The 55807-nt window shown below is 69.6% G+C and carries 55 protein-coding genes and 3 tRNA genes (2 of these 58 running past the window's edge); 38 read left to right on the top strand and 20 right to left on the bottom strand.

The window, feature by feature from the left end:
* The 4 genes from AB0O24_RS09135 to AB0O24_RS09150 form a co-directional block, all read left to right on the top strand.
* Positions 1-137, top strand: partial view of an LLM class F420-dependent oxidoreductase gene (locus AB0O24_RS09135; RefSeq protein ID WP_363374279.1) — the 3' end only. It extends 661 nt beyond the left edge of the window; 137 of the gene's 798 nt are visible here — the last part of the coding sequence; its start codon lies beyond the left edge, outside the window; it ends in the stop codon at positions 135-137.
* 163 nt (positions 138-300) lie between these two features.
* A complete protein-coding gene (locus AB0O24_RS09140) occupies positions 301-1203 on the top strand; it encodes a 1,4-dihydroxy-2-naphthoyl-CoA synthase (protein WP_058596855.1) in 903 nt (300 codons plus the stop codon).
* Between the two features lie 16 nt (positions 1204-1219).
* On the top strand, positions 1220-2371 hold the full coding sequence (locus tag AB0O24_RS09145) for an AMP-binding protein (protein ID WP_363374282.1): 1152 nt from the start codon (positions 1220-1222) through the stop codon (positions 2369-2371).
* A 6-nt stretch (positions 2372-2377) separates the two neighbouring features.
* Positions 2378-3349, top strand: a complete 972-nt coding sequence (locus AB0O24_RS09150) for a 1,4-dihydroxy-2-naphthoate polyprenyltransferase (RefSeq protein WP_363374284.1) — start codon at positions 2378-2380, stop codon at positions 3347-3349.
* Positions 3350-3421: 72 nt separating this feature from the next.
* On the opposite strand, the gene AB0O24_RS09155 is transcribed toward AB0O24_RS09150, so the two are convergent.
* Positions 3422-3760, bottom strand: coding sequence for a DUF4229 domain-containing protein (locus AB0O24_RS09155; RefSeq protein WP_275797043.1), 339 nt, complete (start codon positions 3758-3760; stop codon positions 3422-3424).
* Between the two features lie 74 nt (positions 3761-3834).
* Between AB0O24_RS09155 and AB0O24_RS09160 the strand changes: the two genes are divergently transcribed.
* The 3 genes from AB0O24_RS09160 to AB0O24_RS09170 all read left to right on the top strand — a co-directional run bounded on the left by AB0O24_RS09160 (position 3835) and on the right by AB0O24_RS09170 (position 6977).
* Complete coding sequence (locus AB0O24_RS09160; protein WP_275797041.1) at positions 3835-4239, top strand: PLD nuclease N-terminal domain-containing protein; 405 nt, start codon at positions 3835-3837, stop codon at positions 4237-4239.
* Between the two features lie 3 nt (positions 4240-4242).
* Positions 4243-6036, top strand: a complete 1794-nt coding sequence (gene menD / locus AB0O24_RS09165) for a 2-succinyl-5-enolpyruvyl-6-hydroxy-3-cyclohexene-1-carboxylic-acid synthase (RefSeq protein ID WP_275797039.1) — start codon at positions 4243-4245, stop codon at positions 6034-6036.
* 83 nt (positions 6037-6119) lie between these two features.
* The gene (locus AB0O24_RS09170) at positions 6120-6977 is read left to right on the top strand and encodes a polyphosphate kinase 2 family protein (RefSeq protein WP_275797037.1); all 858 of its coding nucleotides are present in this window, start codon (positions 6120-6122) and stop codon (positions 6975-6977) included.
* Positions 6978-6990: 13 nt separating this feature from the next.
* Here the strand turns inward: AB0O24_RS09170 and AB0O24_RS09175 are convergent, their stop codons facing one another.
* Positions 6991-8205, bottom strand: a complete 1215-nt coding sequence (locus AB0O24_RS09175; protein WP_275797049.1) for an isochorismate synthase — start codon at positions 8203-8205, stop codon at positions 6991-6993.
* Between the two features lie 245 nt (positions 8206-8450).
* Between AB0O24_RS09175 and AB0O24_RS09180 the strand changes: the two genes are divergently transcribed.
* From AB0O24_RS09180 to arr, 14 genes are all read left to right on the top strand, one after another.
* Positions 8451-9014: a DUF402 domain-containing protein gene (locus AB0O24_RS09180; RefSeq protein ID WP_363374289.1), complete on the top strand. Its 564-nt coding sequence runs from the start codon at positions 8451-8453 to the stop codon at positions 9012-9014.
* A gap of 9 nt (positions 9015-9023) precedes the next feature.
* Positions 9024-9740, top strand: a complete 717-nt coding sequence (locus tag AB0O24_RS09185; protein WP_058596862.1) for a demethylmenaquinone methyltransferase — start codon at positions 9024-9026, stop codon at positions 9738-9740.
* A 109-nt stretch (positions 9741-9849) separates the two neighbouring features.
* Complete coding sequence (locus AB0O24_RS09190; protein WP_363374292.1) at positions 9850-10911, top strand: polyprenyl synthetase family protein; 1062 nt, start codon at positions 9850-9852, stop codon at positions 10909-10911.
* Positions 10912-10951: 40 nt separating this feature from the next.
* Positions 10952-12325 carry an FAD-dependent oxidoreductase gene (locus tag AB0O24_RS09195; protein WP_363374295.1) on the top strand — a complete coding sequence of 458 codons (1374 nt, stop codon included), beginning with the start codon at positions 10952-10954 and terminating at the stop codon, positions 12323-12325.
* A 180-nt stretch (positions 12326-12505) separates the two neighbouring features.
* Positions 12506-13912, top strand: coding sequence for a RelA/SpoT domain-containing protein (locus tag AB0O24_RS09200; protein ID WP_363374298.1), 1407 nt, complete (start codon positions 12506-12508; stop codon positions 13910-13912).
* A 210-nt stretch (positions 13913-14122) separates the two neighbouring features.
* On the top strand, positions 14123-14836 hold the full coding sequence (locus AB0O24_RS09205; RefSeq protein ID WP_363374301.1) for an NYN domain-containing protein: 714 nt from the start codon (positions 14123-14125) through the stop codon (positions 14834-14836).
* A gap of 122 nt (positions 14837-14958) precedes the next feature.
* The gene (locus AB0O24_RS09210; protein ID WP_363374304.1) at positions 14959-16224 is read left to right on the top strand and encodes an extracellular solute-binding protein; all 1266 of its coding nucleotides are present in this window, start codon (positions 14959-14961) and stop codon (positions 16222-16224) included.
* Positions 16221-17186: a sugar ABC transporter permease gene (locus AB0O24_RS09215; RefSeq protein WP_275800655.1), complete on the top strand. Its 966-nt coding sequence runs from the start codon at positions 16221-16223 to the stop codon at positions 17184-17186. The genes AB0O24_RS09210 and AB0O24_RS09215 overlap by 4 nt, the downstream gene beginning before the upstream one ends.
* Positions 17186-18034, top strand: a complete 849-nt coding sequence (locus tag AB0O24_RS09220; protein WP_363374307.1) for a carbohydrate ABC transporter permease — start codon at positions 17186-17188, stop codon at positions 18032-18034. The genes AB0O24_RS09215 and AB0O24_RS09220 overlap by 1 nt, the downstream gene beginning before the upstream one ends.
* Positions 18035-18045: 11 nt before the next feature.
* On the top strand, positions 18046-19314 hold the full coding sequence (ugpC, locus tag AB0O24_RS09225) for a sn-glycerol-3-phosphate ABC transporter ATP-binding protein UgpC (protein ID WP_363374310.1): 1269 nt from the start codon (positions 18046-18048) through the stop codon (positions 19312-19314).
* Positions 19315-19457: 143 nt separating this feature from the next.
* Complete coding sequence (locus AB0O24_RS09230) at positions 19458-20420, top strand: alpha/beta hydrolase (RefSeq protein WP_363374313.1); 963 nt, start codon at positions 19458-19460, stop codon at positions 20418-20420.
* A gap of 20 nt (positions 20421-20440) precedes the next feature.
* Entirely contained in the window at positions 20441-22138 is a 1698-nt protein-coding gene (locus AB0O24_RS09235; protein WP_363374316.1) for an AMP-binding protein, read from the top strand.
* Positions 22135-22914: an SGNH/GDSL hydrolase family protein gene (locus tag AB0O24_RS09240; protein WP_363374319.1), complete on the top strand. Its 780-nt coding sequence runs from the start codon at positions 22135-22137 to the stop codon at positions 22912-22914. The genes AB0O24_RS09235 and AB0O24_RS09240 overlap by 4 nt, the downstream gene beginning before the upstream one ends.
* 38 nt (positions 22915-22952) lie before the next feature.
* A complete protein-coding gene (gene arr, locus AB0O24_RS09245) occupies positions 22953-23360 on the top strand; it encodes an NAD(+)--rifampin ADP-ribosyltransferase (protein ID WP_363374322.1) in 408 nt (135 codons plus the stop codon).
* Positions 23361-23369: 9 nt separating this feature from the next.
* Here arr and AB0O24_RS09250 read toward each other — a convergent pair whose 3' ends face one another.
* The gene (locus AB0O24_RS09250) at positions 23370-23510 is read right to left on the bottom strand and encodes a hypothetical protein (RefSeq protein ID WP_363374325.1); all 141 of its coding nucleotides are present in this window, start codon (positions 23508-23510) and stop codon (positions 23370-23372) included.
* A 51-nt stretch (positions 23511-23561) separates the two neighbouring features.
* Here AB0O24_RS09250 and AB0O24_RS09255 point away from each other — a divergent pair, with 51 nt between their 5' ends.
* Positions 23562-23858, top strand: coding sequence for a hypothetical protein (locus AB0O24_RS09255; protein ID WP_363374328.1), 297 nt, complete (start codon positions 23562-23564; stop codon positions 23856-23858).
* Here the strand turns inward: AB0O24_RS09255 and AB0O24_RS09260 are convergent.
* A complete protein-coding gene (locus AB0O24_RS09260; protein WP_275800669.1) occupies positions 23855-24496 on the bottom strand; it encodes a dihydrofolate reductase family protein in 642 nt (213 codons plus the stop codon). The two genes, AB0O24_RS09255 and AB0O24_RS09260, sit on opposite strands and share 4 nt — an antisense overlap.
* 504 nt (positions 24497-25000) lie before the next feature.
* On the opposite strand from AB0O24_RS09260, the gene AB0O24_RS09265 reads away from it, so the two are divergent.
* Positions 25001-25327, top strand: coding sequence for a hypothetical protein (locus AB0O24_RS09265; RefSeq protein ID WP_275800671.1), 327 nt, complete (start codon positions 25001-25003; stop codon positions 25325-25327).
* A gap of 228 nt (positions 25328-25555) precedes the next feature.
* Here AB0O24_RS09265 and AB0O24_RS09270 read toward each other — a convergent pair whose 3' ends face one another.
* Entirely contained in the window at positions 25556-26047 is a 492-nt protein-coding gene (locus AB0O24_RS09270; protein ID WP_013585459.1) for a YajQ family cyclic di-GMP-binding protein, read from the bottom strand.
* Between the two features lie 107 nt (positions 26048-26154).
* On the opposite strand from AB0O24_RS09270, the gene AB0O24_RS09275 reads away from it, so the two are divergent.
* Positions 26155-26934 (top strand): hypothetical protein, encoded by a 780-nt coding sequence (locus tag AB0O24_RS09275; protein ID WP_275800673.1) that lies wholly within the window; start codon positions 26155-26157, stop codon positions 26932-26934.
* Between the two features lie 114 nt (positions 26935-27048).
* Here AB0O24_RS09275 and AB0O24_RS09280 read toward each other — a convergent pair whose 3' ends face one another.
* Both AB0O24_RS09280 and AB0O24_RS09285 read right to left on the bottom strand, forming a co-directional pair.
* Positions 27049-28248 carry an FAD-dependent monooxygenase gene (locus AB0O24_RS09280; RefSeq protein WP_307385134.1) on the bottom strand — a complete coding sequence of 400 codons (1200 nt, stop codon included), beginning with the start codon at positions 28246-28248 and terminating at the stop codon, positions 27049-27051.
* A complete protein-coding gene (locus tag AB0O24_RS09285) occupies positions 28245-29882 on the bottom strand; it encodes a DHA2 family efflux MFS transporter permease subunit (protein WP_275800677.1) in 1638 nt (545 codons plus the stop codon). The genes AB0O24_RS09280 and AB0O24_RS09285 overlap by 4 nt, the downstream gene beginning before the upstream one ends.
* 59 nt (positions 29883-29941) lie before the next feature.
* Here AB0O24_RS09285 and AB0O24_RS09290 point away from each other — a divergent pair, with 59 nt between their 5' ends.
* The gene (locus AB0O24_RS09290; RefSeq protein ID WP_275800679.1) at positions 29942-30490 is read left to right on the top strand and encodes a MarR family transcriptional regulator; all 549 of its coding nucleotides are present in this window, start codon (positions 29942-29944) and stop codon (positions 30488-30490) included.
* A gap of 58 nt (positions 30491-30548) precedes the next feature.
* Here the strand turns inward: AB0O24_RS09290 and AB0O24_RS09295 are convergent, their stop codons facing one another.
* Positions 30549-31100 (bottom strand): GNAT family N-acetyltransferase, encoded by a 552-nt coding sequence (locus tag AB0O24_RS09295; RefSeq protein WP_363374334.1) that lies wholly within the window; start codon positions 31098-31100, stop codon positions 30549-30551.
* A gap of 38 nt (positions 31101-31138) precedes the next feature.
* Between AB0O24_RS09295 and AB0O24_RS09300 the strand changes: the two genes are divergently transcribed.
* Both AB0O24_RS09300 and AB0O24_RS09305 read left to right on the top strand, forming a co-directional pair.
* The gene (locus tag AB0O24_RS09300; protein WP_363374337.1) at positions 31139-31639 is read left to right on the top strand and encodes an FBP domain-containing protein; all 501 of its coding nucleotides are present in this window, start codon (positions 31139-31141) and stop codon (positions 31637-31639) included.
* Positions 31640-31745: 106 nt separating this feature from the next.
* A tRNA-Tyr gene (locus AB0O24_RS09305) sits at positions 31746-31830 on the top strand.
* 61 nt (positions 31831-31891) lie between these two features.
* On the opposite strand, the gene AB0O24_RS09310 is transcribed toward AB0O24_RS09305, so the two are convergent.
* The 4 genes from AB0O24_RS09310 to AB0O24_RS09325 form a co-directional block, all read right to left on the bottom strand.
* Entirely contained in the window at positions 31892-33073 is a 1182-nt protein-coding gene (locus AB0O24_RS09310; RefSeq protein WP_363374340.1) for a type II toxin-antitoxin system HipA family toxin, read from the bottom strand.
* Positions 33066-33368, bottom strand: coding sequence for a helix-turn-helix domain-containing protein (locus AB0O24_RS09315; protein WP_275799382.1), 303 nt, complete (start codon positions 33366-33368; stop codon positions 33066-33068). The genes AB0O24_RS09310 and AB0O24_RS09315 overlap by 8 nt, the downstream gene beginning before the upstream one ends.
* A gap of 268 nt (positions 33369-33636) precedes the next feature.
* Positions 33637-33987 (bottom strand): hypothetical protein, encoded by a 351-nt coding sequence (locus AB0O24_RS09320; protein WP_307385145.1) that lies wholly within the window; start codon positions 33985-33987, stop codon positions 33637-33639.
* Positions 33988-34074: 87 nt separating this feature from the next.
* Positions 34075-34461, bottom strand: coding sequence for a hypothetical protein (locus AB0O24_RS09325; RefSeq protein WP_275799384.1), 387 nt, complete (start codon positions 34459-34461; stop codon positions 34075-34077).
* Between the two features lie 142 nt (positions 34462-34603).
* Between AB0O24_RS09325 and AB0O24_RS09330 the strand changes: the two genes are divergently transcribed.
* Positions 34604-35035 carry a helix-turn-helix domain-containing protein gene (locus tag AB0O24_RS09330; RefSeq protein WP_307385147.1) on the top strand — a complete coding sequence of 144 codons (432 nt, stop codon included), beginning with the start codon at positions 34604-34606 and terminating at the stop codon, positions 35033-35035.
* Here the strand turns inward: AB0O24_RS09330 and aztA are convergent.
* Positions 35007-35657, bottom strand: a complete 651-nt coding sequence (gene aztA / locus AB0O24_RS09335) for a zinc ABC transporter ATP-binding protein AztA (RefSeq protein WP_363374345.1) — start codon at positions 35655-35657, stop codon at positions 35007-35009. The two genes, AB0O24_RS09330 and aztA, sit on opposite strands and share 29 nt — an antisense overlap.
* 55 nt (positions 35658-35712) lie before the next feature.
* On the opposite strand from aztA, the gene aztB reads away from it, so the two are divergent.
* From aztB to aztD, 4 genes are read left to right on the top strand one after another with little or no spacing between them, the layout of a single operon-like run.
* The gene (aztB, locus tag AB0O24_RS09340; RefSeq protein ID WP_363374348.1) at positions 35713-36567 is read left to right on the top strand and encodes a zinc ABC transporter permease AztB; all 855 of its coding nucleotides are present in this window, start codon (positions 35713-35715) and stop codon (positions 36565-36567) included.
* Positions 36568-36581: 14 nt separating this feature from the next.
* Entirely contained in the window at positions 36582-37790 is a 1209-nt protein-coding gene (locus tag AB0O24_RS09345; protein WP_275799388.1) for an ABC transporter, read from the top strand.
* Position 37791: 1 nt separating this feature from the next.
* Positions 37792-38691, top strand: coding sequence for a zinc ABC transporter substrate-binding protein AztC (gene aztC, locus AB0O24_RS09350; RefSeq protein WP_363374351.1), 900 nt, complete (start codon positions 37792-37794; stop codon positions 38689-38691).
* Positions 38692-38725: 34 nt separating this feature from the next.
* On the top strand, positions 38726-39937 hold the full coding sequence (gene aztD / locus AB0O24_RS09355; protein ID WP_363374354.1) for a zinc metallochaperone AztD: 1212 nt from the start codon (positions 38726-38728) through the stop codon (positions 39935-39937).
* Positions 39938-39940: 3 nt separating this feature from the next.
* Here the strand turns inward: aztD and AB0O24_RS09360 are convergent, their stop codons facing one another.
* Entirely contained in the window at positions 39941-40828 is an 888-nt protein-coding gene (locus AB0O24_RS09360) for a LysR family transcriptional regulator (RefSeq protein ID WP_275799391.1), read from the bottom strand.
* A gap of 99 nt (positions 40829-40927) precedes the next feature.
* Here AB0O24_RS09360 and AB0O24_RS09365 point away from each other — a divergent pair, with 99 nt between their 5' ends.
* The gene (locus AB0O24_RS09365) at positions 40928-44380 is read left to right on the top strand and encodes a bifunctional proline dehydrogenase/L-glutamate gamma-semialdehyde dehydrogenase (protein WP_363374357.1); all 3453 of its coding nucleotides are present in this window, start codon (positions 40928-40930) and stop codon (positions 44378-44380) included.
* Positions 44381-44444: 64 nt separating this feature from the next.
* Here AB0O24_RS09365 and AB0O24_RS09370 read toward each other — a convergent pair whose 3' ends face one another.
* Entirely contained in the window at positions 44445-45119 is a 675-nt protein-coding gene (locus AB0O24_RS09370) for a pyridoxamine 5'-phosphate oxidase family protein (RefSeq protein WP_363374360.1), read from the bottom strand.
* Positions 45120-45200: 81 nt separating this feature from the next.
* On the opposite strand from AB0O24_RS09370, the gene AB0O24_RS09375 reads away from it, so the two are divergent.
* Positions 45201-46634 carry a PLP-dependent aminotransferase family protein gene (locus AB0O24_RS09375; RefSeq protein WP_363374363.1) on the top strand — a complete coding sequence of 478 codons (1434 nt, stop codon included), beginning with the start codon at positions 45201-45203 and terminating at the stop codon, positions 46632-46634.
* Positions 46635-46696: 62 nt separating this feature from the next.
* Here the strand turns inward: AB0O24_RS09375 and AB0O24_RS09380 are convergent, their stop codons facing one another.
* Positions 46697-48148 carry a DUF222 domain-containing protein gene (locus AB0O24_RS09380; RefSeq protein WP_363374366.1) on the bottom strand — a complete coding sequence of 484 codons (1452 nt, stop codon included), beginning with the start codon at positions 48146-48148 and terminating at the stop codon, positions 46697-46699.
* Positions 48149-48383: 235 nt separating this feature from the next.
* Entirely contained in the window at positions 48384-49964 is a 1581-nt protein-coding gene (locus AB0O24_RS09385; RefSeq protein WP_363374368.1) for an NAD(P)/FAD-dependent oxidoreductase, read from the bottom strand.
* Positions 49965-50025: 61 nt separating this feature from the next.
* On the opposite strand from AB0O24_RS09385, the gene AB0O24_RS09390 reads away from it, so the two are divergent.
* The 4 genes from AB0O24_RS09390 to AB0O24_RS09405 all read left to right on the top strand — a co-directional run bounded on the left by AB0O24_RS09390 (position 50026) and on the right by AB0O24_RS09405 (position 52803).
* Positions 50026-50826 carry an inositol monophosphatase family protein gene (locus AB0O24_RS09390; protein ID WP_275799398.1) on the top strand — a complete coding sequence of 267 codons (801 nt, stop codon included), beginning with the start codon at positions 50026-50028 and terminating at the stop codon, positions 50824-50826.
* A 213-nt stretch (positions 50827-51039) separates the two neighbouring features.
* Positions 51040-52557 (top strand): peptidoglycan DD-metalloendopeptidase family protein, encoded by a 1518-nt coding sequence (locus AB0O24_RS09395; protein ID WP_275799399.1) that lies wholly within the window; start codon positions 51040-51042, stop codon positions 52555-52557.
* A 64-nt stretch (positions 52558-52621) separates the two neighbouring features.
* A tRNA-Thr gene (locus tag AB0O24_RS09400) sits at positions 52622-52693 on the top strand.
* Between the two features lie 33 nt (positions 52694-52726).
* Positions 52727-52803, top strand: a tRNA-Met gene (locus AB0O24_RS09405).
* Here AB0O24_RS09405 and AB0O24_RS09410 read toward each other — a convergent pair.
* The 3 genes from AB0O24_RS09410 to AB0O24_RS09420 all read right to left on the bottom strand — a co-directional run.
* Positions 52760-54550, bottom strand: a complete 1791-nt coding sequence (locus AB0O24_RS09410) for a recombinase family protein (RefSeq protein WP_363374403.1) — start codon at positions 54548-54550, stop codon at positions 52760-52762. The genes AB0O24_RS09405 and AB0O24_RS09410 overlap by 44 nt on opposite strands.
* A gap of 127 nt (positions 54551-54677) precedes the next feature.
* Positions 54678-55121, bottom strand: coding sequence for a hypothetical protein (locus AB0O24_RS09415; protein ID WP_363374371.1), 444 nt, complete (start codon positions 55119-55121; stop codon positions 54678-54680).
* Positions 55118-55807, bottom strand: the 3' portion of a protein-coding gene (locus AB0O24_RS09420; RefSeq protein WP_363374374.1) for a replication-relaxation family protein. Its footprint extends 168 nt past the window's final position; the window shows 690 of its 858 coding nt (coding positions 169-858); the start codon falls outside the window, past its right edge; its stop codon occupies positions 55118-55120. The genes AB0O24_RS09415 and AB0O24_RS09420 overlap by 4 nt, the downstream gene beginning before the upstream one ends.

The following is a 55807-nucleotide window of genomic DNA, read 5'->3' on the forward strand; positions in this document are numbered from 1 at the left end:
AGGACCGCGACGAAGAGGTGGCGGACGCCCTCTTCGACGCGGGCACCCGCCTGTTCACGCTCGGCTTCTCGGGCCCCGAATGGGACTACTCGCTCATCGAGCGCTGGTTGGCCTGGCGCGACGGCAAGAACGCCTGAGCATCTCGCGCTTCGCGCCCGCGCCCATAAACACGATTCGCTCGCGGAAACGCGTGCTCCCCGTGTTTATGGGCGCGGATCGCGTTTATGCGTGAGGCCGTCGGCTCGCGCGGGTCGGCCGGAGCCCGGCTCCTCCCCGCGCCGCCGGTCGTAGGCTGGAACGGTGACCGTCTCCGAGCTGTTCGACCCCGCCGAGTGGACTCTCGCGCCCGGTGCCGAGCGATACACCGACATCACCGCGCACGTCACCCACGACGGGAGGATCGCGCGCATCGCGTTCGACCGCCCCGAGGTGCGTAATGCCTTCCGCCCGCACACCGTCGACGAGCTGTACACGGCCCTCGACATCGCGCGGCAGGACCACCGCATCGGCGTCGTCCTGCTCACCGGCAACGGCCCGAGCCCGAAGGACGGCGGCTGGGCCTTCTGCTCGGGCGGTGACCAGCGGATCCGCGGTCGAGACGGCTACAAGTACTCGCACGAGGAGCACGTCGTGCACGACCCCGGTCGCGCCGGACGCCTGCACATCCTCGAGGTGCAACGTCTCATCCGCTTCATGCCGAAGGTCGTCATCGCCGTGGTGCCCGGGTGGGCGGCGGGCGGCGGGCACTCGCTCAACGTCGTGTGCGACCTCTCGATCGCCAGCGCCGAGCACGGTCGCTTCAAGCAGACGGATGCCGATGTCGGCTCGTTCGACGCCGGTTACGGCTCCGCCTACTTCGCGCGTCAGATCGGGCAGAAGTTCGCACGAGAGGTCTTCTTCCTCGCGGAGGAGTACTCGGCGCAGCGCGCGTACGAGCTGGGGGCGGTCAACCGCGTCGTGCCCCACGCCGACCTCGAGCGCGAGGCCATCGCGATGGCCCGCACGATCCTCACGAAGTCGCCGACGGCGATCCGCATGCTGAAGTTCGCGTTCAACGCGGTCGACGATGGGCTCGTCGGGCAGCAGGTGTTCGCCGGGGAGGCGACGCGCCTCGCCTACGGCACCGACGAGGCGGCCGAGGGGCGCGACTCCTTCCTCGAGAAGCGCGACCCCGACTGGTCCGACGTGCCGTGGCATTACTGAGCGCCGGAGTCCGGGCGTGAGGCTCGAGGCCCCGGCATCCGGGGATCCTCGCGACGTCGTACGAGCCCTCCGCGCGGCCGTACTCGGTGCGGGTCCCGCCGTCGCGCTCGGCGGTGGGGACCTGGCCGGCGAGGCACCGGCGGGGACCGCGGCCGTCGTGACCACCTCGGGCTCGACCGGCGTGCCGAAATCGGTGGTGATCTCTCGCAACGCCCTGATCAGCAGCGCTTACGCGACGGCCGCGCGCATCGGCGAGGGGGCGTGGCTCCTCGCCGTGCCCGCGACCTACGTGGCCGGCGTCCAGGTGATCGTGCGCGCCCTCCTCGCCGATCGGGAGCCCGCCGTCGTCGCGGGTCCTTTCCGCCCCGAGCCGTTCGCGGCGGCGGCCCTCGGTATGGCTTCCCACATCGACGGCGCGCGCGTTCCGAGTTACACCTCGCTCGTTCCCGCGCAGTTGCAGAGACTCCTGGATGCCGCGGACCACGACGACACCGTCGCCCAGGCGCTGCGCTCGTTCGAGGCCATCCTCATCGGCGGCCAGGCGCTCGCCCCCGCGGTTCGCGAGCGCGCGGCGGCGGCCGGGGCGCGGATCGTGCGTACCTACGGCTCGACCGAGACCAGCGGTGGCTGCGTGTACGACGGGGTGCCGCTCGACGGCGTCGACGTCGCGATCGTGGAGGGGGAGGTGCGCCTGTCGGGCCCGACGCTCGCCGAGGGGTACCTCGGCGACCCCGAGCGCACGGCATCCGTCTTCCCGACCGACGAGGCCGGCCGGCGGTGGTACCGCACGGGCGACGGGGGAGAGCTCGTCGACGGCGTGCTGCGCGTGACCGGCCGTCTCGACAACGTCATCGTCTCGGGCGGGGTCAACGTGTCGCTCGACCGGGTCGAGGCGGCGGTGCGCGGCATCCGGGGTCTGGAATCGGCGGTGGTCATCGCGATCCCGGATGCCACCTGGGGGCAGGGGTCCGCGGTGATCGTCCCGGGGCTCGCGCCCGACGCCGAGGCCGACACGCTCGCTCGCGTGCGTGACGCCGTAGCCGAACAGGTGGGGCCGGTGGCGCGCCCGGCGCGCGTGATCGCCGTCGACGACCTGCCGACGCTGTCGTCGGGCAAGCCCGACCGGGCGTCGTTGGCGCGGCGGTTCGACGGCGCGGGCTTAGGATGACCCTCCGTGGCAGCACAGTCTCGTAAGCGCTCGCGTCCCGCCCCGAAGCGTCGTCCGCACGGCAATCCGCAGAAGCACAAGAGCGGGGCACCGCAGGCCGTGACCCCCGCCACCGCGCGCGACTGGATCGCCGCCGCCCGGCTGCGGACGCTGCCGCTCGCGATCACTCCGGTGCTGATCGGCACGGGAGCCGCGACCCTGGTCGACGACCAGCTCCACGGGGTGATCGCCCTCGCGTGTCTCGCGGTCGCGTTCGCGCTCCAGATCGGCGTGAACTACGCCAACGACTACAGCGACGGCATCCGCGGGACCGATGACGTCCGCGTGGGACCCGGGCGTCTGACCGGCGGCAAGAAGGCAAAGCCGCGCACCGTGCTCATCGTCGCGCTCGCGTTCTTCGCGCTCGCCGCGCTCGTGGGCCTCGCGATCGTCGTGCGCACAGGCCAGTGGTGGCTGATCGCGGTCGGCGCGGTGTGCATCGTGGCCGCCTGGTTCTACACGGGAGGCAAGCGTCCCTACGGGTACAACGCGATGGGCGAGCTGTTCGTCTTCGTGTTCTTCGGCCTGGTCGCGACCCTCGGCACCACCTGGGTGCAGGTGCAGGAGATCCCGCAGGAGGCGTGGTTCGGCGCGGTGGCTGCGGGGCTCCTCGCGTGCGCGGTGCTGCTGGCCAACAACCTGCGCGACATCGATCAGGACCGTCTCGCCGGCAAGCGCACGCTCTCGGTGCTGATCGGTCGCCGCGCGACGCAGGTGCTCTTCACGCTGTTCGTGATGGTCCCTTTCGCTATCTCGGCGTTCCTCGCCCTGTTCTACCCCGTCGCCTGGCTGACGCTGATCGCCCTTCTCGGCGCGCTGTCGTCCGTGCTGATCGTGTGGACCTACCGCACGCCGCGCGAGCTGATCACCGCGCTGCAGGTCACGAGTTTCACGTCAGTGGCGTACGGCGCACTGCTGTTCTGGGCCTTCGTCGCCTGAGTCGAGGAGCCGGGACGGGGCTCATCGGCCGGACGCGTCGGGCTTCGTGCGAGCAGCGGAGCCGGGCGGGGCTCAGCGCTCGGACGCGTCGGGCTTCGTCGGTTCTGCCGCCGCGTCGGTCTCGGGCGACGCGGCGTCGACGACCGCGTCCTCCGCATCGGCGTCGGCTTCGGCACCCGAGCGGCGACCCGCCGTGGCGCGAGCGGCGCGACGTTCGGCGAGTCCGCCGGTCACCTGGTCGAGCGGGCGGCGGAGGAAGAGCAGCGAGAGGCTGAGCCCGATCAACGCGGCGAAGACGGCGGCGAGCCAGGGGAGTTCTTGGAACACCGGGAACAGCAGCAGGATGCCGAGCGGCACGAGGAACGCGAGCAATCGCAGGACCGTGTAGACGAGGGCCGAGCGAGCACGCATTCTCCCATTCTACGGCGGGGCACGGGCTCGGCGGCGCCCGGCCCGTGTCCAGCCGACGCACGTAGAATCGGTCCATGGCACGGCTGCTTCTGGTACTGGCGCTCGTGGCGACCGCCTTCTGGGTCTACACGATCGTCGACTGCGCGGTGCAGCCCGCGACGCGACACCGCGGGGTCAGCAAGGGCGCCTGGATGGTCATCGTCATCCTGCTGCCCGTGCTCGGCGGCATCCTGTGGTTCCTCGTCGGCCGCGGTCGCGCGGGTGCCCCCGCGCTGCGGCGCGCGCCGGACGACGACCCCGAGTTCTTGGGACGCCTCTCGTCCGCCGCCCGCGCCGACCAGGACGAGCGCATCCGCCGCCTCGAAGAAGAGCTGGCACAGCTCGACTCCGAAGCCGACGACCCGCGCGATGCACGCCCGGAGACCCGGGACGACCCCGGCGACGACGATGCCCGCGGACAGCGCGGCGCCGTCAGCTGACCCGTGAGCACGCCCATCGAGCGCGCCGCGGTGCCCGCGACCGACGCGGCATCCGCCCTCCTCGCCGGCCTCGTCGCCCGCGGGGTCCGGCACGTGGTCGTCAGCCCCGGTTCGCGCTCTCAGGCCCTGGCCCTCGTGGCAGCCGACCTCGAGCGGGCGGGCCTCGTGCACCTGCACGTGCGCATCGACGAACGCGTGGCCGGATTCACCGCGCTCGGCGTCGGCCGCGAGACCGGCATGCCCGCCGTCGTCGTCTGCACCTCCGGCACCGCGGTCGCCAACCTGCTGCCCGCGGCCCTCGAAGCCCACCACGCCGGTGTGCCGCTCCTCCTGCTCACGGCCGACCGTCCACCCGAGCTCCGCGGCGTCGGCGCGAACCAGACCACCCGCCAGCCCGGGCTGTTCCGCGCGGCCGCACGCTTCGAGGCCGACCTTCCCGTCCCCGAGGCCGTCGACCACGACGGCACCGCCGAACAGACCGCCGAGTTCGACGCGGTCGCCGCGACGGCGCTCGCCGCTTCCCTCGGCGAAGGAGCGCGCGCGGCGGGCCCGGTCCACCTCAATGTTCCGCTGCGTGAACCGCTCGCGGGCGCCGCTCCGGAGTGGCTGCTCGAGCGCGCCACCGCGCGGCCGGTGGCCCCGCCCGTCGACCTCGAGAGCGACGGCGAGGCCGAGGCATCCGGTGCTCTTTACCAGGGCGGAGGCGGCATCGGGGTCGCGGACGTCGCCCCCGAGACCGAGGCCGCGTTCCCGCTCGAGCTCGGCCCGCGCACGATCGTCGTCGCCGGTGCCGACGCCGGGCCGGCCGCCGAAGAGCTCGCTCACCGCGGCGGCTTCCCGCTCGTGGCCGAGATCGTCAGCGGGGCACGGTTCGGGCGCCAGGTCGTGCACGGGTATCGCGCGCTGCTGCGTGACCCCGAGCTCGGCGGCCGCATCGAGCGCGCGGTGGTGCTCGGTCATCCAACCCTCAGCCGCGAGGTCGCGACACTCCTCGGACGCGAAGACGTCGAGGTGATCGCGGTGCGCGGGCCCGGCGAGCCGGTCAACCTCAACGGGACGACCCAGGGAGTGGATGCCATCCGCGTCGCGGGCGGCGAGATCGACCGCGCGTGGCTCGGCGCGTGGATGCGCGCGTCGCGCGAGGCGGCGGTCGACCTGTCTCCGCCCGCCCCGGACGCCGACGGTCTCGCCTCGGCCGTGCCGCACGAACGCCTCGGTGCTATCAACGCCGAGGTCGAGGTCATCCGCGCCCCGCTCGACCGCGCCGCTCTGGTGGATGCGCTGTGGCGGGCGACGTGGCCGCACGATCGGCTGATGTTCGGATCGTCCCGCCTGGTGCGCGTCGCCGACGAGCTGCTGAGCGGCAAGAAGGTGTCGGTGCATGCGAATCGCGGACTCGCCGGCATCGACGGTACGATCGCCACGGCCACCGGGATCGCGCTGGCGAGTCAGATCGAGGAGCGCCCCGGCGTGACCCGCGTGCTGCTGGGCGACCTCGCGTTCCTCCACGATCTCGGCGCGCTCCTGCTGCCCCCGGGCGAGGAGGAGCCCCGCCTGCAGGTCGTCGTCGGCAACGACGGCGGGGGCACGATCTTCGACGGCCTCGAGGTCGCCGCCGTGGCCGGTGCCGACGCGATGGAACGCGTCCAGTACACCCCGCAGACGGCACGCCTCGAACAGCTCGCCCTCGCGTTCGGCTGGGAGTACCACCGCGTCACCACGCGCGTCGCCCTCGACCAGGTGCTCACGGCCCCGGGCGGCGGGCGGCAGCTGATCGAGGTCCCGCTGCCGCGCTGAGCTCCTGCCGCGCTGACCCCTCGCAGGATCGCCTTCGCGTCAAGGCGTGGCGCGATGTCGGTGGTTCGCGCCACGATGACGGGATGAGCACGAGCGAAAGATGGTCGGTTCCCGCGTCCGAGGCGTTGAGCGTCGCCCCGGGATTCCGCCTCGCCGACATCGACACCCGAGCCACCCCCGGGTATGACGGGAAGAAGGCCGACGGCCAAGCCGATCTCGAGGCCGGGATCGCCCCGCTCTCGGGTCTGCAAGAGCGTCTGTTCGCCCAGAGTGTCGCCGGCACGGCGACCGGTTCCGTCCTGCTCGTGCTGCAGGCCATGGACACCGCCGGCAAGGGCGGCATCGTGCGACACGTCGTCGGCTCCGTCGACCCTCAGGGTGTCGAGCTCGCGTCGTTCAAGAAACCGACCGCCGAAGAGCTCTCGCACGATTTCCTGTGGCGCATCCGTAAGCGGCTTCCGGATGCCGGCCGGATCGGCGTCTTCGATCGCTCACACTACGAAGACGTGCTGATCGGTCGTGTCCGCCAGCTCGCCCCGGCGGACGAGATCGAACGCCGGTACGGTGCGATCGTCGGATTCGAGGCCGAGGCGGCGGATCTCGGCATCCGGCTCGTCAAGGTCATGCTGCACATCTCGAAGGACGAGCAGCGCGCGCGTCTCGCCGAGCGTCTCGAGCGGCCCGACAAGCACTGGAAGTACAACCCGTCCGACGTCGACGAGCGCGAGCTCTGGGACGACTACATGGACGCCTACCAGGCGGCGATCGAGCGCACGTCGACGCCGCTCGCGCCGTGGCACGTGATCCCCGCCGACCGGAAATGGTACGCGCGCTTAGCGGTGCAGCGCCTGCTCATCGACGCCCTCACCGACATCGACCCGCGGTGGCCGGCGGCCGATTACGACGTCGACGAAGAGAAGCGCCGCCTCGCGGCATCCTGACCCGGAACCCGGCTCAGGCGAGTGCGTCCACGATGGGCCGGAACTTCACGCGCGTCTCGAGCAGCTCCGACTCCGGGATGCTGTCCGCGACGATCCCCGCCCCCGCGTAGGCGGTGATCGGCGCGGTCGGGGACGAGGGCTCGGCGCGATCGATCTGGGCGCACCGCAGCGCGATCGCCCACTCGCCGTCGCCCGAGGCGCCGATCCAGCCGACGGCCCCGGCGTAGCGCCCACGGTCGAACGGCTCGAGGCGGCGGATCACGTCGATCGCCGCGTTCGTCGGCGTTCCCGCCACGGCCGCGGTGGGGTGCAGCACGCCCACGAGATCGAGCGACGACGCCGCCTCGCTGAGCACGCCCTCGACGTCGGTGGCGAGGTGCCACACGTTGGGCAGCTTGAGGGTGAAGGGCTGCTCGGCCGCCGCGAGCGCCGAGGTGTGCGGACGGAGCGCCGTGAGCACGCTCTGCACGGCGAACCGGTGCTCCTCGTGGTCCTTCGTGCTCTGGGACAGAGCGAGGGATGCCGCGGCATCGGTGTCGGCGTCGGCTCCGCGGGCCACGGTCCCGGCGAGGACGCGCGCGGTCACCGTTCCGCCCGACACGGTCACGAGGGTTTCGGGACTCGCGCCGATCAGCCCGTCGACCGCGAAGATCCAGCAGTCCGGATACCCCTCGTGCAGCGACCGCACGAGACGGCGGAGGTCGGAGCCCGCGGGAATGGTTCCGGCGATGTCGCGCGCGAGGACGACCTTGCCCACCTCGCCGGCGTGGATCGCCTCGACGCCGAGGCGGACGGCATCCTGATACGCCTCGGCGGTCTGGCGGCCCGGGCCGAGGGTCGCCGACCAGTGCGGTCCGAACGGGGACCGGGGTGGCAGCTCGGGTTCGGGCTCGTCGGGGGTGTCGTCGAACGCGAGACGCGTGACCCACGCACGCCCGCTGTGGCGGCCGACGATCGTTCCGGGGACGCGCAGCACGCTCTCGCGCTCGGAGCGGGGGTCGAAGACGAACGATCCGAACGCCACGAGTCCCGTGCCGGGGAGCTGCACGGGGTCGTCGACCTCGGCGGCCGCCGCGATCGCGCGCCACCGGTCGGCGACGCTCGCGTCGCCCGGGCGTGCGCCGTGATAGCGCAGGGTGAGCAGGTCACCGAACGCGGCGAGGGACTCCCCGCGACGACTCCAGAAGAGCGGGTCGTAGGGGGTGGTGTACGCGAGCACATCGTCCATCGGGGGCAGCTCGCGCGTCACCACGCGCAGGCGCGGCACGGCGTCATCCGCGGGTTCGATCACGTTCTCGAGCGTAGACCCGCTCTCGGCGGGGCTCTCGGCATCCGTTCGCCGTCGACATAACGCAGGAGATCTGCGGGCTCGTCGCCGCTGACCGCGTGAGACCGCGGGTCGCCGGTTGTGTCGGGGGCGCGCTGTGCCGCGGGATGCGCCCGGCTGTCGGTGGCCCGTTTTAGACTCGCGACATGCCCTCCCGTCCCGCTCCCGGCACGCGCCTGATGTTCCGCTGGCGCAAGTGGGACGGTTCGCCCCACTGGGTGCAAGACAGCGTCTACCTCGGCTCCGACGACTGGGGCGATTGGTTCGGCCAGCAGGTGGGCTGGCGCAGCGCCCGCCCCGGGGCCGAGTTCGTGTGCCGCCAGCCCAACGTCACGCTGGTTCCCCCGAGCGGTGACTGGGCCTTCACCCACAACGCCGCCCCGCACCCGGTGGCCGTGTACATCGACCTCGCGTGGGACGTCCGGTGGAGCGACGACGGGGTGCCCGGCGGCATCGACATGGATCTCGACGTCGTCCGCCGCACCGACGGTCGCGGCACGTGGATCGACGATCGCGACGAATGGGACGAGCACCGCGTGCAGTACGGCTATCCCGGCGACATCGTCGCGCACCTCGAGGCCACCGCCGTCGAGCTCGAGCACCGCGTGCGCGAGGGCATCGCGCCGTTCTCCGACGCCGTGACCGGGCCGTGGCTCACGCGTCTGGCCGAGCTCGCAAGCCCCGAAGACCCGGCGCGTCCGCCCGCCTAGACTCGACGGGTGAGCAGCGACCCCAACCGCGCCGACCTCGGCAAGGACCCGCAGCGTGTCAGCGGGATGTTCGACCAGGTGGCCCCCGCCTACGACCGCACCAACACGGTGCTGAGTCTCGGCAACGACCGCTTCTGGCGCGCCGCGACCCTGCGGGCCGTCGCGCCGAAGCGGGGCGAGCGCATCCTCGATCTCGCCGCGGGCACCGGGACCTCGTCGATGGCGTTCGTCCCCAGCGGTGCGCACGTCGTCGCGGCGGACTTCTCGAGAGGGATGATCGCCGAGGGACGCCGTCGCCACGGAAACGTTCCGAACCTCGAGTTCGTGCAGGCGGATGCCACCGACCTGCCGTTCCACGACGAGGAGTTCGACGCGGTCACGATGTCGTTCGGGCTGCGCAACGTCAATGATCCGCGGCGCGCTCTGCGCGAGCTGCTCCGGGTGACCCGTCCCGGTGGCCGGATCGTGGTGTGCGAGTTCTCGCACCCGCCGTCCCGCGCGTTCAACGGCCTCTACCGCTTCTACAACGACCGCGTCCTGCCGATCGCCGCACGCGCGGTCAGCTCGAACGCCGAGGCATACGACTACCTCAACGAGTCCATTCGCGACTGGCCCGACCAGCCGACGCTCGCCAGCTGGATGCGCGACGCGGGCTGGGATGCCGTGGCCTACCGCAACCTGTCATTCGGCATCGTCGCTCTGCACCGCGGCATCCGTCCCGCCTGATGCGTGCGGCGCGACCGACGCGTGCGCACACGACCTCGCTCCGCAGACAGCCTGTCAACCGTCGAGATAGCCGAGGGACGGCGCGAGCGCGCCAGGATAGGCTGAAACCGTGACCCCGAGACTGCCCGCGGCCAGCACCCGCCTGTCGGGCAAGCTGGGCCTGAGTGACCGCATCTTCGCCGGACTGCGTTCGCGCACCCTGCTGTCGACCGTCGAGGCGGGTCTCGCGCGCGTCGAGGGCACGCTCGAAGAAGAGGTGCGCAGCGCCGATCGCCTCGCCGACGTCACCGCCCGGTACCTGTACGAGGCCGGTGGCAAGCGCGTCCGGCCAATGCTGGCGATCCTCACGGCGCAACTCGGGCGCGGAACGACGCCCGAGGTCATCGAGGTCGCCACTGCTCTCGAGCTGACGCACCTCGGCTCGCTGTACCACGACGACGTCATGGACGGTGCCGACAAGCGCCGCGGGGTGCCGAGCGCCCAGACGGTGTGGGGCAACAACATCGCGATCCTCACCGGTGACCTGCTGTTCTCTCGCGCGAGCCAGCTCATGGCCCGGCGCGGCGAGCGGGCCATCCAGCTCCAGGCTGACACCTTCGAGCGGCTCGTGCTCGGGCAGATGCATGAGACCGTGGGCCCTGCGGAGGGCGACGAGCCCGTCGACTTCTACCTGAAGGTGCTTGCCGACAAGACCGGTTCGCTCATCGCCGCGGCCGCGCAGTGCGGCGTCATCTACTCCGGCGCCCCCGAAGAGTTCGAAGAGCCCATGGTGGTCTTCGGCGAGAAGGCGGGCGTCGCTTTCCAGCTTCTCGACGATGTGATCGACCTCTCGCCGGACGCGTCCGAAACGGGCAAGGTGCCCGGCACCGACCTGCGCGCGGGCGTGCCGACGATGCCGTACCTGCTGCTCGGGCACCGCTCCGACGCCGCGTCCGCCGATCTGCGCACGCGCATCGACGAGGGGCAGGAGCGCATCGCGGCCGGCGCCGACCCGGCGATCCTCGACGCTCCGCTCGCCGAGCTGCGCGATCACGACACGACGCACGAGACGCTCCGCCTCGCGCACCAATGGTCGCAAGAGGCGATCGACGCCCTCGCACCGCTGCCCGACGGTGCCGTGCGCGAGGCGCTGACGCGCTTCGCCCGCGCGGTCGCCGATCGTTCGGCCTGACTTTTCCACCACCCCCCCCGATCCCGATCGAGAGGACCCCATGACGAAGCTGCGCCTCGCCATCGTCGGAGCCGGCCCCGCCGGCATCTACGCCGCCGACATCCTGCTGAAAGCCGAGCGTCAGTTCGACGTCTCGATCGACCTGTTCGAGCAGCTTCCGGCACCCTACGGTCTGGTCCGTTACGGCGTGGCTCCCGACCACCCGCGCATCAAGGGCGTCATCACGGCGCTGCGCGAGGTGCTCGACCGCGGTGACATCCGCATCTTCGGCAACGTCCGCTTCGGCGAGGACATCACTCTCGACGACCTCAAGCAGCACTACAACGCGGTGATCTTCTCGACCGGCGCGATCCGCGACGCCGACCTCGACATCCCGGGCATCGATGTGGAGGGCTCGTACGGCGCCGCCGACTTCGTCAGCTGGTTCGACGGTCACCCCGACGTGCCGCGCGAGTGGCCGCTCGAGGCCGAGTCGGTCGCGGTCATCGGCAACGGCAACGTCGCCCTCGACATCACGCGCATGCTCGCCAAGCACGCCGACGACCTGCTGCCCACCGAGGTTCCCGACAACGTGTACCAGGGGCTGAAGGCCTCGCCCGTCACCGACGTCCACGTCTTCGGCCGCCGCGGTCCCGCGCAGGTGAAGTTCACCCCGCTCGAGCTCCGTGAGCTCGGCGAGCTGCGCGACGTCGACATGGTCGTCTACGACGAGGACTTCGACTACGACGAGGCCTCGCTCGCCGCGATCCAGACGAACAAGCAGGTCAAGGTCATCGACCGTGTGCTGCAAGAGTGGCGCACCCGCCCGGGCGTGAACAACGCCGGGGGAGAGGCATCGCGTCGCCTGCACCTGCACTTCTGGGCCAAGCCCGTCGAGGTCGTGAAGGATGCCGAGGGCCGCGTCGCCGCATTCCGGTACGAGCGCACGAGGCCCGACGCCGAGGGCGGCGTCGTCGGCACCGGCGAGATCCGCGAAGTGCCGATCCAGGCGATCTACCGCGCGGTCGGCTACTTCGGTTCTCCGCTGAAGGACATCCCGTTCGACGAGCGCCACGGCGTGATCCCCAACCACGAGGGCCAGGTGCTGTCGGCCGAGTCGAACGAGCGCATCCCCGGTGTTTACGCGACGGGGTGGATCAAGCGCGGCCCCGTCGGCCTCATCGGACACACCAAGTCGGATGCCATGGAGACCGTGCGCCACGTCATCAACGACCAGGGCGAGTGGTGGCGCCCCGCTCACCCCGAGGAGGAGGCGATCCCCGCCCTGCTCGAGGAGCGCGGCGTCCGGTGGACCGACCTCGACGGCTGGCACCGCCTCGACGAGCATGAGATCGCCCTCGGCGCGCCGCACGAGCGTGCGCGCATCAAGGTCGTGCCTCGCGACGAGATGATCGCAATCTCGCGCGGCGAGTGATCCTCATCGAACCGCCCCGTCTTCGGACGGGGCGGTTCGTCGTTCGCGCACGCGTGCCGCGCCACAGGGTGAAATCCCCGGGATGCAGGTGTAGCTCCCCTCCGTGATGGGTGTTCGGGGCGCCATAGCCCCGGTAGCGTGGCGCCGGTGACGCATAGCGGACAATTGCAAGGAGCGCACGTGACTGAAGACGTTGCTCTCGACTACACGACGTGGGACTGGATTCCGGGCGCGGCGGGCGAGATGCAGTCGTACGTCGAGCGGCTGCTTCAGGAAGCAGGTATTCGGGCGCATGACGTCGCAGCGCGGGTGAAGTCGATTGCCTCCGCACAACGTAAGCAAGCGTTCAAACGCTACGCGTCTCCGATGCGGGAAATGACAGACATCGTCGCCGTCCGCATCATCACGTACTCGAACACGGACCGAGCCCGCGCCGGCGACCTCATCCGAGAGAGATTCAGCGTTATCGACGGCGAGGATCGCAACCCCGGAGACGACAAACCCGAGCGGCTGCGTGGCTACGACTGTCAGCACATCGTCGTGTCCGGTCAGCAATCGTCCATCGAGACCGACTGGCTGATCTCGGGCGGGAGCTTGTCCCGATTCTTCGATGAACTCGGCGGTATCGAGGTGCAGATCCGCACCGTCGCCGGCCACGCGTGGGCGGAGTTCGAGCACGCTCGACGATACAAAGGGGCTCAGTACGGGTCGATCGACGAGCAAGACCAGGAGACAATCGATCAATTGTTCGGCGCAGCGTCGGACGCACGGCGAGCGCTTGACGAGGTCTTCGTCGCCATCGACCGTATCCTCGCTCGACCGTCGGTGGACGAGTCCTCAACACATCTGGACGAGAGCGGAGTCGCGCCGACAGGCTCGCGGGAGACGGACGACACTGCCCTTACCGCGGAGAACCTCGCTACTTTTCTCGCCACGCGATTTCCCGATGACCGTCCGCCGAGCGACAGCGGGATCGTCTTCGGGCTGCAGCTTGCGGCTGCCTGCGGGATCGACACGATGGGAGCGCTGAAGGCTGCGCTCGAACCTATCGACAGCGAGCAGGTCCTCGACTTGATGGATATCACGACGCCCGTTACCTCGATCCGTCGATTCGACGACGAACTGCTCGCGAGATTCGGGGAGAAGTACATCCGAGATACGGGGGCTCTCGGTCAGGTGCGCTCGCGTTCGCAGCAGTTGGAGTGGCGATTTGATCGTCTGCGTGGGAAGAGCCGGTACAAGGTGTACTACATCGAGGGCGTCGATCGGCCGGCACATCTCCCGCTCCGGCCTTTGACCGCGACGGGAGTCGTTCGAGAGCTGGCGGCGCTCATCGCGCGCGAGAAGAGCATCGAGTGCGTGACAGGATTGGACGCAGTCAGTCGATTCGACGATCTGCCTCGCGGCGCCAGAGGCAAGCCTGTCGATGTTCGTCCCGGCGAGGTCATCTGGGTCTCGACGAATCTTAATCGCGACGGGTCCGAGGAACTTATGAGAGATCTCCTCGCTCTGGCAGATGGCCTCGATCTTCGGGTGGAGCGAGACGGACGAACCGTCGCTCAGACGCCCGATTCGATTCAGTCGTAGCGCTACGTTCACCCCCGAAGGGGACGCTCCCGATCTCGGTCGATGCACCCGCTGCTCGATGGTGCCGGAACGTTTGCTTCGGACGCCCGGAACGGTACGCCGTTGAAACAAAGACGCCCTCCCGGAGGAGGGCGTCGGGCAGCGATCGTGACAATCAACCGCTGCTGTGGTGTCCGCCCAGTTTATCACCGCAGGGAAGTGGAGGGGAGTGTGGAAGCCGCAGAAGCAGAACGTCTCATCGTCTACATCGATGGCTTCAACCTGTATCACGGCCTGCACGACGCGGCTGGTAACCGGCTGCTGTGGCTCGACATCGTCAAGCTCGCGACAATTCTGCGGCCGCGGTCAGCTCTCGTTCAGGTCACGTACTTCACCGCCATCGTTCTGAACGAACCCGACGCGCAGGCTCGTCAGGACCGGTACATCGACGCGCTCCGCAGCTTGTACCCGACCAGATTGACCGTGATCAAAGGCCAGTTTCAGGAGAAATCTCGGACCTGTCGATCGTGCGGGACGACCTGGACCAGCTACGAAGAGAAACAGACGGACGTGAACATCGCTGTACACCTCGTCGCCGACGTCGCCGCGAACAGGGCAGGGTCGTTCATGCTCATGACCGCCGACACCGACAGCATCCCCGCCGTGAAGATGGCCTGGGGCGCGAATCCCGATGCGCACATCTTCGCTCATTTCCCCCCTCATCGTGGTTCAGGCGCCATACGTCGTCTGATGCCCGCATCGCGGCGCACCACCCTCGCCCGTGTGCAGCAGTGCCTGCTTCCGGCGGTCGTGAAGTCTGAGGACGGCGCGATCTTCCGACGCCCGGAGAAATGGGACCCTTCGCCTGCCTCCGATGTCATCGCTCCTCCAGCTGCGGCCGACGCGCACGTGTGTCCGTCGCCTCCACAGCTGCCCCATAGCTGAGGTCGCGCGAGTACCATCCCCCGATCGGCGGGGGCAACCCTGATGCTCGGATTCGCCCCGCCTCGTCAGGATGGAAGCCACGACGCCGGGCATCGACGCCCGCACCGAGGCGAGGGGGCCGGATGCGAACAACGAAACGGATCGTGGCCGGGGCGTCCGCGGTGGTCCTCGCCGGTATGCTCGGCGCTTGTTCCGCGGGCGACGGGGTACCGACCCTCACCTGGTACATCAACCCCGACGACGGCGGTCAGGCTGAGATCGCGGCATCCTGCACCGAAGCCGCCGACGGCGCGTATCGCATCGAGACCTCGCTGCTGCCGCGCGATGCCGCCTCGCAGCGGGAACAGCTCGCCCGGCGTCTCGCCGCGAGCGACCGCTCGCTCGACATCATGAGCCTCGACCCTCCGTTCATCCCTGAGCTCGCCGAGCCCGGATTCCTCGCTCCGGTTCCCGACGAGCTGCAGGACACCGACGGCATCGTCGAGGGCGCGGTGCAGTCGGCCAGCTGGAACGGGGAGCTCGTGACGGTGCCGTTCTGGGCCAACACGCAGCTGCTCTGGTACCGCAAGTCGGTCGCCGAGGCCGCCGGTCTCGACATGACGCAGCCGGTCACGTGGGACCAGATCATGCAGGCCGCGGAAGACCAGAACAAGCAGCTCGGCGTCCAGGGCGCACTCGCCGAGTCGCTCACGGTCTGGATCAACGCCCTCGTCGCCTCGGGCGGCGGCAAGATCCTCGAGGATCCCGAGGCGAAGCCCGACGAGATGCAGCTGGGCCTCGAGTCCGACGCGGGCAAGAAGGCGGCCGAGATCATCGGGCGTATCGGCTCGTCGAACCTCGGCGGCCCGGGTCTGCCGACGGCCGACGAGAACGCGAGCATGAACCTCTTCCAGGGCGACAACGGATCGTTCATGGTCAACTGGCCGTTCGTCTACCCGGCCATGCAGGGCGCGGCCCCCGAGGTCGTCGAGGACCTCGGCTGGGCGGTCTACCCCCGAGTGGATGCCGGGACCCCGGCCGCTCCTCCCGTCGGAGGGATCAACCTCGGCGTCGGTGCGTACAGCGAGCACACCGACCTGGCCTGGCAGGCCGTGAAATGCATCGTCAGCCCCGAGAACCAGGCGCAGTACTTCGTCACCAACGGCAACCCGCCCTCGAACCTCGCCGCGTACGACGACGCCGAGGTGAACGAGAGGTTCCCGATGGCCGACACGATCGCGGAGTCGCTGCAGCTGGGCGCGCCCCGACCGCAGACGCCGTATTACAACGAGATCTCCATCGGGCTGCAGCGCACGTGGCATCCACCGAACGCCGTCACCCCCGATACGACGCCGCAGACCTCGACCGACTTCATCCTCGCGGTGCTCAGAGGGGAGCGACTGCTGTGACCGACACCACCGTCACCCGTGCCACTCGGCACACCGAACCGGAGGCCCCGAAGAAGAAGCGCCGCTCTGACCGCGCGCGGGCGGAGGCCCGGCTGGGCTGGATGCTCGCGGGCCCCGCGTTCGGCATCATGCTCCTGGTCACGCTGTATCCGATCGTGCAGGCGCTGTGGGATTCGCTCTTCAGCCTGCGACTGACGGCACCGGACGACCGGGAGTTCATCTGGTTCCGCAACTACCAGGTCATCCTCGGCGACCCGGCGTTCTGGCAATCCATGGGCGTCACGCTCTTCATCACCGTCGTCACGGTGCTGCTCGAGCTGATCATCGGCTTCGGTTTCGCGCTCGTGATGCACCGGGCGATCAAGAAGCTCCGCGGCTTCGCCCGCACGGCGATCCTCGTGCCCTACGGCATCATCACCGTCGTCTCGGCCTTCGCGTTCTTCTACGCCTTCGACATCAACTCCGGCGGGTACGTCAACAGCTGGCTGTCGTGGATCCCCGGGTTCGACGAGAACCTCAACTGGTTCGCTTACCAAGGCACCTCGCTCACGGTCATCATCCTCAGCGAGGTCTGGAAGACCACGCCCTTCATCTCGCTCCTGCTGCTGTCGGGCCTCGCGCAGGTGCCCGGTGACCTCGAGGAGGCCGCGAAGGTCGACGGAGCCACGGGGTGGGAGGTGCTCCGCCGCGTCATTCTGCCGAACATGAAGGCCGCGATCATGGTGGCCGTGCTCTTCCGCACGCTCGAGGCGTTCCGCATCTTCGACAACATCTTCATCATGACCGCGGGGGCCAACGACACCGAAGCGCTGTCGCTGCTGGCCTACAACACCTCGATCGGGCGCCTCGAGATCGGACTCGGGTCGGCCATCTCGGTGCTGCTGTTCCTCAGTGTGCTGATCATCGCCGGCATCTTCATCAAGGGCTTCAAAGTGGATCTGTCTGCGGGGAGGAACTCCTGATGCGTGCAATGACCTGGCCCCAGCGGATCATGTGGCTCGTGATCATCGCGGTCGTGCTGGTGTGGTCGCTCTTCCCGGTCTTCTCGATTCTGATGACGTCGTTCAAGACGCAGGCGGGCCTCTTCTCCGGAACGCTGCTGCCCACCGAATGGACGCTCGACAACTACGCAACGATCCTCGCCCCGGGCGGTAGCGCGCAGGACCTGTTCCTCCCGGCGCTGCGCAACTCGATCGGCATCTCGCTCATCGCGACGTTCATCGCCGTGGTGCTCGCCACCCTCTGCGCCTACGCGATCGCCCGGCTCGACTTCCCCGGCAAGCGCATCATCCTCACCACGGCGCTCGCGGTGTCGGTCTTCCCGATCGTGTCGATCGTGACGCCGCTGTTCAACCTGTGGCGCGTGGTCGGCCTCTACGACACCTGGCTCGGCCTGATCATCCCGTACCTGTCGTTGACCCTGCCGATCTCGATCTGGACGCTCGCCGCGTTCTTCCGCCAGATCCCGTGGGAGCTCGAGCAGGCCGCCCAGGTCGACGGGGCGACGCCCTTCGAGGCGTTCCGCAAGACCGTCGTGCCGCTCGCGGCCCCCGGTGTCTTCACCACCGCGATCATCGCGTTCTTCATCGCGTGGAACGACTTCGTTTACGGCATCTCGCTGACGTCGACGGATGCCGCCCGCCCGGTGCCCGCGGCCCTGTCGTTCTTCACCGGGGCTTCGCAATTCGAGGAACCCACGGGCGCGATCTCGGCAGCGGCCATCGTCGTCACCATCCCCATCGTCATCGTCGTCGTGATCTTCCAGCGCCGGATCGTGTCCGGTCTCACGCAGGGCGCCGTCAAAGGCTAAGGAGCGAGTCCATGGCATCCATCACTCTCAACAGGATCGTCAAGACCTACGACGACGGTTTTACCGCGGTCAAGGGCGTCGATCTCGACATCGCCGACGGGGAGTTCGTGATCCTCGTCGGGCCCTCGGGCTGCGGCAAGTCGACGCTGCTGCGCATGATCGTCGGCCTTGAGGACATCTCCGACGGCGAGCTCAAGATCGCCGACGAGGTCGTCAACGACAAGGCGCCGAAAGACCGCAACCTCGCGATGGTCTTCCAGAACTACGCGCTGTACCCGCACCTCACCGTGTACGAGAACATCGCGTTCCCGATGCGGCTGAAGTCGAGCGACCTCGACGACAAGGAGATCGACGAGCGCGTGCGCCGGGCGTCGAAGCTGCTCGAGCTCGACGAGCACCTCGAGCGCAAGCCCGCCAACCTCTCGGGCGGTCAGCGCCAGCGTGTCGCGATGGGGCGCGCGATCGTGCGCAATGCCAGCGCGTTCCTTTTCGACGAGCCACTGTCGAATCTCGACGCGAAGCTGCGCGGCCAGATGCGCACCGAGATCGCGCGCCTGCAGCGCTCCCTCGGGATCACCACCGTCTACGTCACGCACGATCAGACCGAGGCCATGACCCTCGGCGACCGCGTCGCGGTGCTGCGCCGCGGCGAGCTGCAGCAGGTCGCCAGCCCCCGCGGCCTGTACGACCAGCCGGTGAACCTGTTCGTCGCGGGCTTCATCGGCTCGCCGCCGATGAACTTCCTCAGCGGGACCGTCGACGGTGACACGCTGCGCCTGCCGATCGCGGACGTGCCGCTCGACGACCGCCTGCGGAAGGCCGTCGAGGGGCGCGACCTCGTGATCGTGGGCGTCCGACCCGACGCGTTCGAAGACGCCGACTCGACCGAGCGCGATCTCACGGGCGGTGTGACGGCGGAGCTCGACATCGAGATGACCGAGTGGCTCGGCGAGGTGCTCTACGCCTATGTGCCCTATGAGACCGACGCCACGGTGAAGGACAAGCTGTCGGAGCTCGACCGCGACCTCGACGGCGAGAGCCTGCGCACCGAGCTCGTCGTGGCACTGGATGCCATGAGCTCGATCCGCGCGGGAGACGCGGCGCGCCTGTGGTTCTCGCCGGATTCACTGCACCTCTTCGACCCCGAGACGGGTGTGAACCTCACGCGTGACGAGTCGAAGGCGGAGAAGCTCGAGGACGACGCCCGCGCGGCGCGCAGGCGGGCGCTGGAGCGGGCGAAGGAGCGCGCCGCCCGAGAGGACGCGTCGGCGTCGCGCTGACGGGCGTCGGCGTCGCGCTGGGCGGGCCGAACTCCTGAGTAGCGGCACCTCGGGGGTCGGAGCCGCCGTCTACCCGGCTCTTTCGGCCGGCTTCTCAGGAGTTCTGCGCGGTCTCGCTAAGCGCCCCGCCGTAGGCTGGGGCGATGGGGGAGTGGCATCCGGACATGCTCGGTGAGGGCTTCGAGCAGCAGACGCTGCCGCTCGGGGACGATGTCGACGGAGAGGTGGTCGCCACGCTCGTGCGAGCCCGGCCGCACGCGGGGGCTCGCCTGTTCGGTGAGCTGCGCGATACCGACGTTCTCTACGTGCACGGATGGTCGGACTACTTCTTCCAGACGGACCTCGCCCGGTTCTTCACCGACCGCGGCGCACGGTTCTATGCGCTCGACCTGCGCAAGTACGGTCGCAGTCTGCGATCCGACCTCGCGCCCGGATACGTCGCGTCTCTCGACGTGTACGACGCCGACATCGCCGCGGCGCTGGATGCCATGGCCACCGTGCGCGAGGGGCGACGGCTCGTGCTCCTCGGGCACAGCACCGGTGGCTTGACGTTGACGCTCTGGGTGGCGCGGCATCCCGGGGTGGCCGATGCGCTCATCCTGAACAGCCCGTGGCTAGAGCTGCAGCTCGGCCCGCTCGGACGGCAGGCCCTCGCCCCGCTCGTCAACGCCCGCGCGCGGTTCGATCCGCTTGGCACGCATCCCGTCGTCGACCTCGGCTTCTATACCCGGGCTCAACGCGAGCTCGGGACCCTCCCGGACAGCCCCGAGGGCTGGCGGCCCGCGCAGGGGTTCCCGACCCATCCGGGATGGCTGGCGGCCATCATCGCGGGCCACGCGCGGGTGGCATCCGGTCTCGATGTCGGCTGTCCGATCCTCGTGCTGCTGTCCGCCCGATCGACGGTGGCGCTGAGCTGGAACGACGCGATGCGCGAGACCGACTCGGTGCTGGTGGTCGACGACATCGCCCGGGCCGCGACCCGCATCGGGCGGACGGTCACGATCGCGCGGATCGACGGAGCGCTGCACGACGTGTTCCTGTCGGCCCCCCAAGCGCGCGACGCCGCGTACGCGGCGCTGGGGGATTGGGTGCGAGGTCTAGCGTAGAACGCGATCGAAGGAGCCCCATGACCCACCCCGCCGCCCCCGCCACCGAGCGCTACCGCGCCGCCCGCGACGAACTCCTCGCGGCGCGCACCGACCCCGACCGCGCGGCGGCGTTCACCTGGCCACGGTTCGAGGGACCTTTCAACTGGGCGATCGACTGGTTCGACCCCATGGCGCGGGGAAACGACGCTCCCGCCCTGATCGTCGTCGACGACGACGGCACTCACCATCAGCGCACGTTCGACGAACTCGCCCGCCGATCGGACCAGGTCGCCGCGTGGTTGGCATCCCGGGGCGTCCGTCGCGGAGACGCGGTGCTGCTCATGCTCGGCAACCAGGTCGAGCTGTGGGAGGCGATGCTCGGCATCATGAAGCTCGGCGGCGTGATCGCGCCGACCACGACCGCTCTCGGTGCGGGGGACCTCGCCGACCGGATCCAGCGGGCCGAGATCCGCCACGTCATCGTCGGGGCATCGGATGCCGAGAAGTTCGACGACCTGCGCGAAGGTCTCGGTCGCATCGTGGTGGGCGGTCAGCACGCGGGATGGGCCGCGTACGACGACGCGTTCCTCGCCGAGGCGGACCCCGCGCGGCATCCGGAGACCCTCGCCGACGATCGCCTGCTGCTCTACTTCACGTCGGGGACCACGTCGAAGCCGAAGCTCGTCGAGCACACGCACGCGTCGTATCCCGTGGGGCACCTCTCGACGATGTACTGGTTGGGCCTCCAACCCGGCGACGTGCACCTCGCCATCAGCTCGCCGGGGTGGGCGAAGCACGCGTGGAGTCTTTTCTTCGCGCCGTGGATCGCCGGGGCCACCGTGCTCGCCCTCAACTACTCGCGCTTCTCGGCCGAGCGTCTGCTCGACGAGCTCGAGCGCGACCGGGTCACGACGTTCTGCGCTCCGCCGACCGTGTGGCGCATGCTGATCCAGGCCGACCTCACCGGGCGGCGAGGGGCGCTGCGCGAGGTCGTCTCGGCGGGGGAGCCGCTCAACCCCGAGGTCATCGCGACCGTGCAGCGCGCGTGGGGCCTCGACATCCGCGACGGCTACGGCCAGACCGAGATGACCGCCGTGGTCGCGAACACCCCGGGAGCCCAGCTCGTCCCCGGGTCGATGGGACGCCCTCTGCCGGGCTGCCCCGTCGTGCTGATCGATCCGGTGACCGGAGAGCCAGCCGACGAGGGCGAGATCTGCCTCGACCTGTCGGTGCGGCCGCTCAACCTCATGACCGGCTACGTCGGCGACCCGGAACGCAACGACGAGTCCACCGCGAACGGTCTGTTCCACACGGGAGACGTGGCGCGCCGCGACGACCTCGGCACGATCACCTACATCGGTCGCACCGACGACGTGTTCAAGTCCTCGGACTACAAGATCAGCCCGTTCGAGCTCGAGAGCGTCCTCATCGAGCACCCGGCCGTGGTCGAAGCGGCCGTCGTTCCCGCCCCCGACGACCTGCGTCTCTCGGTACCGAAGGCCTACGTCGTGCTCGCCGCGGGGTTCGAGGCCGGCGAAGAGGTCGCGATCGACATCCTCCGCTACGCCCGCGAGAAGCTGGCGCCGTTCCAGCGGCTGCGCCGCGTCGAGTTCCTCGAGCTCCCGAAGACGATCTCGGGCAAGATCCGCCGCGTCGAACTTCGTCAGCGCGAGGAGGCCGCGGTGCGCGGCGAGGTCACCCCGGTGGAGTGGCGCGACGACACGCTCCGGGGATGACCCGGCGCGCGTGGACCATCGCGGCGTCGCTCGTCGGCGTCGCCGCGGTCGTCGCCGCGGCGCTCGTGCTCTCGCAGGGGGCGACACCGGATGCCATGCCGTCCGCATCCGCGACGTCGCCGTCGGTGACGCCCACGCGCACCTCGTCGCCGCGTCCCTCGCCGTCGGTGACGCCGACGTCGTCCCCGACGCCGTCCACGTCGACCTCCGGGCTGTTGCGGATCCCGCGCGACGCGAAGGGGAACGCGCGCGTGCTCGTCACGGGTGACTCGCTCGCGGCCGCATTCTTCGCCTCCACCGAGGCGCAGGGCTTCTCGTCCCTCGTCACAGGAGCGTTGGGGCGTGTCACGCCGACGACGGTGTCGCGCGCTCATCAAACCCTCTCGACGGTCGCGGGTGTAACCGAGGTCCCGCCCGACCTCGATCTGGCGGTGATCGAACTGGGGACCAACGATGTCGGCATCCCGACCCCGCTCGCGGACTTCGAAGCGCAGTACGGCGATCTGCTGGGGCGGATCCGAACGTCGTCGCCGGACGCTGCCCTGGTCTGCCTCGGCACCTGGACCGCCGACGGCGCGGCCTACGACGAGACGATCGCGCGCGTCTGCGCGGCGAACGCGGGGCGATACGTCTCGCTCGCGGGTCTCTTCGCCCTGCCCGAGCTGCACGGACCCGACGGCCGGGACACCTTCGCCGGGCCGGGGGACGACTTCCACCCGAATGACGCGGGACACCGAGCGATCGCGGACGCCGTTCTGGGCGTCCTCGCGCGCTGACGGTTGCGCCCGGCTCGTCGGGTGCCGAGAATCGCGTGGTGAGCGAGATCCTGGATGCCGGCCCCTTCTTCCACGGAACGAAAGCCGCCCTGCGGGTCGGTGACCTCTTGACCCCGGGCTTCCGATCGAACTACCGCCCCGAGATCGTGATGAACCACGTGTACTTCACCTCGCGCCTCGACGGGGCGGGGCTGGCCGCCGAGATCATTCCGGGGGACGGGCCTCCGCGCGTGTACGAGGTCGAGCCGACGGGGGAGTTCGAGGACGACCCGAACGTCACCGACAAGAAGTTCCCCGGCAACCCCACGCGGTCGTTCCGCAGCGCCGCACCGTTGCGGATCGTCGCCGAGCGCGACGACTGGACCCGCCTGACCCCCGAGGCGCTTGAGACGTGGCGACGACGCCTGACCGAGATGCGCGACGAGAACGCCGAGATCATCAACTGACCGCGCGGTTCAGGCCGGCTCGGTCGTGCGGATCAATCCGCAGTTCGCGCACGACCACGCGACGAGGAAGCGTTCGTCGTCGAGGATCTCGAACGACAGGGGGTCTCCGCACGTGGGGCACCGGCGCGGGTCGGGAGTGCGCTGACGCATGACACTCAGGCTACGCGCGGTGGCGCGAGAGAGGGTCGATAGGCTCGGGGGATGCCGGACGCCCCTCGCCCCGCCGACGCACGGACACTCCACATCGTGGCGCTGGTGCTGGCGGTTCTCTCGGTCGTGGCGTTCTTCACGCTCACCGGCGGGGTGATCGACTACCTGATCATGATCGCGTGCGCGGGAGCGGCGGTGTTCTTCGCCATCCGGGGAGTGCTCCGCCCCGGGACGCTCCGGTGGGTCGTACTCGCCGCCGGAATCGTGGCGACGCTCATGCTCGTGACGTCGCTCGGTCTGTTCGTCATCCGCGTGACGCGGGTGCTGACGTCCGACGCCCCGTTCTAACGGGCGTAGGTGACGTGAATGACGCCGCTCTCGGCGACCTCCGACGTCACGGTGTAGCGCTGGTCGAGGCCGCGCAGACCGTCCCACAGGCGGTCGCCCTGTCCGAGGATCACCGGGCGGACGGCGACGTGCAGGCGGTCGACCAGGTCGGCCTCGAGCGCGGACCGAACGGTCGACAGCCCACCGCCGATCCGGACGTCCGCGTCGTCGGCGAGTTCGCGCGCCCGGGCCACGGCATCCGCGATGTCCTCTGACGTGAATTCGAATCGCGTCCCGTTGTCGAAGGTGATCGGCGCGCGCTCCCGGTGGGTGAGAACGAGGACGGGAACGCGGAACGGCGGCTCGTCGCCCCACCAACCGCGCCAGTCGGGGTCGTCGGGGAACGAGTGGAGTCCGAACATGGCCGCCCCCATCACCTCGGCGCCGATGCCCTCGAAGTACGCCGCGGCGTAGCGGTCGTCGACCCCGGTGGTGCCGGCGCCCGAGGTGTCGCCGAAGACGCGGGCGCGGAACGTCCGCGTCGCCATGTAGTCCTCGACGAGCCGGCCCCAGTCCTCGCCCATGGGATTCTCGGCGGTCTGATCGGCGGGTGCCGCCACCCCATCGAGCGAGATGTTCAGATCGACGCGGACGGCCATGGCTTCCCCTTTGCGGAACGGGTCAGTGGTGATGCGTGAATCGTACGCCGGTGGCGCTTCCCCGCCGAAAGGGGGACAGACATCGGCCATGCTCCGCCGTACGGTGGATCCCTTACTCGCTTCGACGACGCAGCGCTCCCCGCACGATCTGACCGTTCAGGAGCACCGATGTCTCGCCCACGCACTGTCACCCACGCGTACCGAATGCCGGGCGGGTGGGAGAAGATCGATCGGCAGGCTCTCACCGCCGACCACGCGGAGGCGCTTCGCGGCGAGGGTTTTACTCTCGTCCGCGCTCGCCGCGGCTGGTCCGATACGCGGGAGATCTCGCTCAGCCTCTTCCTGGCGAAACACGGCTAGACCGAGCGGCTCCGTGCCCCCGCGCGAGTCGCCGAATCGGGCAGTACCCGGCGGTGGCGAGCTGGCGGCTTCCGGGGTGGACCTGCGCGCAGAGCTGGTCGGCACCGCTACGCATGCTGCACCGCGTCCAACTACCATGGAGGCATGACCCCGCGAGACAGTCCGACTCTCGCCGATATGACGTCGTGGGTTCATCACTACGACGAGCACATCGCTGCCACGCCGGCTCGAGTGGTCGCGCACGGCGATCCTACGCAGGAGGGCCCGGGGATCGTTCTTGTCTATCTGAAGTACGCGCCTGCGGCCGTTTACCTCCAACTCAACGCGAACGGCAAGTGGGCGGCCACCCTCACCGAGCGCACCGACGAGCTGACGGGCACATCGCTCGATCTCATCGGTCTCGGCGAAGAAGTCACGGCCGCGGGGCGGCTGTGCGCGTACCTGCAGGAACGCACGGACGCACTCGTCTGAGCTCGCTGCTCGGCACATTCACCTGCCGACCTCGCTGCTCGCGGGCACGAGATGCGACGTGGCATCCGCCGCGGCTGCAGTCGTCGTTCACGCTGAACACGTACGCCCACCTGTGGCCGTCCGTGGAGGACACGACGCGAGCGGCGACGGCGGACCTCATGATCTCCTTCGCCGCTCTCGCGGACTGTCCGCGGGCTCCGGGCGGAAAGCCCGGGTCAGCGCGACTTCTTACCGGTAGTTCGTGAACTGCAGATCCACGTCGAGGTCGGCGGCCTTCAGCAGGCGCTGAACCTCTTGCAGGTCGTCGCGCGACTTCGACTGGACGCGCAGTTCGTCGCCCTGGATCTGCGACTTCACGCCCTTGGGGCCCTCGTCGCGAATAATCTTGCCGATCTTCTTCGCGATCTCCTGCGAGATGCCTTCCTTGAGCGTGGAGGTGATGCGGTACTCCTTGCCGCTCTGCACCGGCTCGCCGCTCTCGAGGCTCTTCAGCGAGATGCCGCGCTTGATGAGCTTGGTCTGGAAGACGTCGAGCACGGCGTTCGCGCGCTCTTCGGAGTTCGCTTTGATGACGATCGATTCGCCGCTCCAGGCGATCGACGCGTCGGTGCCTTTGAAGTCGTACCGCTGCTCAACTTCTTTGTGAGCCTGGTTCAGGGCGTTGTCGGCTTCCTGTCGATCGATTTTCGAGACGATGTCGAATGAGCTGTCGCTTGCCATCCCACGAGTTTACAACCGCGGAAAATCAGGCCTCGGGGACTTGTGCCCGACGACGATGAGAGCCACGCATACCGGGTGACGTATGGGGTGAGCCCTAGCCTCGGGCCATGTCACGACGACGCGTCCCCCGCTTCCGCGCCGTACTGCTCTCCCTCATCGCGGTGGGGGCGCTGCTGCCGCTCTCGGCGTGCGCGTCCGGATCCGGCCACGCGCCGCCCTCGGGAGCGCAGGATCCCGAGGTCGTCGCCGCTCGCACCGCAGCCGCCGGCGCGGAAGACGAGTTGCTGGCCGCGGCCGCAATGGGTGAGGTCATCTCGACGGGCGTGCAGGACTACTGCAAGCGCGGGTCGTACAGCGCACCCTGGGGTCCCTTCGACCGGTACTACTGGTCGTGCGGACACGTCACCACCCGGGTCGTGTCGACCGACACCGCCGATCCTGCCGCGCTCATCGCCGGATACCGCGCCCGTCTCGGCGACATCGGGTGCGTGCCCGACGAGGCCGCCTTCGACATGACCGCCCAGTACTGGCAGATGTACGGGGTGCCGGGGCACAACGCCAACGGCGACCCGTACTCCGTCGACGACCTGCCCGGCGGGACCGCCGTCTGCGCGGACGGACGCAGCATGGGGGTCGCGGTCCGCTCCGCGGCGGGCTTCGACAGGGGGACTTTCTTCACGTACGCCGAGGGCGACGGCGAGAAGATCACGGATCAACGCGTCGATGCGGCCCTGGTCCACGCGCGCGCTCCGGAACTCGTCGTCGTGCTGAGCACCAGCACCGGGTATCACAGCGTCCTCCGCAACGAGCCCGAGCCCGAGGACACCCCCGAGCCGGGATACTGCGCCTGCTACAGCGGCAATCCGTGTGACTGCCCGGGCGGGTAGAGCGTGTTTCCGTGACACTCTCGGGTGCCGTGCGGGTGAGCCTCGAGGGGGCGTCGCGTCGGGTGATCCGCCGTCGTCTCCCATCGCCGTGGTTCAGCGTTGCCGTCGCACGGCTCACTCGTAGTCGGGCAGCTCGAAAGTGTCGGCAGGAGGGCGGAACAGCCCCGCGGTCACGCGCCGACCGGCGCGCGACGCGGCCGCTCGCAGCACGCCGTGGAAGATGGCGATCCCGGCGCGAGAGCGCGGGTTCGCGAGCCGCGGTGTACCGGGAGGCAGATCCTGGGCGCGCTCGACGAAGGGGCGGAGGACGTCCTCGTAGCGTTGGAGGGCCGTGTCGACGTCGTTGCTGCGCCCGAGTTCGCCGGCCAAGACGTACGCACCCACGAGCGACAGGGTCGTTCCCATGCCGCTGAGCGGGGAGGCGCAGTAAGCCGCGTCACCGACGAGCGCGACCCTGCCGCGGTGCCAGGTGTCGAGGTGCACTTGCCCGACCCGGTCGAGGTAGAGCTCGTCAGTGTCGGTCATTTCGCGCAGCACGCGCGAAGCCTCCCACCCGGCATCCGCGAACCGCTCGCGCAGCCCGGCCCGCACATCTCCGGCGGTGTCGTCGCCTGTATCAGTCCGCTCGTCGCCGCGGGTCGGGTACGACAGCGTGGCGCGGATCGTGCCGAGGTTGTCGGGCCGCAGGGTCACGCTGCGCCCGCCCACGGCCGAGTACCACCGCCACCAGTCGGTGTCGTCGGGCGTGCGGGGGATCGTCAGGTACGCGGTCGACATGTTCTTCGAAACGATCGGATCGATGCCGGGGAAGACCAATCTGCGGGTACGGGAACGCATCCCCTCGGCGATCACGACGAGGTCGAAGAGCTCGTCGCTCCCGTCGTCGAATCCGACCTGGCTGTCGGTGGCGCGATCATCGAGTGAGCGGATCGTCGTGCCGAAGCGGAAGACGACACGATCGGCGATGAGGTCGAACAGAACGCGCGACAGCTCGCCGCGGAGGATTTCGAGCTCCGCTGTCGCGCCACCGGTGTCGTCGCGCCCCGCCGGGAAGCTCGCCACGGTCTGCCCGCGGCCCCCGATGAACCGCGTCCCCACCTCGTGCGTGTTCCGGGCGCGGATCGCCTCCTCCACCCCCATGCGGCGCGCCACCTCGCGCCCGGCCCCGCGGATGTCGATGTTCTGCCCGCCCGTGCGAAGCTCGGGCGCGCGCTCGATCACGGTGACGTCCCATCCCGCGCGGTCCATCCAGAAGGCGAGCGTCGGTCCCGCGATGCTCGCGCCGCTGATGAGGACTCGTCTCCGCGCGGTCATCGTGTCACCTCCGTCGTGGCCGTCGCCCCGGACGCGGGTTGCTCGGACGCCTCGGCACTCACCGGGCGGGAAGGGATGAGGAATGTGGCGATGACGCCGATGACGAGGAACCCGGCGGCGACGAAGGCGCCGAAGGCGACGGCATCCGTCATCGCCTGACGTGCCAGGGCCGCCACGTTCTCGAGGCCCGGCACCTGGCCGATCGGCGCGATCGCCGCACCGGCGCTGTCGGTCACCGCATCGGCGAAGTCCTTCGCGTCGGTGGGGGCCAGTCCACTGTCTTCCAGTTTGCCCTCGAGGGTCCGGCTGAGCGAGGAGAAGAAGACGGTCGTGAGGGCTGCGATTCCGAGCGCGGAACCGAGCTGACGGAAGGTGCTCTGGATGCCCGAGCTCTGCCCGCCTTCGTCACTGGGCACATCGGCGAGTACGACGTTGGTGACCTGTGCGGTCGCGAACCCGACGCCCACGCCGTAGAAGAAGAGGACGACGGAGACGAACGGCCAGGACGCCTCGGTGAAGGCCGCGACAAGGCCGAGGCCCGCGAGGCCGAGCACTTCCAGCACCAACCCGAGTCGCACGAAGGTCAGTGCGCTGACCCGGTTCGCGAGGGGGAAGCTGATCCCGCTGGCGACGAAGCTGCCTATCGCGATTGGTACGAGCGCGAGCCCCGCCTGCAGAGGGGAGTATCCGAGCGTGAACTGCAGCCAGAGGGGAAGCACCGCGATGATCCCGAACTCGCCGAGCCCGATGATGAGGGTGGCGATGTTGCCGTTGCGGAAGGACGCGATCGAGAACAGGCGTGTGTCCATGAGCGGCCGGTGGCGGCTGCCCGGGCGGCTGAGTCGCGCCTGCCGCCAGACGAACAAGGAGAGGAAGAAGGCGGACACGACGAGCGCGATGAAGACGGGTGACAGGCCGGAGTCCCAGCGGAAGCCGAACAGGTCGAGAGTGTTCTCACTGAGGATCCAGCCGTAGACGCGGCCCTCGACGAGTCCGAAGGCAAGCAAGCCGAGTCCGATGACCGAGAGAGCGGCGCTGAGGCCGTCGACACCACCACGGGAGCGGGCAGGCTGAACGAGGAACAGGGCGCCGATGACGAGAATGACGATCGTGAGGGGGATGTTGATGCCGAATGCCCATCGCCACGAGGCGTGCTCGGAGAGCCATCCTCCGAGCACGGGGCCGAGCGCCGTGGCGGCGCCGATCGTCGAGCCCCACACCGCGAACGCCTTACCGCGCGCGGCGCCGGTGAACATCGCGTTGAGCAGCGCGAGCGAGGTCGGCAGGACGGCGGCGGCGCCGATGCCCTGCAGGAAACGGGCGAGGATCAAGATGTCGCCCGTGGGCGCGAGACCCGCGAGCAGGCTCGTGAGGCCGAAGACGACGACGCCGGTGAGGAACACCGTCTTCGCGCCACGAAGGTCGGAGATGCGGCCGACGACGAGCAGCAGCGCGGCGAAGACGATCGCGTACGACTCCTGGATCCACTGAGCTTGGCTCGAATCGATGCCCAGGTCATCGATCACCGAGGGGGTGATGACGTTGACGATCGTCGTGTCCACGACGATCAGGGCGACACCGAGGGCCACGGCGATCAGGCCCACCCAGCGGCGCGCGTTCTCGGACAGTGTCATCGCGATCTCCCTTAGTACTTTCATGGTCAAATAATTGCTCGGAAGAATAACTTGAGGAAGTGATAACCTGCAAGTCCGACCACGGCACGTCAGGACGGGAGGCCGATGTGGGCGAACCCCACGCTCCCCTGACCCCGGACCCGGTTCCGGGGTCGGTCACGGAGGCGGTCACGGAGGCGCTCCGCGCCTACGGAGCGACGTATGCACAGGTCGCCCGGGCGTTCGCCGCTCACGCGGGACTGCACTCCACCGATGCGGCGGCGATGATCGAGATCCTCGGGGCCGAAGAGCGCGGCACGCCGCTCTCGCCCGCGAAGCTGAGCGACCGGATCGGCCTCAGTTTCGGTGCGACCTCGACCCTCTTGAATCGGCTCGAAGCAGTCGGTCACGTCGCCCGCAGCCGCACACACACCGATCGTCGAGTCGTGACACTGCACTCGACCCCCGAGGTGCAGCGGCTCGCCGAGGAGTTCTTCGAGCCGCTCGGGCAGCGCATCGACGCCCTCCTCGCCGCGCACTCTCCTTCGTTCCTCGCCGAGTTCTCGGCACTGCTGACGACGCTGCGCGACGCCACCGACGATTACGTCTCCGACGGCCGGGCAGGCTAGGACGAGTCGTCGAAGACGCTCGCGAACCCACCTCCTGTTCGACGTTCGGCGAAACGACCTACGGCCACCCGGGCTTCGGGGAGCGGTTGTCGTCGCGTCCGAGGACGCCGGTCCAGGATGCCGACTGCTCGCCGTCTCGCGCCCGCACCTGCCCGGGCTGTGCCCCCGTGTAGCGGAACCCGCACTTCTCGGCCACCCGCATCGACGCGATGTTGCCGACGACGCACTCCCAGAGCATCCGCTCGATGTCGACGCGCGCGAAGGTGGCGTCGATCACGGCTCCGAGCGCCTCCGGCATGATGCCGCGACCACGGTGCTCGGCCCCGAGCCAGTAGCCGACCATGCCCCACGGGACGCGGACGCCGATCACGCCGAGCAAGGGTCCGGCATCCGAATCCCGGATCGCCCAGGTCCACTCGCGGTCCTCGGCCCAGCCGTCGGCGACGTACCCCTCGATGAATCCGATCGCGTCGTCGCGGGTGTACGGCCACGGGGTGGTCATGTACTGCTCGAAGACCGGGTCGGCGCAGTACCGGGCGATGTCGTCGACGTCGGCGAGCGTGGGCTGATTCAGGACCAGGCGTGCGGTGCGCAGCGAGAACGGCGTCATCGCCGCAGCCTACCGATGCGCTCGTAAACTCGGATGCCATGCGAGCACTCACCGAGAACGAGGTCAGGGACGCGTTCATCAACGCCACCCCCGACGAACTGCGTGTCATCGCGATGCCCCACGACTTCGTGCTGACGGACTGGGATCACCTGGACTTCTTCGCGTGGCGGGATCCGCGGACCCGCGGCCGCGGATACGTCGTCGCCGAGCGTGACGGCGAGCCCACCGGCGTGGTGCTGCGCGCCGCGGAGGGGCAGTCGCGGGCGCGGTCGGCGATGTGCAATCTGTGCCACACGATGCAGCCCGGAGACCAGGTGTCGCTCTTCACCGCCCGCAAGGCGGGGGCGGCGGGGGAGCAGGGCGACACCGTCGGCACGTACATGTGTGTCGACCTGTCGTGCCACGAGACGGTGCGCCTCGCCGCGCCCCTCGCCCCGAGCGAGATCCGCGCGAGCGTGGACCGTAAGATCGACGGCACGAAGCGGCGGACCGAGGAGTTCGTCGACCGCGTGCGCGAGGCCGCCGACATCGCGCGGTAGATACCCGGCGCGAGATCTCCGGCGTGGTTGGAGGCATCCCTTCCGGGATAGTAGAGTGGTCTATCGCGCCTCCGGTCGACTGCCAAAGCCGGGCGGGTGCGCACTCGGCGAGTTACCCAAGCGGCCAAAGGGATCTGACTGTAAATCAGACTGCATTGCATTCGGGGGTTCGAATCCCTCACTCGCCACCAGCGTGACGTCCCGCGACATGAGGTTCATGTCGCGGGACGTTCTGGTTTCCGAATCTTCGCGTCAAAGCTGAGCGACCGCGTTCTCGATGCGGCTTTCCATCACCGCGATGCTGTGCTGGTCTGCGCCGTGCGCCGAGGCGCGCTGAGGTGCCTTCTCGAGGGCGGTGCGCGTGGCATCCAGGAACTCCGTGACCTGCACCTGCTTGACGCCGAAGAGCGACAGGGTGTCGTCAGCCGTCCAGGCTGCAAGGTCGGGTGCCACGTTGCCGAACAGGGCGAGTTCGTGCGCGTCTCCGTCGGCGAGCGGTGTGGGATTCACGTCGAAGGCGGGAGAGAGCTGCCAGTCGCGACCTCGGCGGAGGAAGCCGTGATTCCGGAGATGATCGTCGCGGTTTCCCACGAGGTGGCCGAACACGCCACGGCGCCACAGCTCGACGGTGTCTCCGCCGTTCACACGGGTGAAGTCAGCCAGGTCGAGCCAGTCCCCGCCGTCGCCGTCGCGGGCCTCCAGGGCGGAGAGCGCGGAGAAGTAGGGGATGCGCGCGTGGGCGACCGTACGGTCGAAGCGCTTCAGGAAGAGCACCGTTCTCGGCTCGCCGCCGACGGTGAGGGTTCTCGTCTCATGATCGGGAACGTCGATGCCCGTCGCTGACATCGCGTCGAGCATGGAGGCTTCCCACGCCATGACGTTCCAGTCGTCGCCCTGGGGTTTCGGGAACTTCACGAGCCACAGGTCGCTTCCGCGGCGTACTCCGGCCTTGGGGCGCGCGCCTCCCAGGGATCCGGTGGCCCGGAACAGTCGACGCAGCGCGACTTCAGCGATGTCGCGATCTCCGCGTTGGATGGCATCGGCCGCCGCGAGGATCTCGCGCAGTTCGGCTTCGACGGGGACGCCGTCGCCGTCGGAGACGGCCTGGCCGTCGACCCAGAATCGCGTGGCGCCCTGGCGGGAGAAGTCGTTCACCCCGAGCAGCAGGGTGATGTCGTCGAGGGTGCGCCCTCCCGAGGCCCGGGTCATCACCTTCCTGCCCCACGTATCGGGGGCCGAGTCGCTGAAGGGATTCGGCGTCATGGACTGCGCGCCGCCCGCGAGCGGCAGAGCGGGGACCAGGGGGAACGCTTTCGGATGAGCGAGATAGCTGTCGTCGTAGCGGAATGACCCCGTCGCGCGGGTCCGATAGATCGTGCCGGCAGGGATGTCTTCGCCGTCGATGACGGTGGTGACGCCTACCTGATCAGCCACGATCGGCCCGTACCCGTGTGGGAAGCTTCTCGCCCGCCAGGAGCCTGCCGCGGTCGGTCCGGTACGGATCGGCAGCGTCGATGACGGCATCCATCATCCCCAGGACCCGCAGGACCCGCAGTGTCTTCTCGAGGGTCGCTCCTTCCCCCTTTTCGAGCCGGACGATCAGCGGCTGGCTCACGCCCGAGCGTTCCGCGACCATCGCCTGCGTGAGACCCATGAGCTTTCGTTGGGTCGAGATGTGCTGTCCCAACGCGCGCAGCGCGCGCTTCACGGGGGGAGGGGTGACGACCACGCCTCAATTTAACACAACGAAATTGTTACCAAAAGTAGTTTACGTACACTAATTCGGTTTCTTAGCGCGTGTCGAGGTCCCGCCGTATCAGCGCCGGCCTCGCCCCTGGCTGTCGCGGTGACCCCCTCTTCACGCTCCGAGCGCCGCACCGCGTCCGTGGCATCCCCGCGTCCGCTCAGACACGTCAGGGCCATCGCATCCGGCCGGCGGTTGCGATCGCGGCCAGGGTCCCGAGCGGGCTCAGCCGGGTGGGCTCAGCCGGGCGGGCTCAGCGCGCCTGTTCGAGGAGGATGCGGGACTTCGACTCGAGGAAGCACAGGAGCGAGCCGAGCACGGTCACCTCGTGTCCGAGGTTGACGAGGTCGGCCGCGCCGAGCTCGATCACCGACTCGCGCGGCTCCATCGTGACCTTCCACGCGCCTTCGCCACCCGTCATCGGCTGCAGATAGCTGATCGTGTTGGCGCGGCTGAGATCGACCACGATCAGTCCCGCGTCGGGGTCTTGGTCGTCGTCCTGTTCGAGGACGCGGATCTCGCTGCCGGTCAGATAGCCGCGCGCGAGGAACTCCGCGAGCCACTGGTCGAGTGTCTCTTTGTCGAGCAGTTTTCGGACCGGCACGCGCGTCTCCTTCCCCGGGGGAGAACGAGAAGACCCGTTCCCACCGCCATTATGGCGGCCGGAACGGGTCGGGCGTGCGGTGTGCTACTAGGCGGCGCGGACGGGACGCGTCGAGGGGCGCGACGGCGAACTCGAGACGGAGGTTCGCGACGACACGCGGACGGCCTCCTCGGTGGCCTCCCATGTGCGTACGTCGATGTTGAGCCCGGTGGCGGAGTTGGACTGGTCGGCGAGGGCACGCAGGTACTCGCCGCTGAGCTGCTCGGGCTCGGGGGAGTCGAAGACGAAACGCAGGGGAATCGACGGCTGGAGCCAGATCGTCGAGCGCCCGGTCTCATCGTCGGCACCTGACCACGTCAGCGTGAACGATTCTCCGCGTCGCAGCTTGGTGGCCGTGATGACCTTGATGTATCCGAGCAGGCGGTCCGGCAGGGTGACGGGCGACGTGTCGGATCCGTAGTAGAGCTTTGCCATGGCGATCTCCTTGTCTGGGTCGTTGGGCGGGGCTAACTGCTAATCTAGCAGGTAATTCACGAATTTAAATAAATACATGAAATGTTCATCGATCTGGCTATGCTCGAAGAGAGGCCAGCCGGGGCCGTGGGGGAGATCGACCATGCCAGATGCGTCATCCGTCCTCATCGAGGCCCTCGGCGAGTATGTCGAGGCGGGAAGAGATGCCCTGGTCGTCGCGCGAAAGTCGCTGGGTGTCAGCGAGTTGGAGGCGCGCGCGATCCGCAGCATCGGTGCTCATCCCGGCATCCGTCCCTCCCTGCTCCGAGAGCACCTCGACGTCACCTCGGCCGGCGTGACGACACTCGTGGATCGGCTGGTCGGACGCGGCGTGCTGCGCCGCGAGCTCGACGCCGAGGATCGTCGCGTGAACCACATCTTCCTCGAGGTCGATCTGGATGCCGAGCCGTGGTCGGCACTCGGGCGCTTCGAGACCGAGGTGTACGCGGCCATTCGCGCGGAGTCCTCGGAGATGTTCCACGGCTTCGCGGATCTGCTCCGCCGCGTCACCGCGCGGGCGCAGGCGCGGATCTGACGCGACCCGCCTCGAGGCGCACGATGTGCGTCGCGCAGGCGATGAGCGCCTCGTCGTGGCTCACGCAGACGACGGATGTGCCGCGTCGCGTCTCCTCCGCGATCGCCGCGCGGATCAGGCTGCCGCTGTGGGTGTCCAGTCCGGTGGTCGGCTCGTCGAGGAGCAGGAGATCCGCGCCGCTCGCCAGCCCCTGCGCGAGGAGCGCGCGCTGTCGTTGACCGCCCGACAGGGACGCGAAGGGATGCCGAGCGAGGGGCGTGATGTCGAGTCGCGCCATCGCGGCGTCGACGGCCTCGCGCTTCGCGGCTGACGTGCGGGGCCGAGGGGCGGGGCGTCCCCATGTGCCCACCGCGACCATCTCGCGGACCGTGAGGGGGAGGCGGTCGGAGACCGCGGCGCGTTGCGGGACGAAGGCGCGCGTGCTCCCGTGCACGTCGACCTCCCCTGCGGTCGGTCGTCTCGCGCCGGCGAGCACCTCGAGGAGGGTCGACTTCCCCGCGCCGTTGGGGCCGACGATCGCGGTGAGGGCCCCCGCGGTGATGTCGAGGTCGACGTCGTCGACGGCGCGGACGCCGGAGAACTCGACGCGGATGCCGCGAAGGGAGGCGGAAAGGGGGGTCATGGCATCCATTCTATGAGTTTGAGAATCGTTCTCATCGACGCTACGGTCGTCCCTCGTGTCCTTTCTCACCGATCCGTTCTCGTTCGAGTTCGTGCAGCGCGCGTTCTGGGGCGGGTCGCTCGTCGCGATCCTGTGCGGCATCGCCGGCACGTGGGTGATCGTGCGCGGCATGGCCTTCCTCGGTGAGGCCCTCGCGCACGGGATGCTGCCCGGCGTCGCGCTCGCGACCGTTCTCGGTGTGCCCGTCCTCCTCGGCGCCGCCGCCAGTGCGGTGGTGATGAGCCTCGGCATCGGGGCGCTGCAGCGCCGCGGACGCCTGTCGTACGACACGAGCATCGGTCTGCTGTTCGTCGGCATGCTCGCACTCGGCGTGATCGTCATCTCGCACGCCGGGAGCTTCGCGACGGATGCCACGGCCATCCTCTTCGGCGACATCCTCGCCATCGGGGTCGACGACCTCGTCGTGCTCACGGTCGCCGTCGCGCTCGGGGTGGTGACCGCAGTGGTCGCGCACCGAAGCCTCGTCGCGCTCGCCGTCGACGAGCGGGTCGCGCGCGTGCTCGGTCTGCGTCCCCGGCTCGCGCAGACCGCGCTCGTCGGGCTCGTCACGCTCGCCGTCGTGGCCTCCTATCAGGCGGTGGGCTCGCTCCTGGTCGTCGGTCTGCTCGTCGCCCCCGCGGTCGCGGCTCGCCCGTGGACTCACCGCATCCCCACCACGATGGCGCTCGCCGCGGTTATCGGAGTCGTCGCGGTCTTCGTGGGACTCGTGGTCTCGTGGCACGCCGCCACCGCGGCCGGCGCGACCATCGCCGCCACCGCCATCGCCGCCGCCGGGGTCTCCGGCGCGCTGCGCTCCGTCCTCTCGCCGCTCCGGCGCCGGGTCGTCTCGGCCGTTCCTGTTCCCGTCTGACCTAGAAAGCCCCCATGCTCCACCGCTCTTCCCCCCGTCTGTTCCTTCCCACCGCCCTCCTGCTCGTCGCGCTCACCGGGTGCGCGGCCCCGACGGCCCCCGCGTCCGAGCCCTCGCGCGACACCCACGGCGACATCGACGGCGCAGCGGAGCTCGCCGAGCCCGCGCTCGGCCTCACCTCGATCGACGGGGACGGGCGCGTGTCGCACCTCGATCTGCTCGACGAGACGACGGCCGATCTCGGCACCGTCCGCGCTCCCGTCGCGACGCACTCCGACGGGCGCTATCTCTTCTCGGCCGACGACGCCGGGGTCTCGATCGTCGACAGCGGCGTCTGGACCTGGGATCACGTCGACCACTTCCACTACTACCGCGCCGAGGCGCGGATCCTCGGCGATGTCGCGGGGGAGGGCGTCGCCACCGTCGCCACCTCGAACTCGTCAACGACCGGCGGAACGGGTCTGTTCTTCCCCGCGTCGGGAGAGGCCGTGCTCCTCGACACCGAAGCGTTGTCGAAGGGCGAGATCGCCGAGAGGTTCCGGTTGGCCGTCGAGCCCGGCCCCGGACTGGTCGTGCCCGCCGGGTCGTTCGCCGCGGTGGCCGCGGGCGACGAGGTCACGCTGCACGCCGCGGATGGCGCGGCGATGGGCGACCCGGTCGCCTGCGTCGATCCGGCAGGCACGATCACGACCCGCGTGGGGGCGGTGATCGGATGCCGGGACGGCGCTCTTCTCGTGACGGTCGAAGACGAGCAGCCCGTCGTCGAGCGCATCCCCTATCCCGCGGGAACGACCGCCCCGCGCGCGACCGCATTCGCCAACCGCGAGGGTCGACCCACGGTCGCCGGCGTCGCTGGCGGCGTGGGCGTGTGGCTGCTGGACACCCGCGAGCGCACCTGGACGCTGCTGCCGACGGCCGAGTCGGTCATCGAGGCGGTCGCGGTCGACGACAACGACGCGAACGTGCTCCTGCTCACGGCCGACGGCAGCGTGCGGGTGCTGGACGGGGAGACGGGCGCGGAGCGCGCGGCATCCGTCCCGCTCGTCGCAGCGAGTCTCGCCGCGGGGCTCCCGGTGAACCTGGTCGCCGACCAGCAGCGCGCCTACCTTAACGGCCCGGCCGAGAACCTTTTGTGGGAGATCGACTTCGCCGACGGGGCGCGCGTCGCCCGGGAGTTCGCCCCCGAGCGCTCTCCGCTGTTCTACGACGAGACGGGACGCTGACATGAAGAAGCTTCTCGCCGCCGCCCTGACCGGCGCGCTGCTCCTGCTGACCGGGTGTGCAGGGAGCGCGGGATCCGATCGTCCGCTCGTGGTCGTGACGACGAACATCCTCGGCGACGTCGTCTCGCAGCTCGTCGGCGACGACGTCGAGGTCATGACGCTCATGCGTCCCGGCGCCGACCCGCACTCGTTCGAGATCTCGGCGGCGGAGGCGGCGCGCATGCGCTCGGCCGATCTGCTCGTGGCCAACGGTCTCGGGCTCGAGGAGGGGCTGCAGCAGCACCTCGACGCCGCGGCGGCTGAGGGGGTGCGCACCTTCGTCGCGGGCGAGGCCGTATCGGTGTTGCCGTACACCTCGACCGACGCCGGCGGCGCCGACGATCCCCACTTCTGGACCGACCCGGCGCGAATGATCGCTGTCGTCGACGCGCTCACTCCCGTGCTCACCGACCTCGGGGGGACTGCCGTCGCCGAACACGCTGCCGCGTATCGCGCCGAGCTCGAGGACCTGGATGCCGAGATGACCGCCGCGTTCGCCGCGATCCCGGCCGAGCGACGCGCTCTCGTCACCAACCACCACGTGTTCGGCTACCTCGCCGACCGCTTCGGCTTTCGCGTGGTGGGGGCGGTGATCCCCGGCGGCACCACCCTGGCTGCTCCGAGTGCGAGCGACCTCGCCGATCTCGTCGCGGCGGTCGACGACGCGGGGGTTCCCACGATCTTCGCCGAGTCGTCGTCTCCCGACCGGCTCGTGCGCGCCCTCGCCGTGGAGGCGGACCGCGACGTCGAGGTGATCGAGCTGTACACCGAGTCGCTCACCGACGCCGACGGGGGCGCCCCCGACTACCTGACCATGATGCGCGTCAACACGGAGCGTATCGCCCGCGGTCTGTCGCCCTGAGCGACGGCCCCTCCCGAAAAGAAAGAGAAATCACATGCGCAGTTCTTCCTTCCGCGCGGGTCCCCTCCGCCGCGCGGGCCTGCTCGCGCTCGCGGTCGGCGCGACCGTCGGACTCACGGCGTGCGCCGGCGGTGCCGGCTCCGCCGCGCCCGCGTCGAGCGCCCCGGCTGACACCGGGACCCGCGTCGCCCTGTCGTACCCCGGCGGCATCGTCGTGCTCGACGGCGAGAGCCTCGAGACCCTCGCCGACGTCACCTCCGAGGAGTTCACGCGCCTGAACTCCGCGGGCGACGGCCGCCACGTCATGGTCACCACCAGCGAGGGCTTCCAGGTCCTGGATGCCGGGACCTCGGCCACCGAGCCCGAGCTCACCGACCTCGTGTTCCCGGCGTCCAAGCCCGGCCACGTCGTGACGCACGGCGGCAAGACGGTGCTCTACGCCGACGGCACGAGCGACTCGACGATCTTCGACACCGATGCCCTGCTGGCATCCACGGACGCGCTTCCCGCGGTCGAGACGATCCCCGGTGTCGAGGCGCACCACGGCGTGTCGATCGTGCTCGAGGACGGCTCGTTCGTCACGACCGTCGGCAACGCGAACGGTCGCACGGGCATCGTCGTGAAGGATCCGTCGGGGGCCACCGTCGCCGAGAACGCCACCTGCCCGGGCGTGCACGGCGAGGGAACCACCGAGGGAGAGGTCGTCGTCTTCGGCTGCGAGAACGGCGCGCTGATCTACGCCGACGGCGAGATCACCAAGGTCGACGCTCCGGACCAGCCCTACGGCCGCATGGGCAACATCTTCGTCACCGACACCAGCCCCCTCGTGCTCGGCGATTACAAGGACGACCGGGATGCCGAGGGCTACCTGCTGCACCGTGTCGCGGTGATCGACACCGAGGCGAAGACGCAGACCGTGGTCGACATGCCCGAGGGTGCCGAGTACACGTTCCGCGACCTCGCGCGCGGCCCCGGAGACCTCGGCTACGTCCTCGCCTCGGACGGCGCGATCCACGTCTTCGATCTCGAGAAGGGCGCGTTCACCGATTCGTTCCCCGTCATCGACGCGTGGGAGGGGCCCGTCGAATGGCAGGACGCCCACCCCGCCATCAAGGTGTCGGGCGACATCGCCTACGTGACCGAGCCCGCGAAGAACGCCGTGCACGCGGTCGATCTCACCTCGGGCGAGGTCGTGAAGAGTGCGACGCTCGACGTCACCCCGAATGAGATCGCGTTGACCCGCTGATCCTCACCGACCGCCCCGGTCGTACGCCACCTGCAGTGCCGCGCGCACCGCGCGTACGCCGGGGCGGTCGGCCGTTCCGCGCCGGACGGCCGTGAACACCTCGCGGCGCGGCTCGCCCGGCAGGTCGACCAGCCGCACCGCCGGGGCGTCGCCGGCGAAGACGAGGTCGGGGATCATGCCGACGGCGTGACCGGATGCCACGAGCCGCACGTGCGCGGTCAGGTCGGCCATCTCGAACCGCACGTCGGGCTCGAACCCGGCGGCTCGGCACTGCTGGGTCGCCCACTGCCGGGCGGCGGTCCCTACGGGTTCCATCACCCAGGCGCGGTCGCGCAGGTCGTCGAGCCGCCGCGCGGGATCGTTTCGGGAGACGGCCAGGCGGATGGCATCCCGCCCCAGCAGGCTCCGCTCGATGCCGTCGCGGTGCTCGCGCGTGTGGCCGGGGTACTGCTCGGCGACAGCGAGGTCGAAGCCGCGAGCGGCCACCTCGAACAGGCCCTCCTCGGGAGCGAGCTCGGCGACTTCGATGCGCATCCCCGGCTCGCTCTCGGCGAGGGCGTCGAGGGTGCGAGGGAGCAGGCCGTGGGCGGCGGACTGCATGACCGCGACGCGCACGGGCGCGAGGGACGGGCGAAGGCGTTCGAGCTCGGCCCGAGCGGCTTCGTCGGCGGCGAGCATGCGCGCGGCATGGGCGGCGAGGGCCGCGCCCTGCGCGGTGAGGCGGAGGCGGCGGCCGTCGGGCTCGAGTAGCGGGACGCCGGCCTCCTTCTCGAGGAGCGAGAGCTGCTGCGAGATCGTCGAGGGGCTGTAGGAGAGGGCCTCGGCGACGGCGGCGAGGGTTCCGCGGATCGACAGTTCGTGCAGCAGGCGGAGACGGCGCAGATCGAACATGGCATCCCTTCGCTTTCATCGAAGATAACCCATCACTATTGATCGCTTTTCCCGATGAGATGTGGGCTGCACACTGAGGCCATCCGAGGAAGGATCGCCATGTCGCTCACCGACCAGCACGCCCCCGCCACTCCCACCGAGCTCGTGTCTCCGCACGAGCTCGCCGACGAGGCGATCGCCCTCGTGCGCCGCTGGCTCGCCGAGAGTCGCGACGAGCCCGTCGACGTCTCGGCCGAGCGTCTCGCCGGCGTGCTGCGCGATCCGCACGGCCTCGACTTCACCGTCGGTTTCGTCGACGGTGTCGTGCGCCCCGAGGACGTGCGGGTCGCCGCGCGCAACCTCGCCGCGCTGACCCCGCTCATCCCGGGGTTCCTCCCGCTGCACCTGAAGGCCGCGATCCGCCTCGGCGCGTTCGCCGCGCCGATCCTCCCGCGAGTCGTCGTGCCCGCCGCACGCCTCGCGCTGCGTTCCATGGTGCGTCACCTCATCGTCGACGCGAGCGATCGCAAGCTCGGCGCGGCCATCACCGCGATCCGCGGCCGGGGCGACGGCATCCGTCTCAATGTGAACCTCCTCGGTGAGGCGATCCTCGGCAAGGAGGAGGCAGCGCGCCGGCTCGCAGGCACCCGCAAGCTCCTCGCGCGCGACGACGTCGACTACGTATCGATCAAGGTCTCGTCGACCGTCGCCCCCCACACGCCGTGGGCGTTCGACGCCGCCGTCGCCGATGCCGTGTCGGCTCTGCGCCCGCTGTACCGCGTGGCGAAGCAGACCGGCACCTTCCTCAACCTCGACATGGAGGAGTTCAAAGACCTCGACCTCACCCTCGCGGTGTTCGAGACCCTACTCGGCGAGCCGGAGTTCCACGGTGTCGAGGCCGGCATCGTGCTGCAGGCCTACCTGCCCGATGCCCTTGCCGCGATGACCCGCCTGCAGGAGTGGACCGCCGCGCGGGTGGCATCCGGGGGCGCGCCCATCAAGGTGCGCGTCGTCAAGGGTGCGAACCTGCCCATGGAGCGGGTCGATGCCGACGTGCACGACTGGCCGCTCGCGACCTGGCCGTCGAAGCAGGCGACCGACGCCTCTTACAAGGCGGTGCTCGACTACGCGCTCCGGCCGGAGCACACGAAGAACGTGCGGATCGGCGTCGCGGGACACAACCTGTTCGACGTCGCCCTGGCCTGGCTGCTGGCGGAGCGGCGGGGCGTCGCGGAGGGCATCGAGATCGAGATGCTCCTCGGCATGGCGAGCGCCCAACAGGCGGTGGTTCGTCGGACGGTGGGCTCGATCCTGCTGTACACGCCCGTCGTCCACCCGCAGGAGTTCGACGTCGCGATCGCGTACCTCATCCGACGGCTCGAGGAAGGTGCGTCGAGCGAGAACTTCATGTCGGCGGTGTTCGACCTCGAAACCCACGAGGCGCTGTTCGCGCGCGAGCGCGATCGCTTCCTGGCATCCCTCGCCGATATGCCTTCCGGCGTTCCCGCCTCGAACCGGGTGCAGGATCGCACCGCGCCCGCTGCTCCCGCGCCGACCCGGGGCTTCCGCAACACCCCCGACTCGGACCCGGCGATCGAGGCGAACCGGCGGTGGGCCGCCGGGATCGTGACGCGGATGCAGGGCTCTTCGCTGGGCATCGACACGATCGCGGCCCACACCGTCACCGACGAAGCGGCTCTGAACACATTGATTCAGGATGCCGCGGACGCCGCCGCCGCGTGGCACGCGCTCGGGGCCGACGGGCGCGCCGAGATCCTGCACCGCGCCGGCGATGCCCTCGAGGCGCGTCGCGCCGACCTCATCGAGGTCATGGGCGCCGAGTGCGGCAAGGTCATCGAGCAGAGCGACCCCGAGGTGTCGGAGGCGATCGACTTCGCTCACTATTACGCCGAGCAGGCGCGGGGTCTCGCCTCGGTCGATGGAGCGCGGTTCACCCCCGTCTGTGTGACCGTGGTGACTCCGCCGTGGAACTTCCCGGTGGCCATCCCGGCCGGCTCGACGCTCGCCGCCCTCGCTGCGGGCTCCGCCGTCGTCATCAAGCCCGCCGCCCTCGCCGAGCGTTCCGGAGCGGTGATGGTCGAGGCGCTGTGGGAGGCCGGCGTTCCTCGCGACGTGTTGAAGCTCGTGCAGGTGTCGGAGAACGACCTCGGCCGACAGCTGCTGACGCACCCCGCGGTGGAACGCGTCGTGCTGACGGGTGCCTATGAGACGGCCGAGCTGTTCCGCTCGTTCCGTCCCGACCTTCCTCTGCTGGCCGAGACGAGCGGAAAGAACGCCGTGATCGTCACCCCCAGTGCCGACCTCGACCTCGCCGCGAAGGACATCGCGATGTCGGCGTTCGGGCATGCCGGACAGAAGTGCTCCGCGGCATCCCTCGTCGTCCTCGTCGGCTCCGTCGCCCGCTCGCGCCGCTTCCGCGAGCAGCTCGTCGACGCGGTGACCTCGCTCGAGGTCGGGATGCCGTGGGACGAGGCCTCGCGCGTCGGCCCCCTCATCGAGCCCGCGCAGGGGAAGCTGCTCTCGGCGCTGACCACTCTGGAGCCCGGCCAGCGCTGGGTCGTCGAGCCGCGCCGCCTGGACGACGAGGGTCGTCTGTGGCGTCCCGGCATCCGCGAGGGCGTGCAGCCCGGTAGCGCCTTCCACCGGACGGAGTACTTCGGTCCCGTGCTCGGGATCATGACCGCCGAGACGCTGGACGAGGCGATCGACATCGTCAACGAGATCGAGTACGGCCTCACCTCCGGTCTGCACGCGCTCGACTCCGCCGAGATCGACACGTGGCTCGCGCGCATCGAAGCGGGCAACGTCTACGTCAACCGCGGCACCACGGGAGCGATCGTGCAGCGCCAGCCCTTCGGCGGATGGAAGAAGTCGGCGGTGGGTGCGGGAACCAAGGCCGGCGGCCCGCACTACCTGTTCGGGTTCGGATCGTGGACGGATGCCGAGAGCGAGGCCGTTGCGGGTCCGGACGCGCTCGCCGCCCCGGCGCTCGCCGCCGTGCCCGCCGCGGACCGTGCGTGGCTGGCATCCGCTCTCGCGAGCGATGCCTCCGCCTGGGCCTCGGAGTTCTCGCTCGCGCGCGATGTGACGGGGCTCGAGTCGGAGCAGAACGTGCTGCGGTACGCGGCGGTGCCGGTGACCGTGCGGGTGGAGGAGGCGTCGGAGACGACGCTGGTGCGGGTCGTCGCCGCGGGGGTTCGGGCCGGTTCCCCGGTCGTCGTGAGCTCCGCGCGAGAACTGTCTCCCGCGGTGCGTGCGTGGCTCGAGGGAGTGAGCGTCGGCTTCGCCGTCGAGGACGCCGCGGAGTGGGGCCGTCGCGCCGCACGTCTCGCGCGTTCGGGTGGCCGCGTGCGCCTGCTGGGTGGGTCGATCGCCGCGGTCGCGGAGGTCACCGGGGGATCGCCATCGGTGGCCGTCTACGCCGGCGACGTCACGCGCGCCGGGCAGGTCGAGCTGCTGCCCTTCCTGCGGGAGCAGGCCGTGTCGATTACCGCGCACCGCTTCGGGACACCGCGGCGGTATGCGGTGCCGCCGCTGGTGTCCGCCGGCTGAGTTCGCTAGCGTCCTCGGGTATTGCCGCGGGGCGTGTGCCGTCGGGCGTGTGCCGTCACGTGGCTCAAGCCGTGCCCGAGGCCGTCACCCGCTCGGCCGCACGTCGAACCGAGGCCGGAACGGGCGTCCCCTGCCGCGTCTGAGGCGACGTGACGGGGTCGCCCACGCTCATCCGCAGCGGTAGCGTGCCGGCCCACACCGAGCGGTCCTCACCGTCGTCGTCCTCCTCGACCATCGAACCGGCATTGTCCTTGACGCTGGCCACGGCGAGCGGGATACGCAGCACCATGGTCGCGGCCAGTTCTCGTCCCGTCATCGGTCGCACCTCGAGGCCGCGCCCCGGCATGAGGTGCTCCGAGAGCGTCAGGAGCGCCGCCTCTTTCTCGTCGGCGGGGACCACGGATGCCACCCCGTGCACCACCGCGCACCGGTATCGCATCGAGCTGTCGAAGAGGGAGCGCGCGTACTTCAGGCCCAGGAGGTGCGTCACCGTCACGCACACCGGCGCGCCGGCGGCGATGCGACGGAAGAAGTCGCTTCCCGTCGAGCCGTGGATGAGGAGGTCGTCCCCGTCGCGGCCGATGCCGATCGGAAGCGCCACGGGGCGATCGTCGCGCACGATAGCCAGGGTGGCGGAGAGGGCGCCGTCGATCACGTCGTACAGGGCCGCACGATCGGTGACCTGGTAGTGGGATTCGCGGCGGACGCGGGTTTGGGCGGTGAGAGGGAGGTCGGTCATTCTCCGAGTTCACTCGATCGACTGGTCTAGTACGTAGACCAATTCGTGCCGTTCCGCGTGGACCAGTGGCAAACTGTCGCGGTGATCTCCCTTGGCATCCTGGATCGGCGCTCCGCCGTGCCCCTGCATGAGCAACTCGCGCACGGCTTGCGAGCCGCCGTTCTGGACGGGCGCGTGAGCGGGGGAGAGCCGGTGCCCTCCACGCGAGCCCTCGCCGCCGACCTGGGGGTCGCCCGGGGAACGGTCGTGGCGGCGTATGAGATCCTCGCGGGCGAGGGCTACCTTCTCGCCACTCCGGGGGGAGGGACGGTGGTCGCCGATCTTGTAACCCGTTCGGCCGAGCGACCCGCGCCGACGGTGGTGCCCGCGGCCGCGTCGGACGATGAGGTCGATCTCAGTCCCGGCCGCCCCCGCACCGAGGGTCTCTCTGACGCAGCCTGGCGCTCGGCCTGGCGGCGGGCGGCCGCCCTCGACCCGGCGTCGGACGTCGACGACGCGCAGGGGTTCCCCGCCCTGCGCGCGGAGATCGCGAGGCACCTCGGGCGCACCCGCGGTCTCGGGGTCGCGGCGGACGACGTCATCGTCACCGCCGGCACCAGCGATGCGATGCTGCTGACCCTGCTCGCGCTCGGATCCGAGCGCGGTCGGGAGCGACTTCGCGTGGGCATCGAGGATCCGGGCTACCCTCGCGTGCGCATGGTCCTTCGGCGGCTCGGCATCGAGGCGGTGCCGGTCCCCGTACGGGTGGGATCCGGGCTCGATTTCGACGCCCTCGCTCAGCACCGCGATCTCGACGCGCTGATCGTGACGCCGAATCACCACTATCCGCTGGGAAGCCGACTGGATGCCGAGCAGCGGGCGATCCTTCTCGCCTGGGCCGCGGACGAGGGCGTGATCGTCATCGAGGACGACTACGACAGCGAGTTCCCGCACGGGCGGGCACCCCTGCCGCCCTTGGCGCTCCTGGATCCGTCCCGCGTGGTGCTGATCGGCAGCATGTCGAAGGTCCTGGCGCCGGCGCTGCGGTGCGGGTGGGTCGTTGCCTCCGGGGCGATGGGTGAGCGCATCCGCGCGACACGGGAGGACCTCGATCTCCCGGTCTCTCTCGTGCAGCAGCATGCGCTCGCGCTGTACCTCGCCGAGGGGGCGCTCGCCCGCCATACGGCCCGACGGCGGCGCGACTACCGGCATCGTCGGCAGCTGTTGCTCGAGGCGTTCGCAGGAGTGCCGGGAGTCCAGCTCGTGGCAACGGATGGCGGGCTGCACGCGGTGGTCCTGCTCCCCGGGCAGGGAGTCGACGCGGAGCCCGCGATCGTGGCCGGCGTGGCTGAGCGCGGTGTGCGGGTCGAACCCCTGTCGCGGTATGCGGCGGGCGCTGCGTCTGCGCCGCTTCCCGCGGGTTTCGTGTTCGGGTACGCCGAGCCGTCGACCGTCGTGTTGATGCAGGCGGTCGGCGCGATGATCGACGTCCTCCGAGCACATGTCGCGGGCGACGAAGGGGAAGAGGCGCGGTGACGGCCTGGCAAGACCTTCTCACTTCGGCTGCGGATACGCCCGTTCAAGGTTGTCGCTCTCGTTCAGAACGGTGCCCTGTCCGGCGGGGTCGACGTCCCCGTCGTGTGGCCCTCGCCCGCTCCGTCTGAGTCCGGGAGGAACATGATCCGCGGCGGGGGAGTCTCGGTCGTGCGCTGCCCGAGGGGACTGCGGAAGCGAAGCGTGCCGTCCGGCTCCTGAGTCACGCTCCACGCCGTCTCGGTCTTGAGGGTGTGATGCCGCACGCACAGGTGGCACAGGTTCGTCAGCGTGGTCGCGCCGCCGTGCTGTGCTTCGTGATTGTGATCGAGCTGGCACCGGGTCAGCGGTGCACGGCACCCCGGAGCGCGACAGTGCTGGTCGCGCGCAGCGAGGTAGCGGCGCTGGGCGGCGGACGGGCTGTAACGGTCGACCTCGAGCACCGTGCCCGTGACGGGGTCGCACAGGACGCGATCCCACCCCGGAGCGTGGGCAGCGAGGTGCCGTGCCGACTCCGGGTCGATGGGGCTTCGCCCGGCGACGGCCGCACCCGCGTCGGTGTGCCCGAGGAGCGTCAGCACGGGCACAGTGATCTGGACCTGAGCGCGAATCGCGCCGAGGCCGCCGGGACACGTCGCCTCGGTCGTCGGGTCGATCGTCGGAGTGGCCGTCAGGAGAAGGTCGGCGCAGAGATCGGCCCCGATCTGCGCGAGCGTCCGCTCGTCAGGGGAAACGCGCGGGGTGTCCGCCCGTGAAGAGGTCGCGCGATCGGCCGCTGTCGCGGTGTCACCGGGGAGCCCGCCCGTCGCGAGCTCGTCGGTTCCGCCATCTCCGGCCACCGCTCTGCTCGACGCCCGGATCACCGCGGCCCGTCGGCGAAGACGATCCCGGATGCCATAGGCCACGGTCGCGGACAGGATGACGCTCAGCTCGGCCATGCCGTCTGCGAGGTCGCGAACGCTTACGCCCCGCGCTCGTGCGGCCCGGGCATGCCGCGCCGTCATCCCCTCTGGCTGCACGCTCTCCGCGAGTTCACGCGCAAACGCCCGTACGCGCCCCGGGGAGTCTCGCTCCGCGCGGGAGAGAACGACCTTCTCCCACCCTCTCCTCGTCTTTTCGTCGTCGATGACGATCCCGGTCTCGAGCACCGCCTGAACATGTCGGAGTGTGATGCGTCCCGCTTCGAGCGCATCGACCGTGGAGCTGAATTTCTCGGTCAACGTGTGCGCGTCGTCGAGCTCTCGCTGGACGGTCAGGTCGTGCGACGTCGTGGCCACCGCGATCTCGAGAGCCGCCGAACGGATCGGCATCTCGCGTTCTCGGGAGGCGCGCGACCCTGAGCGGGCGACCTCCGCGAGTGCGATCTGCATGACCTCTGCTCGCCGCCGGATCAGCGTGGCCTGCAGTCGCGCGACATCGACGGTGACCGCCCGGATCTCGGCGACCAGCGCGCGGAGGCGGTCGCCGTCGTCGGGACTCGGCCCCGTGGGGGAGGTGGGAGCGTGGAGATCGGTCATGAACCAACTCTAGAAACTATGTTCGAATGTCTTCAGAGAACTCACCCCGCGGTCGCGCAATCTCACCCGCCCCTCCGCAAACACCTGGTCGCGAGCGCCGCGCCTCCGCAACGTCTGGCCCCGAGCGCCGCGCCTCCGCAACGTCTGGCCCCGAGCGCCGCGCCTTCGCAAACCCCCTGCCCCGAACGCCTCGCCCCCGGCAAACACCTGGCCCCCAGCGCCCCCCCACCCGCGTTCACCCCTCGAGAATCTCCAACGCCGCCATCGCCGCGTTCTGTCCCCCGATCCCGCTCACCGCGCCGCCACGCTGCGCGCTCGACCCGCACAGCAGCACGCGCGAGTGCGCCGTCGCGACGCCCCATCGCGCGGCCGGGGTGGCAACGGGCGCAGCAAGCCACGGCCACGACAGTCCGCCGTGGAAGATGTTCCCGCCGACCATGTTGAGCGATTCCTCGAGATCCGCGGTGGTGCGCGCCTCGATGCACAACCGCCCGTCCGGCGCCCGCAGGATGCAGTCCCGCAGCGGCTCGTCGAGCACCGCGTCGAGGGATTGCTGCGCTGCCGCCAATAGGCGCGCGCCGGCCGCGACGGGATCGGTGTCGTCGATGAGGCGATGCGGCACGTGAAGCCCGAAGAGCGTCAACGTCTGCGCTCCGCTCGCGCGCAACTCCTCGCCGAGGATCGACGGATCGGTCAGCGAGTGGCAGTAGATCTCGAGGGGAAGCGGATCCGGCAGCATCCCGCCCGTCGCCGCGACGAAGGCCGAGTCGAGCTGCGTCATGGTCTCGTTGACGTGGAACGTGCCCGCAAACGCCGCCTCGGGTGAGACGGAGCGGTCGCGAAGTCGGGGGAGCCGCGAGAGCAGCATGTTGACTTTCACCTGTGCTCCCTCCGGCTCGTCGACCGAGGTCGGTGTCCCGCCGGCCGTCAGGAGCCGCGCGAGCACCGCTTCCCCGACGCCGCTGAGCACGAGCGAGCCGTAGAAGACCTCGGGTCGATCGGTCACACCGTGCACTTCTCCGTCGGGGGAGACCGACACGACGTCGATGCCCGTGAGGATCTCGGCCCCGGCTTCGCGCGCGACCCGCTCGAGCTCGGCCGTGACGGCGCCCATCCCGCCCACGGGGACGTCCCAGTGCCCGGTCTCGCCGCCGATCACGTGATAGAGGAAGCACCGGTTCTGCGCGAGCGACGGATCGTCCGACGACGCGAAGGTCCCGATGAGTCCGTCGGTCAGCGCGATCCCGCGAACGAGGTCGCTCTCGAACGACGAGCGCAGCAGGTCGCCGAGCGGACGCGAGGTCAGCGCCGACCACAGCTCGTCGTCACCCACGCGGTCCCGAACCTCGTCCTCGGTCGGCAGCGGCTCCGTCATGGTCGGGAAGACCGCGCGCGCCAGCGGCGCCAGACGCTCCCCGAACGCCGCGTACCTCTCGGCGTCGCCGGCATCACCGAGCGTTCGGGTGAACGAGGCGGCGGTGGCCTCGGCATCCTGGGTGTCGATCAGGATCCCGCGCGATGGATCAGCCGGATCCGGCGTGTACGACGAGTACCGCCGACGCCGTAGGTCGATCCGCAGGCCGAGATCGTCGATGATCTTCCGCGGCAGCAGACTGACCAGGTACGAGTACCTCGACAGGCGTGCATCGACCCCCGCCCACGGCCGTTCCGACACGGCGGCGCCGCCCACGGCATCCGTTCGTTCGAGAACCACCACCGACCGCCCTGCCCGGGCGAGGTAGGCCGCGGCAACGAGGGCATTGTGCCCTCCTCCCACGATGACGACGTCGTACCGGCGAGTTTCCGAAGCGGTCATGCCCCCACGCTAACGACGGCGGCGGATTCGGCCGAGGGGGTGGCGCAGTAGCGTGGATGCCATGACCCTCGCTGCGGAACTACTCGACATCGCCACGCGCATTGCCCGAGAGGCCGGTGACCTCGCACGTCGCCGCCGAGAAGAAGGAGTGACGGTCGCCGCGACCAAATCGGCCGCCGCCGACATCGTCACCGCCGCCGATCGCGAGGTCGAGGCGTTCGTGCGCGCCGAGCTGGAGCGCGTGCGTCCGGGGGACGGGTTCTTCGGCGAGGAGTCCGCGGCCACCGAGAGCGCCACCGGCGTCACGTGGGTCGTCGACCCGATCGATGGCACCGTCAACTACGCCTACGGTATCCCGGCGTGGGCGGTCAGCATCGCCGCCGTCGAGGGCCCCGCGGATCCGGCCGAGTGGGTCGCGCTCGCCGGTGCGGTCTACAACCCCCTGACCGGCGAGATGTTCCGCGCCTCGCGCGGTGGGGGCGCCTGGCTCGGTGACACGCGTCTCGCGGTGACGAACGATGTGGGCGAGGCCGGGGGCCTCGTCGCCACCGGCTTCGGATACGACCCCGCCACGCACCCGCCCACTCTTGCTCAGCTCGGCCGGGTCATGCCCATCGCGCGCGACGTCCGCCGCATCGGGGCGGCCTCGCTCGACCTCGCCTCGGTCGCCGCCGGACGAATGGATGCCTATTACGAGAAGGGCACCAACCCCTGGGATCACGCGGCGGGGGCGCTCCTCGTCGAGGAAGCGGGTGGCATGCTCGGGGGCGCTCCCGGGGGCCGTCCGGGCAAGGGAATGGTCATCGCCGCGGGGCCCGCGTTCTTCCCGCGCCTGGAGGAACTCCTCGACTACGACAGGTGAGATCGGGGCCGCGCTCATGACATTCCCAGTCCCGTCGGGTTAGTCTGTTTACCCGATCGTTATTTTCGCGACCCGAACAAGCGGAAATGGCAGAAGCCCCGAAAGCCCGAAGCCGTCGCGCCCGCGACACGACACGAGAGCCATCGCGCGTTGCCGTCAGAAGCCCCAGAGACTGAGCCCGCCCGCACCCGGCGATCCAGTCGACCCACCGCCGTGCCCGCCTCGACCCCGCAGCTCACGCGGGCCGAGATGCGCCGCCGCACCGCCCCCGCCGCCCTGGACGAGTCGACTCCGGATGCCGCCACCCCGAGCGAGCCCGCTCCGGTCGATGCCGAGGTGGCCGCCCAGTCGGCCATGGTCGAGCAGGTTGCCGCGGCCGTCGTCGAGACCGTCATCGCCGCGACGATCGAGCCCACGCTTCCTCCCCGCCGACGGTTGAGCCGCGCGGCCGAGGCGACTCCGGCTTCCGAGCAGCGTTCCTCCGAGGCCGGCGTCGAGGTCCTGGCATCCGAGTCCTCCTCCGTCGACGCCGATGCCCTGTCGGTCACCGTCGTCGACGAGCGCCAGTCCGACGAGGGCGACATCGCGGTCATCCTGCAGAGCGCCGAGCCCGCGACCGCGACCACCCCGGTCACGCTGCCGACCTCTCCCATCACTCTTCCCGCCACGCGGCGGACCCGTCGTCGACTCGTGGCCCCCGCGGAGATCGCGGACACCGAGGCGTCGGAGCCGCAGCCCCAGACTGTGAAGCCCGAGGCCGCGAAGCCCGCGCAGGACGCGCCCACGGGCGCTTCTTTCGGTCCGGCCGCGGCCGCGCCCGCTGACAGCGACGTCGTCGACGAATTCGAGGCGGCCGCCCGCCTCTTCGCTTTCACCGGCGAGACCCCCGTGCAGTCGGCCCCCAAGGTCGCCGCCCCCACCCAGCCCGTCACTCAGGGGCTCCCCGTCGCCGCGGCTCCCCGCACGCGACGCAATGGCCGCCGCATCGCGGCCGCGTCGTTCTCGGTCGGTGTCATGGGTCTCGTCGGCCTGATGACCGTCGGCATGACCATGCCCGTGAGCGCGCTGGCTTCGGCCAGCGGCACCTCGAGCGTCACGGCGCCCGACACCACGCAGCCCGCGACCGTCACGCTCGCCGCCGGTGACACGTCGGGTGGAGACGTCGGCGACAGCCAGGCCATCCAGGCGTACGTGGCCCCCGCGGAGTCGCAGGCCGCCGTCGTCGACCGCGCCGATGACGGCTACCAGGCATCGACCTACGCGCAGATGGCCATCGACTCGGGCATCAAGTACCCCTCGAACTTCTACGTCAACAACCCGAACTCGCCCATCCAGTGGCCCTTCGCGGTCGGCGTGTCGATCTCGTACGGCTTCGGCATGCGCGACGGCGGCTTCCACGAGGGCGCCGACTTCGTGCCCGGCGAGGGTGCCCCCGTGCAGGCGATCGCCGACGGCACCGTCCGCATCGCGACCGAGCAGGGCGGGGCCTTCGGCGTCACCGTGCTGATCGACCACGAGATCGACGGTCAGCTCGTCTCGAGCCGCTACGGACACATGCAGTACGGCTCGCTGCAGGTGACCCCGGGCGAGCACGTGCACGTCGGACAGTTCCTCGGACGCACCGGCAACACCGGTCGCTCGTTCGGTGCTCACACGCACGTCGAGATCCTTCAGAACGGCACCACGCCGATCGACCCGATCGCGTGGCTGCGGCAGCACGCGGGAGGCTGACCGATTGGGGGATCGGGCCTCGGCTCTGATATCCTCTTCTAGTTGCCCGGAGAGATCCGGGTACGCCCCGATAGCTCAGTGGCAGAGCACTTCCATGGTAAGGAAGGGGTCGTCAGTTCAATCCTGACTCGGGGCTCAAGGCATCACTTTCGAACACCGGATGCCGTGCGGCGGGGTAGCTCAGTTGGTGAGAGCGCACGACTCATAATCGTGAGGTCGCGGGTTCAAGCCCCGCTCCCGCTACCAAACTAGTTTTACTCGAACAAATGACCTTGAGATAATGGTCTAGGCGTTCGGAATCAGAAGCGTCGGAGTTCTCTCCGGCGCTTTTTATGTTGACGGGGGTGCCGGGGCTGTTGAGTACCGCATCCCGGATGTCGGCGACGAGGGGCTGGAACTCCTTGGCGACATTGGGCCGGTGGCCGTCGTCGTCGACCCAGATGCGGGAGAAGAAGGCCGCGAGGAGCTTGCGCTTGACGGCACCCGTTGCTGCCGTGAAGAGGGCGTCAGGTCGGGCCATGAGGTCGAGGTAGCTGAGCACCATCTCAGTGTGCTGCTGGAGGGACTCGGTCGTGGTGTCGAGGCTCGTGCGGACTTCATGCTTCTTGATCTGCAGGTCGCGGAGTCGGGTTCGGAGTTTGTGGGTGGCGAGTGCTCCATCGGCGGCGAGGTCGACGAGGCGCTCTTCCTGGACATCAAGCTTCTTGAGCTCCTTCTGCAAGCGTGCGCGTTGGTCGGCGTGACGGGAGAGGACGTGGTTCAGTGCTGCCTGCACTTCCCCTTTGGCTTCGTCGATGGCGTCGGGGGAGAGACGGAGGCTGGCGAACTCGCGGGTGAGCGCACGTTCCAGTTCCGCTGTCGGGAGGTACGGCAGATCGCAGAGGCCGTCCTGGCGTCCTCGGCAGAGGAAGTACTCGTAGATCTGGTCCGCGTGGTTCTTGGCTTCGGCGAAGATGAGGCGGTGTTCGCGTCCGACGTCGTGGCAGCGGCCGCAGTGCAGCATGCCGCGGGCAAAGTGATTGTGGACGCGATCACGCTGTCCCCTCTTCACTCGAGCGTCGATGACCTGTTGGACGCGGTTGAAGAGGTCCGGGGTGATGAGTGCTTCGTGGCGGCCTGGGTAGACGTGTCCTTTGAAGGTGACCATGCCGAGGTAGTACGGATCGCGGAGGATCTGGCCAAGCTGACTGCGTGACAACGGCCGCTCGGGCCACTTGCTTGACTTGCGGGTCGTGAGTCCCTGCTCGGCAAGCAGGGCCGCGAGCTTGGTGGTGCTGTACTCGCCGGTCGCGTACTGCTCGAAGGCCCAGCGGATGAGCGGCGCGCGCTGTTCGTCGAGGCTGATTGTGTTGACGAGACGCCCGTCGAAGTCCTTGCGGTCATTGATGTAGCCGAGCTTCGCGCGGCCGACGGTGCCGCCGTTCTTCGCCTTGTTCAGCAGCTTCTGTTTGATGTCTTCCCCGCTCTGGCGAACCTGGACTTCGTTCATGATGTCGGTGACGGCTTCCATGGCTTCTGCCATGTAGCCGTCGCCGAAGTCTTCCTTCGCGGAGATCAGCTTCACGCCCATGCCTGCGAGGATGCGTTTTGTGATCGCGGCGTCGCCAGAGTTACGGAAGGCGCGGGAGCGCATGTAGATCACGACGTAGGAGACTTCGGGGTGCTCTTCGACGTACTGGAGGAGTTCGCGGAAAACCGGACGTTTGGCAATCGTCTGTGCGGAGTTTCCGGGCTCGACGAACTCTTTGACGACCGGTGCCTTCACGCGCTTGGCTCGTGCAAGGCAGGCCTCGCGCTGTGTGGCGATGGAATTTCCGTCCGCATCGATGTCGATCGCGGTGAACATCTGGCGCTGGGTGGATACGCGGAGGTACAGGACCGCCTGCCCCTGGATGCCGAGATCAAACTCAGGCGGGGCTGACCCGTCGAGCCCGAGCAGATGCTCCCAACCGGAGAACGAAGCCCGGCGTCGATTTGTTGTGCTTTGGCTCATGTGCCTCTCCTTTCTGCCCGCCTTCTGGGCGGACGTGGCTCCTTGATTTACGCTCACTTCACCTCTTAAGTCGAGATGTATGGGGACGTAGTTTTTGCATCACTGACCTGGGGAAAACTCTGTGGTTCTACTTGTTGAAGACGTGCCACCAGCCGTCGAGGTGGACGACGTCGTAAGTGTCGAGGATCTGCTTGTCGATCGCGGCGTGGTTCCAGGTGAGGTGGTCATCAGGGATGCCTTGTTCACTCATCACTTTCTCCAGTGCTTGCAGCCAGCCGAGTCCTTCGAGGACGTCGTGGCGGAACTGGGCGAAGTACTCCCAGGCGTCGGCGTAGCTTTCGTGGAACCGGTCGATGATCTCCGGGTCGGCCAGGTTGGTGTCGGCGAGCAGCAGGAACGCGGCGAAAGCGGCACCGTTCTCCTTCACCCCTTGGAGGATGCGCAGCTCGTCGTCGGGGTCGCGCAGGACGGACAGCGACCGCTCCACCGATGCCGCTGACTCGGGGCCGAAGGGGGCGTTGCCGTTGGAGTAGGACGGTTCGCGTTCTGGGTGCGGTGTTTCTGGGGTCATGGGGTCCTCCTCTCGTGATCGTCTGTTGTGGGTGCGTTGGAGCTGTCGGGGTCTTCCAGGACGCCCAGCAGCTCGTCCGAGGTGGTGCAGGCGAAGAGCCGGTTGTCGAGGTCCGGGGTGGCGTGGATGGCGGCACGGAGGCGGGCTGTGCGGGCCGTTGTGGGCAGGATCCAGAGCACGCGCGGGAACACCTCGTGTTCGGCTTGGGCGCGGCCGGTGGCCTTGTAGGCGGCGTAGGTGCGGCACTTGGCGAGCAGGACGGGGATGCTCTCGGTGCCGAGGTCGATCTCGAGGTACCAGTGGTCGTCGTAGTCCGGGGTGGCGAGGTGGATGTAGAGGTCGGGCTTGAGGATCCCGGCCGTGCCCGCTCGGGTCAGGAACGACCGCCAAGTGTCGGGCTCGAGGTCCACCCGCTCGACCTGGAACGCCCCGGTGCGGGCGAGGGCGACGAGGGCGACGTGCGTATCGGCGACGGCAAGGGTGTGCGCCAGGAAGGGCGTGGAGACGGAAGCGAAGCGGCGACGCCTCGCCCCTTCGGGTCGGGTGAGGCGTTCGCCGGCGGCGTCCAGGTACCAGATGGTGGCCGCGGAGCCGCGGGCGGTGCCGCCGACGCGTCGTTCGAGGCGTGCGATGAGCCGGTTGTGCATGAGTCGATGCAGGACACGGATGCAGGCGCGGGTGCCGGC

Origin of the sequence: Microbacterium sp. NPDC086615, from assembly GCF_040686055.1 — a bacterium.
In the GTDB taxonomy this organism is placed as follows: Bacteria; Actinomycetota; Actinomycetes; order Actinomycetales; family Microbacteriaceae; genus Microbacterium.

Coding starts and splice junctions, on each gene's coding strand:
- AB0O24_RS09360 (WP_275799391.1), bottom strand. CDS start 40,828: ATGTTCGATCTGCGCCGTCTCCGCCTGCTGCACGAACTGTCGATCCGC.
- AB0O24_RS09210 (WP_363374304.1), top strand. CDS start 14,959: ATGCGAACAACGAAACGGATCGTGGCCGGGGCGTCCGCGGTGGTCCTC.
- AB0O24_RS09285 (WP_275800677.1), bottom strand. CDS start 29,882: ATGACACTGTCCGAGAACGCGCGCCGCTGGGTGGGCCTGATCGCCGTG.
- AB0O24_RS09265 (WP_275800671.1), top strand. CDS start 25,001: ATGACCCCGCGAGACAGTCCGACTCTCGCCGATATGACGTCGTGGGTT.
- AB0O24_RS09170 (WP_275797037.1), top strand. CDS start 6,120: ATGAGCACGAGCGAAAGATGGTCGGTTCCCGCGTCCGAGGCGTTGAGC.
- AB0O24_RS09250 (WP_363374325.1), bottom strand. CDS start 23,510: ATGCGTCAGCGCACTCCCGACCCGCGCCGGTGCCCCACGTGCGGAGAC.
- AB0O24_RS09235 (WP_363374316.1), top strand. CDS start 20,441: ATGACCCACCCCGCCGCCCCCGCCACCGAGCGCTACCGCGCCGCCCGC.
- AB0O24_RS09365 (WP_363374357.1), top strand. CDS start 40,928: ATGTCGCTCACCGACCAGCACGCCCCCGCCACTCCCACCGAGCTCGTG.
- AB0O24_RS09230 (WP_363374313.1), top strand. CDS start 19,458: ATGGGGGAGTGGCATCCGGACATGCTCGGTGAGGGCTTCGAGCAGCAG.
- AB0O24_RS09175 (WP_275797049.1), bottom strand. CDS start 8,205: ATGGACGATGTGCTCGCGTACACCACCCCCTACGACCCGCTCTTCTGG.
- AB0O24_RS09280 (WP_307385134.1), bottom strand. CDS start 28,248: ATGACCGCGCGGAGACGAGTCCTCATCAGCGGCGCGAGCATCGCGGGA.
- AB0O24_RS09275 (WP_275800673.1), top strand. CDS start 26,155: ATGTCACGACGACGCGTCCCCCGCTTCCGCGCCGTACTGCTCTCCCTC.
- AB0O24_RS09380 (WP_363374366.1), bottom strand. CDS start 48,148: ATGACCGATCTCCACGCTCCCACCTCCCCCACGGGGCCGAGTCCCGAC.
- AB0O24_RS09220 (WP_363374307.1), top strand. CDS start 17,186: ATGCGTGCAATGACCTGGCCCCAGCGGATCATGTGGCTCGTGATCATC.
- aztC (WP_363374351.1), top strand. CDS start 37,792: ATGAAGAAGCTTCTCGCCGCCGCCCTGACCGGCGCGCTGCTCCTGCTG.
- AB0O24_RS09390 (WP_275799398.1), top strand. CDS start 50,026: ATGACCCTCGCTGCGGAACTACTCGACATCGCCACGCGCATTGCCCGA.
- AB0O24_RS09195 (WP_363374295.1), top strand. CDS start 10,952: ATGACGAAGCTGCGCCTCGCCATCGTCGGAGCCGGCCCCGCCGGCATC.
- AB0O24_RS09330 (WP_307385147.1), top strand. CDS start 34,604: ATGCCAGATGCGTCATCCGTCCTCATCGAGGCCCTCGGCGAGTATGTC.
- AB0O24_RS09260 (WP_275800669.1), bottom strand. CDS start 24,496: ATGGCCGTCCGCGTCGATCTGAACATCTCGCTCGATGGGGTGGCGGCA.
- AB0O24_RS09160 (WP_275797041.1), top strand. CDS start 3,835: ATGGCACGGCTGCTTCTGGTACTGGCGCTCGTGGCGACCGCCTTCTGG.
- ugpC (WP_363374310.1), top strand. CDS start 18,046: ATGGCATCCATCACTCTCAACAGGATCGTCAAGACCTACGACGACGGT.
- AB0O24_RS09270 (WP_013585459.1), bottom strand. CDS start 26,047: ATGGCAAGCGACAGCTCATTCGACATCGTCTCGAAAATCGATCGACAG.
- AB0O24_RS09370 (WP_363374360.1), bottom strand. CDS start 45,119: ATGACCGACCTCCCTCTCACCGCCCAAACCCGCGTCCGCCGCGAATCC.
- AB0O24_RS09295 (WP_363374334.1), bottom strand. CDS start 31,100: ATGACGCCGTTCTCGCTGCGCACCGCACGCCTGGTCCTGAATCAGCCC.
- aztD (WP_363374354.1), top strand. CDS start 38,726: ATGCGCAGTTCTTCCTTCCGCGCGGGTCCCCTCCGCCGCGCGGGCCTG.
- AB0O24_RS09255 (WP_363374328.1), top strand. CDS start 23,562: ATGCCGGACGCCCCTCGCCCCGCCGACGCACGGACACTCCACATCGTG.
- AB0O24_RS09325 (WP_275799384.1), bottom strand. CDS start 34,461: ATGGCAAAGCTCTACTACGGATCCGACACGTCGCCCGTCACCCTGCCG.
- aztA (WP_363374345.1), bottom strand. CDS start 35,657: ATGACCCCCCTTTCCGCCTCCCTTCGCGGCATCCGCGTCGAGTTCTCC.
- AB0O24_RS09385 (WP_363374368.1), bottom strand. CDS start 49,964: ATGACCGCTTCGGAAACTCGCCGGTACGACGTCGTCATCGTGGGAGGA.
- AB0O24_RS09410 (WP_363374403.1), bottom strand. CDS start 54,550: ATGAGCCAAAGCACAACAAATCGACGCCGGGCTTCGTTCTCCGGTTGG.
- AB0O24_RS09345 (WP_275799388.1), top strand. CDS start 36,582: ATGCTCCACCGCTCTTCCCCCCGTCTGTTCCTTCCCACCGCCCTCCTG.
- AB0O24_RS09415 (WP_363374371.1), bottom strand. CDS start 55,121: ATGACCCCAGAAACACCGCACCCAGAACGCGAACCGTCCTACTCCAAC.
- AB0O24_RS09300 (WP_363374337.1), top strand. CDS start 31,139: ATGCGAGCACTCACCGAGAACGAGGTCAGGGACGCGTTCATCAACGCC.
- AB0O24_RS09240 (WP_363374319.1), top strand. CDS start 22,135: ATGACCCGGCGCGCGTGGACCATCGCGGCGTCGCTCGTCGGCGTCGCC.
- AB0O24_RS09155 (WP_275797043.1), bottom strand. CDS start 3,760: ATGCGTGCTCGCTCGGCCCTCGTCTACACGGTCCTGCGATTGCTCGCG.
- AB0O24_RS09180 (WP_363374289.1), top strand. CDS start 8,451: ATGCCCTCCCGTCCCGCTCCCGGCACGCGCCTGATGTTCCGCTGGCGC.